Consider the following 56,063-nt stretch of genomic DNA (forward strand, 5'->3'; position numbering starts at 1 on the left):
CGGCGCGGCCGCGGGCGTCGTCGGCGCGTCCGCCGGGGCCGTCGGGTGCTGCTCGGCCGGAGCGGCCGAGGGAGCCGTCGGGGCGGCGGGAGCGGGAGCGACGGCCGGGACGGGAGCGGCGGCGCGGGCCGGGAGCTCGGCGGGCGCGGCATCCGCCCCTCTGGCGAGCACGCGGGCGACCATGAGCTCGAGCTGCAGGCGCGGCGAGGTGGCGCCGGTCATGTCGTCGAGCGTGCCCACGACGAGGTCGGCGATGCGCGACAGCCGCGACGAGCCGAAGGCGTCGGCCTGTCGTCGCATGCGGGTGAGGTCGTCGGCCGAGACGCCCCGCAGGACGGCGGCGGCGTCCTGGCCGGTCGCGGCGACGACGATCAGGTCGCGCAGGCGTTCCAGCAGGTCGTCGACGAAGCGGCGGGGATCCTGACCCGTCTGCACGACCCGGTCGACGGCGGCGAACGCCGCCGAGGCGTCGGATGCGGCGAAGGCGTCGACGACCTCGTCGAGCAGCTCGGCGTGCGTGTACCCGAGCAGGGCGACGGCCCGTGCGTACCGCACGGTCATCGCCTCGGACCCGGTGCCGGGGTCGGAACCGGCGATGAGCTGATCCAGGAGCGACAGCGTGTCTCGCGGGGAGCCGCCGCCCGCGCGGACCACGAGCGGCAGAACGCCCTGCTCGACCTCGACGCCCTCCTGCGCGCACAGCTGCTCGACGTACTCGAGCATCGCCGCGGGAGGCACGAGCCGGAACGGGTAGTGGTGCGTGCGCGAGCGGATCGTGCCGATGACCTTCTCGGGCTCGGTCGTGGCGAAGATGAACTTGACGTGATCGGGCGGCTCTTCGACGAGCTTGAGCAGGGCGTTGAAGCCCTGCGGCGTCACCATGTGCGCCTCGTCGAGGATGAAGATCTTGAACCGGTCGCGGGCGGGCGCGAACACGGCACGCTCGCGCAGATCGCGCGCGTCGTCGACGCCGTTGTGACTCGCCGCGTCGATCTCGACCACGTCGAGCGATCCGCCGCCGCCGCGCCCCAGCTCGACGCAGCTGTCGCACGTGCCGCACGGGGTGTCGGTCGGCCCCTGAGCGCAGTTGAGGCAGCGGGCGAGGATGCGGGCCGACGTCGTCTTGCCGCAGCCGCGCGGGCCCGAGAACAGGTACGCGTGGCCGACCCTGTCGCTGCGCAGGGCGGTCATGAGGGGTTCGGTGACCTGCGACTGCCCGATCATCTCGCCGAACGACTCGGGCCGGTAGCGGCGGTAGAGGGCGGTGGTCACTCCCCCAGCCTACGGCGTGCGTCCGACATCCCGGCGGCCGGATCGGGGGCGGTCCCGCCGGCACGCGGGATCTCGCCGCGCCGGCACGACGCGTCTCGGCGCGGGCTCAGACGTCGACCCCCTGCTCGAGGTCCGCCGCCCCCACCACGATCGGGATGGACGAGGTCACGGTGGGCACCGACGCCGACAGCAGCGAGCCGTCCTCGCGACGCGCGTCGCCCAGCTCGCGCAGCGTCGGGCGTCCCGAGATCACCGGGCCCTGCCCCTCCAGCGCCACCACGACCTGCTCTCCGGCGCCGACCACGTAGCCGACGCCGCGCACGCTGAAGCCCACCGGGTCGCCGGCCCCCGCGCGCACCCGCAGCTCGTCGCGCGTGACCGTCACGGTCAGCGGCGTGCCGTGCCAGTGCACCACGAATTCCAGCGACGGCCACGCCGCGGGCAGACGCGGGTCGAACGACAACTCGCCGAAGTGGTCGCGCATGCCGCCGAAGCCCGAGACGAGCGCCGTCCACACGCCGCCCGCCGACGCCACGTGCACACCGTCGGCGGCGTTGTGGTGCAGGTCGCCGAGGTCGACGAAGATCGACTCGCGGAAGTACTCCAGCGCGAGGTCCTGGTAGCCGACCTCCGCAGCGAGGATCGCCTGCACGACCGCCGACAGCGTCGAGTCGCCCGTGGTCAGCGGGTCGTAGTACTCGAAGTCGGCGAGCTTGTCCTCCGCCGAGAAGTGGTTCCCCTGCAGGAACAGCGCGAGCACGACGTCGGCCTGCTTGAGCACCTGGTACCGGTAGATGACGAGCGGGTGGAAGTGCAGCAGCAGCGGCCGCTTGTCGGGAGGGGTGTTCTCGAGGTCCCAGATCTCGCGCTCGAGGAACACATGGTCCTGCGGGTGGATGCCGAGAGTCGGGCTGAACGGGATGTGCATCGCCTCTGCGGCCCGCTCCCAGGCGTCGGGCTCGCCGGGCTCCAGCGACAGGCGGTCGACCATCTGGCGGTACACCTCGCCGTCGATCTCTGCCATCTCGCGCACGGTGCGGGCCGCGAATCGGAGATTGAACCGCGCCATGACGTTCGTGAAGAGGTTGTCGTTGACGACCGTCGTGTACTCGTCGGGGCCGGTGACGCCGTGGATGTGGAACGAGTCGCCCTCGCCGTCGATGACGCCGTCGTTCGAGCGCCAGAACCCGAGCGTCGCCCACAGCCTCGCCGTCTCGACGGCGATGTCGACGCCCTCGCGGAAGAGGAACTCCTCGTCTCCCGTGGCGCGCACGTACTTCGCCAGCGCATAGCTGACGTCGGCGTTGATGTGGTACTGCGCCGTGCCGGCGGCGTAGTAGGCGGATGCCTCTTCCCCGTTGATCGTCCGCCACGGGAAGAGCGCCCCCGCCTCGTTCAGCTGGAAGGCGCGCCGACGCGCGGCGGGGAGCATGAGGTAGCGCATGCGCAGCGCGTTGCGCGCCCACAGCGGGGTCGTGTACGCGAGGAAGGGGAGCACGTAGATCTCGGTGTCCCAGAAGTAGTGGCCCGAGTACCCCGACCCCGTCATGCCCTTCGCCGGCACGCCCTGACCGTCGGCGCGGGCCGACGCCTGCGCGAGCTGGAACAGGCACCAGCGGGTCGCCTGCTGCAGGTCGTCGTGTCCGCCGATGCGCACGTCCGACCGCTCCCAGAACGCGTCGAGCCACGACCGCTGCTGCGCGCGGATCGCGTCCACGCCCTCGGCCAGCGCACGGTCGAGGGTGCGACGGCAGCGGTCGACGAGCTCGCGCGACGGCACGCCGCGCGACGTGTGATAGCTGACGAGCTTGGTGACGCGGATCGGCACGCCCGCCTTCGCCTGCACGCGGAAGACGTTCTTGGCGATGTCGGGCTCGATGAGGGTGCGCGAGGTGTGCTCGTTGGCGGTCTCGACCAGGTGATCGGCGACGATCGCGATCGTCATGCCGGACTCCGTCGCGCGGTACGACAGCGCGGAGCGCAGCCGGTCCTGCCAGTACTCCTGCGGCTGCAGCACGCGCTCGTGGAACCGCTCCGTCTTGCGCGGATCGAACCCGGCGCGCTTGGGCGCCGAGGGCGTGCCGCCGTAGACGTCCTCGCCGTCCTGACGGTTGATCATCTGGCAGCTCACGGTCACCGGAGCGTCGGCGTTGAGGACGGTGACGTCGATCGTCATGACGGCGAGGTGCTTCTCCTCGAAGGGCACCATCCGCTCGAACTCGATCTGCACCTCCTTGCCGGACGGGGTCACCCAGATGAGATGGCGACGCAGCACGCCGTCGCGCATGTCGAGGACGCGCTCGTACTCGCGCAGGTCGGCCACGTCGAGCGACAGCGGCTCGTCGTCGACGTAGACGCGCATGATCTTCGCGTCGGGCGCGTTGATGATCGTCTGCCCCACCTCGGCGAAGCCGTAGGCCTGCTCGGCGTGGCGGATCGGGAACGTCTCGTGGAAGCCGTTGATGAACGTGCCGTGCTCATGGGCGAAGCGACCCTCGGGGTGGTTGCCGCGCATGCCGAGGTAGCCGTTGCCGACGGCGAAGAGCGTCTCGGTGACGCCCGCGTCGTCGATGTCGAACGACTTCTCGACGAACCGCCAGGGGTCGACGGGGAACCGATCGCGGTTGATCATCGCGCGAACTCCTCCAGGTCCTGCACCACCACATGGGCGCCGGCGTCCAGGAGGTCGTCCTCCCCGACACCGCGATCGACGCCGACGACGAGCCCGAATCCGCCGGACGCGGCCGAGCGCACGCCGCTGATGGCGTCCTCGACCGCGGCGCTTCGGGCGGGCTCGACGCCCAGCATCTTGGCGGCCTCGACGAAGACGTCGGGGGCGGGCTTGGACGCCAGGTGGTCGCGCTCGGCGATGACGCCGTCCATCACGACGGTGAATCGGTCGCGGATGCCGGCGGCGGCGAGCACCTCCTCGGCGTTCTTCGAGCTCGAGACGACCGCGACCGGAGTCCCGGCATCCGCCAGCAGGTCCAGCACCCGCAGCGACCCGGGGTACGGGGCGATCCCCTCGGCGCGCAGCACGCGTTCGAAGACCGCGTTCTTGCGGTTGCCGATGCCGCACACCGTCTCGGCGGAGGGATCGTCGGACGGATCGCCCCACGGCACCTCGACGTCGCGGGAGCGCAGCAGGCTCGCCACCCCGTCGTACCGCTTCTTCCCGTCCAGGTAGTCGAAGTAGTCGCGCTCCGTGTACGCCGGCGTGATGTCCCAGGCCGCGAACAGCTCCTCGAACATCGTCTGCCACGCGTGCATGTGCACTTCGGCGGTGGGCGTCAGCACGCCGTCCAGATCGAACAGCACGGCGTCGAAGGCGGTCAGATCGGGCAGGGCGTCGGGAGCCACAGGACCTCCGGGGAGCGAGGGGAGCGGGTGGATGCGTCGGCACTCCGTCGCGCCGCTCAGCAAAGCGTAATGCGGGCGGGAGCCCAGCCGACACCCCGTGACGTTCAGGGACGGGCGACGCCCAGCGTCTGCCGGGCGATCTCGAGCTCTTCGTCGGTCGGCACAACGAGGACGGTCACGGCCGAGGCATCCGTCGAGATGATCCGGATGCCGCGCTCCTGCGCCTCATTGCGGACCGGATCGATCTCGACTCCGGCGAAGCCGAGGGTCTCCAGCGCGCCCGCGCGCACGTGCGGCGCGTTCTCGCCGACGCCCGCCGTGAACGAGATGACGTCGGCGCCGCCGAGCTGCGCCAGGTAGGCGCCGGCATAGGCGCGCAGCCTGTGCACGTACACCTCGAAGGCGAGGATCGCCCGCTCGTCGCCGCGTTCGACGGCGGCGCGGATGTCGCGCAGGTCGTTGGAGCCGGCGAGCCCGAGCAGCCCGCTGCGCTTGTTCAGCAGGTCGTCCAGCTCGTCGATCGACAGGCCGGCGCGACGGGCGAGCTGGAACAGCACGGCGGGGTCGATGTCGCCCGACCGGGTGCCCATGACCAGCCCCTCGAGAGGCGTGAAGCCCATCGAGGTGTCGATGGAGCGTCCGCCGTCGATCGCGGTGACCGACGCCCCGTTGCCCAGGTGGAACACGATCTGCTTGAGCTCGCCCAGCGGGCGCCCGAGGAAGGCCGCCGCCGCCTCGCTGACGAACTTGTGCGAGGTGCCGTGGAAGCCGTAGCGCCGGATGCGGTGGGATGCCGCGACCTCGGTGTCGATCGCGTACGTGTAGGCGGCGGGAGCCAGCGTCTGGTGGAACGCGGTGTCGAACACCGCCACGTGCGGGACGTCGGGGAACGCGTCGCGCGCTGCCACGATGCCCGCGAGGTTCGCGGGGTTGTGCAGCGGGGCGAGCACGGCGAGCTCGTCGATGTTGATCTCGACGAGCGGCGTGATGAGGGTGGGCTCGAAGAACCGCGCCCCGCCGTGGACGACCCGGTGGCCGACCGCGACGGGCGGCGTGTCGGTCAGCGAGGGACCGTCGGAGGCGAACGCGTCGAGCATGACGGCGAAGCCCGCGGTGTGATCGGGGATCGGCAGCTCGCGCGTGCGGGTGGCGTCGAGGAAGGTCGGCGAGGCGCCGTCCGTCGGCGCGGCGTACACCGTGTGCCGCGCGACGCCGACAGACTCGCCGATCCGCTCGACGAGGCCGGACGCCAGCGTCCGCTCGGTGTCCATGTCCAGCAGCTGGTACTTGAACGACGACGACCCGCTGTTGATGACGAGCACCGGTGTCATGCGTTCACTCCCCCTGCGCCTGGATCGCCGTGATGGCGATCGTGTTGACGATGTCGTCGACGAGCGCCCCGCGCGACAGGTCGTTGATCGGCTTGTTCAGCCCCTGCAGCACCGGTCCGATCGCGACCGCGCCGGCCGATCGCTGCACGGCCTTGTAGGTGTTGTTGCCGGTGTTGAGGTCGGGGAAGACGAAGACCGTCGCGCGGCCGGCGACCTCCGAGTCCGGCATCTTCGCCGCGGCCACGGCGGCGTCGGCGGCGGCGTCGTACTGGATGGGGCCTTCCACGAGCAGCTCGGGGGCGCGGGAGCGGACCAGGGCCGTGGCATCCCGCACCTTCTCGACGTCCGCACCGGACCCGGACTCCCCCGTCGAGTACGACAGCATCGCGACGCGGGGCTCGATCCCGAACTGCGCCGCCGTCGCGGCGGACGAGATCGCGATGTCGGCGAGCTGCTCGCTGGTGGGGTCGGGGATGACCGCGCAGTCGCCGTAGACGAGCACGCGGTCGGCGAGGGCCATGAGGAAGACGCTCGACACGACCGAGACACCCGGCTTCGTCTTGATCACCTCGAACGCCGGCCGGATCGTGTGGGCGGTGGTGTGCGCCGCCCCCGAGACCATGCCGTCGGCGAGCCCGAGGTGCACCATCATCGTGCCGAAGTACGAGACATCGGTGACGGTGTCGGCCGCCTGGCTCACGGTGACGCCCTTGTGGGCCCGCAGCCGGGCGTACTCCTCGGCGAACTTGTGCACGTGGACGGCGTCCAGCGGCGAGAGCACCTCGGCGGCCTTGATGTCGATGCCGAGCTCGATCGCGCGGGCGCGCACCTCGAACGGCTCGCCGAGGATCACGAGGTCCGCGATGCCGCGCTTGAGGACCGTGGCTGCGGCGCGCAGCACGCGGTCGTCGTCGCCCTCGGGCAGGACGATCCTCTTGCGCTGCGCGCGCGCCCGCTCGATGAGCTGGAACTCGAACATGAGGGGCGTGACCACGGTCGCGCGGGCGACGCCGAACGCCGTGAGCAGCTCGTCGGTGTCGACGCTCTGCTCGAACAGCGCGAGGGCGGTGTCGTAGCGGCGCTGCGAGTCGGCGGCCAGGCGGCCGCGCGTGCCCATGATCCGCACCGACGTCTCGTACGTGCCGAGCTCGGTGGTGATGATGGGGACGCTGGAGCCCAGGCCCTCCAGGAGCCGCGTCACCGGCTCGGGGATCTCGAAGCCGCCGTTGAGGACGATGCCGGAGATGGACGGGAACGTGCCCGACGCGTTGGCCAGCAGCGTGGCGAGCAGGACCTCGGAGCGGTCGGCGGGGATGACGACCACCGCACCATCCAGCAGGCGCGGCAGCACGTTGACCATGGACATGCCCGCGACCACGACGGCCAGCGCCTCGCGCGTGAGCCGGTCGGGGTCGCCGCCGATCAGCTCGCCGTCGACCGAGCGCATGATGCCGCGGATCGACGGGGCGACGAGATAGCGGTCCTCGGGGAGGGCCCACACCGGCACCGTCTCGCCCGAGGCGCCGGCGGAGGTCTCGTGGGAGTGCGCCTGGATCGAACGGCGCAGCGCGGCGATGGTCTCATCGAGCCGCTCGGGATCGGCACGGTTCGCGACGACGGCGAAGAGCTTGGCGCGGCCGTGCTGGAGCTCGGCGAGCGCCAGATCGGCGATCTGCCCCACCTCCTCCGGCGTGCGCGGCAGCGACGAGCCCAGCTGCTCCGGCTGGGTCTGGTTCTGAGCCGACCGACCACCCAGCACGAGCAGCACGGGGGCGCCGAGGTTCGCCGCGATGCGCGCGTTGTACGCCAGCTCGGCGGGGCTGCCGACGTCGGTGTAGTCGCTGCCGAGGATCACCACCGCGTCGCACTGGGCCTCGACGGCCTTGTAGCGCTCGACGATCGTAGCGAGAGCGGCATCCGGATCATGGCGGACGTCGTCATAGGTGACGCCGAAGCAGTCGTCGTACGCGAGATCCACCCCGTCGTGGTCCAGGAGCATCTCGAGCACGTAGTCGCGCTCGATCGTCGAGCGCGCGATGGCCCGGAACACCCCCACACGCGGTGTCGCGTGGCTCAGCGCGTCGAGCACGCCGAGCGCGACCGTGGACTTCCCGGAGTGGCCTTCGGCCGACGTGATGTAGATGCTCTGCGCCACCGGTCCAGCCTACGGTCGGGCCGGAGTGCTCGGCCAGGCAGGCGGCCGCATCGGGCGCCGGGGCGGGGGCGCCGGTGCGCTCGGCTACCCTCGGGTCATGGATGCGCCCCGGCCCGGTATCGACGTCCCCGACCACCGCGGCAGGACTGGGCTCGACCGCACGGGGCGCGACCTCGACCGCAACCCGGACGTGCGGGTGACCGAGGTGGAGGTCCTGGCGTCCGCGTGGCACGTGCTGCGGCGCACGACCCTGGACTACCGCACCCCGTCGGGCCGCTGGGAGACGCAGCAGCGCGAGACGTACGATCGCGGCAACGGCGCGACCGTGCTGCTCTACGACCCCGCCCGCCGTACCGTGCTGCTGACGCGGCAGTTCCGGTACCCCGTGTACGTCAACGACCACCCGGACGGGATGCTGATCGAGACGGCCGCCGGCCTCCTCGACGAGGACGACGCCGTGACGGCCATCCGGCGCGAGACCGCCGAGGAGACCGGTGTCGACATCGGCGAGCTCGAGCACGTGTGGGACGTGTACATGAGCCCCGGGTCGGTCACCGAGCGGCTGCATTTCTTCGCCGCGCCGTACGACGCCTCGACGCGGACGGGCGACCGCGGCGGCGTCGAGGAGGACGGCGAGCACATCGAGCTGCTCGAGCCGCACATCGACGAGGCGCTCACGATGGTGCGCGACGGGCGGATCCAGGACGCGAAGACCATCATGCTGCTGCAGTGGGCGGTGCTCGACGGCCCCTTCGCCGCCGCAGGCGCCCGGAAAAATTAAGACTCTCCGCGAACCCGGCAGAGCCTGGTTACCCTTGCTACGTTTCCGTCCTGGGGGAGTTGGCCTGGATGCCGCCTCGCGGAGAGCTGCCTACAGTCTAACCCGCTCGCAGCATGACGCGAGCCACGCGCACGGCCGCTCAGTCGGCGAGCGGCACCACCCGCACGCCGCCGGCGGACTCGGCCAGGACGAGCACCCGCGGCGCGGAGACCTGCTCCAGCGCGGCGAGCACCGGCGCGGGGTCCGCTGCCAGGGTCGCCTCCCCGTCCGCCGCCGGCCACACCGACACCGCGGCCCCCGTCGCCGAGCGGACCGCGACGCCCAGCGACGACACGTCGCCGCCCGAGACGAGGATCACCCGCCCGATCCGGCGCCGCGCCGACCGGGGCGCCGCGGCACGGTCGCGTCGCCAGATGGCGAAGTGGTACGCGAAGACGACGGCGGTCGCACTCAGCACGCCGAGGGGCGCCCGGATGTACTCCAGCAGGCCGCCGGGCTCCCCCTCCCCCAGCGCGAACTCGAAGAGGCGGTAGCCGATGAGCAGGAGCGTCACCACGGCCGCGATGGCGCTGGCACCGAAGATCACCACGAGATAGACGCGCCGGCCGGCGTCGGCCGCATCCGCAGCCCCGCCGCGGTCGGGCCGCCATGCCGCCCACCACGCCCCTCCGCCCACGAGGAGGGCGCTGATGCCCCCGAGCAGAAGGTTCAGGCTCTCGTCGTCGACGAGCGACGAGGCGACGCTCGCCAGCAGCGCGTTGACGATCACGCCGAAACCGCTCGCGGCCTGGATGAGCGCGATCGCCGAGACCACGAGACGCCCGGCCTGACGTGCGCCGTCGGGGCGCGAGCCGAGGACGCCCGCGTGGTACACCCATAGGACGGCTCCGACCGCGGCAGCCGCGACGGCCATGTCCAGCGGGGCGAGCACGTCCGCGGTGGCGCCGGAGACGAGCATCCTCAACACGGTGTGGAGGGTGTTCGCCAGCGCGATGAGCGTGGTGGCCGCCGCGGCGCCCACCACGATGACCAGGAGCACGGCGGCGAACAGCCCGGGCGCACCGCGCGCGCCCTCGCGGTGCCAGTGCCACCACCAGATCCCCGCGCCGAGTGCGAGCCAGACGAGCGACTGCAGGACGGTCTGCCACCAGAGTCCGCCGCTCGCGAGCAGGCCGGCTCCGCCGGTGAGCGCCCGAGCGATCAGGGCCGCGATCGCGGCGACGGCCCCCAGGGCGCCGATCACGAGTCCCCAGACCGCGCTGAGCTGCACGGGGAGGTCGGCGAGCCGTGTCGGCGCCGTGCGGGCGTGCCGGCGCATCCGCCGGTGCCACACCCACACGCCGGCCCACACCAGCGCCGCAGCGGCGTCGTCGGGCCGCCATTCGCCGTCGATCCCCCCGTTCGCCGTCAGCGCGAGCGACACGGTCGCGGTCACGAGCGCCGTCAGCGTCATCGCCGTCAGGTACAGCGTCCACACCAGCGACGCCCGCTCCGCCGGCTCCGCGAGGCGCCGACGCTGCCACCACCACAGCGCTGCGGCGAGGGGGGTGCCGATGACGGCGAAGGCGAGCGAACGGGCGAGGGATGCCTCCCCCTCCGCGATCACCTGCTCGAAGCCGATCGCCCGCGCCAGCAGACCCGAGATCCCGATCGCCGCCACCGTGATGAGGGCGAACAGGAGCGACAGGAGGATGATCCGCCGCACGACGGCCCCGGCGCCGCCGCCGGCGCGCGCGGGCGCGGGTGCAGGTGCCGGTGCGGGTGCGCCGGTCACAGTCCGAGCTCCCCGCACAGCGACAGCTGCCACGGCGCGCGCTCGATGAGCCACTCGCCGTCCTCCTGCACCAGCAGGAAGCTGCCCTCGGACTCCGACTCCCCCGGGCCGAGCAGGCCCGACCCGTATACGGCGGTGATGAGCACGTCGACCGTCGTGCCCGACTCGCGCTCGGTCGTGCGGACGAGCGCCACCCGGTAATCCTCGGCAGCGAACCAGTCCCGCTCGCAGTCGTCGGCGATCTCGGGTACGACATACTCGAGCGCACCCTCGAAGTCCCCGTCGATCAGGGCCTGCGAGTAGCGCTGGACGACGCCTTCCGGCGTATCGGCCGGGTACTCCTGCGGGCCGCCGCGAGCGACGATGACCACGACGGCGATCACGACCACCAGGCCGATGCCGATCAGGAGTGCCGGGAGCGCCCAGCGGCGGCGAGGGGCGTCTTCGCTCATGCTCACATCATGCTCCCCCCGGCGGTCGTGCCGCACCTGCGCGGGATCCGGCGCGCGGGACGGTATCGCCGGGCGCGCGGCGTGGCTCCTCGAGCCCACGGCATCCTCCCAGTGCCGCCCCGCCTGCGCGCGGATAGGATCGAGCCGTGGGCGAGGGAGCCCGCTCTCACCCGCCGAACCGCTCGGACGAGCGGACCAGGAGGCCGCGATGGTCGATACCGCCATGACGGATGCCGGACCCGGCGCGCACGGGGCCGGGCTGACGGCGGACGGGTTCGCGCGCATCACGGACGCGATCCTCGACGCGGTCGGCAGCGTCATCGACGGAAAGCCCGAGGCGGTGCGCAGCGCGCTGGTCTGCCTCCTCGCAGAAGGCCACCTGCTCATCGAGGACGTGCCGGGCGTCGGCAAGACGATGCTCGCCCGGGCGCTCGCGACGTCGGTGGATGCGACCGTGCGGCGGATCCAGTTCACCCCCGACCTCCTGCCGGGTGACGTCACGGGGGTTAGCGTCTACAACCCGGTCGACCGGGAGTTCGAGTTCAAGCCGGGTGCGATCTTCGCCAACATCGTGATCGCGGACGAGATCAACCGTTCCTCCCCCAAGACGCAGTCGGCCCTGCTCGAGGCGATGGAGGAGCGGCAGGTCACCGTCGACGGGCGCACGCACTTCGTCCCCGAGCCGTTCCTGGTGGTCGCGACGCAGAACCCGCTGGAGATGGAGGGGACGTACGCCCTTCCCGAGGCCCAGCGCGACCGCTTCATGATGCGCATCTCCATGGGATACCCCGACCCCCGCTCGGAGGCGCTCATGCTCCGCCAGCGCGACACCGTGAACCCGCTCGACCAGCTCGCCGCCGTGGTCTCGGCCGACGAGGTCTCGGGCCTCATCGGATGGGCGCGCGCGGTGCACGTGGCGCCCGCCATCGAGGACTACGCCGTCGGACTCGCTCAGGCGACCCGCAGTCACAGCGACCTGCGTCTGGGCGCCAGCCCGCGCGCGACGCTGCAGCTCGTCCGGGCCGCCAAGGTGTGGGCCGCCCTCGACGGGCGGGCGTTCGTCATCCCGGACGACATCACGGCGCTCCTCGCGCCCGTGTTCGCGCACCGCCTCATCCCCACCCGTGCCGCCGGCGGCGCGCGCGGCGGCAATGCGGCCGACGCGATCGCCACGATCCTGGAGCGCATCGCGGCGAGCGTGCGAGTGCCGATCGCCTCACGTCAGTGAGTCCGCCGATGAGACGAGTGTGGCCGCTGACAGTCCGGGGCACCGGCGCGCTCGTCCTGGCGATCGTCTGCCTCGTCGTCGCGCAGGAGGCGAGCCTGGCCGAGCTGATGTACTTCGGCATCCTGCTGCTTGCCGTCGTCGCGGCGAGCGTCGCGTCACTCTATGCCGGCCGCCGCACCGAGTCGGTGACCCGCTCGCTCTCGCCCGACGTCGTCTCGGTGGGGTCGGAGGCCCGTGTGGCCGTGCGCGTCGGCGTGCGCACGGCGCTGCCCACCGCGCCGGGGACGTGGCGTGACGCGCTTCCGAAGGGACTGCGCGGCAAGGCCGCCGGCGCCTTCCCCGCGCTCGGGTCGGGGTTCCTCGGCGGCGAGCGCGGCGGCGCCAGGAGCATCGACCTCGTCTACACCGTCACCGGCGCCAGGCGCGGGGTGCACTCGCTGGGTCCGCTCACGGTGCAGTCGTCCGACCCGTTCGGGCTCGCGCGGCGCACGGTGGTGTTCAGCCAGCGCACCCCGGTGACCGTCGCCCCGGCGGTCGTCGACCTCGCCCCGCTGATCGACTACGCCGGCGCGACGGGCGGCCTGCTCCATACGACGACGGACCAGCTGGGTCAGGGCGCCGACAACCTCGTCGCCCGCCCCTACGCCTCGGGCGACTCCATGCGCCGCATCCACTGGCGCGCCACCGCTCACCGTGACGAGCTCATGGTGCGCCAGGAGGAGCAGGAGTCCACGCCCGAGGCGGCGGTCGTCATCGACCGGGCGGTACGTCGGTGGTCGCCCGATGCGCTGCAGGCGCCCGGCGCCGACCCCGGCTTCGAGGCCGCCGTCTCCGCGTGCGTGTCCGCCGTCGCCCGCCTCGTCCACGACGGCTACGCGGTGGAGGTGCTCGACACCGAGGGCACGGTGCTCATCGATCGCATCGACGGCGGCGACATGATGTCCGTCGACGGACTGCTCGTGCAGTTCGCGACGATGACGGCCCGACGCGACGATGATCTCCCCCGGCTGCCCCGGCTGTTCGCGGGCATCTCGACCGGACCGATCGTCCTCATCGTCGGCCGCTTCGATCCCTCTGACGCGGCGGCGGTCGGACCTGTCGCCCATCACAGCACGCTGCCGGTCCTCCTCGCCGCCGCCCCGGCCGCCGGCGCATTGGACCTCGCCGCCGACCACGGCTGGCACGTGGCGGCCATCGACGCCGAACGCGACCTGGCGCCCGCGTGGGCGAACGCGATCGGGCGGGGGGCGCACCATGTCGTCGGCTGACGCGGGCCGCGCGACGCGCGCACGCGGCGGAGAGAAGCTGCTGACCTTCTCGATCTTCGCGGCGCTGCTCGCGGCCCTGCTCCCGGTCGTGCGCGTCATCGACTCCGGCTGGTGGCTGCTGGCGGCGCTGCTGCTGGCCGCGCTCATCCTCGGCGCAGGCTACACCGCGCGCCTCTACCGCCTCCCGGCGGTCGCCGTGACCCTCATCGAGGCCACCCTGTGGGCCGTGTTCCTGACGCTGGTGTTCCTCAGGGACACCGCGCTGCTGTGGGTCATCCCGACCCTCGACACGATCCGCAGCGTGCCGCTGCTCGTGGAAGCGGCGATGGAGGAGATCAGGCTCGGCGCGGCGCCCCTCGACGGCTCTCTTCCGCTGGCCTTCGTGGTGGTCGGAGCGATGGGACTGCTGACGATCATCGTCGACCACGTCGTGGTGACGGCACGGATGCCGCTGCTGGCGTCGGTCGGCATCGTCACGGTGTCGCTGATCCCGGCGATCGCGGCGCCCGCTGCCGTCGACGTGATCGGGTTCGTCTTCCTCGCCGTGACGATCCTGTTCCTGATCCGCTCCGAGACCCGTTCGCGCGAGAAGCCGATGGAGCGTGAGGAGGAGCGCACCGCCGGCGTGCCGGCCACGGCGCTCGGCATCGGCGCGATCGCCATCGTGGTCGCCGTCGTGGTCGCGCCGGCGCTGCCGCAGCCGGGGGCCCGCGCGGGCACGGGACTCGGACCAGGGCCGGGGATCGATGCCACCCTGCAGCTCGGCGACGACCTGCGCCGGCCGCAGGAGGTGGAGGTCATCCGCGTCCGTACCGACTCGCCGTCGGTGCCGTACCTGCGCGCGACGACGCTGAGCCGGTTCGAGGGCGGCATCTGGGAGCCCGACCGGGCGCAGACCGTCTCGCTCGAGAGCGACCGGGCGTTCGGCGAGATCGACAACACGGACGAGATCCGGATCTCGGAGTACACCACCAAGGTCGACGTGGTGAACCTGGACTCGCCGTGGGCGCCGGTGCCGTATCCGGCGGTCGGGGTCGCCGGGCTCAGGGGACTGTGGGGGGCGGTGCCCTACAACCACACGGTGGCGACGACGAGCGACTCGACGATGGGCCAGTCGTACGAGGTGCAGTGGACCCTCCCCCGCCCATCACTGGAACAGGTGCGGGCGGCGACGGCCGTCGGCTCGCAGGTCCGCGACGAGACGACCGAGATCCCCGCCGACATCCCCCCGCAGATCGCCGAGCTCGCCGTGGAGGTCACCGCCGCCGCGACCAACGACTACGACCGCCTCACGGCTCTGCAGCGGTGGTTCCGGGGCGGCGACTTCGCGTACTCCCTCGACGCACCGGTCGAGGAGGGCTTCGACGGCAGCGGCGCCGAAGCGGTGGCACGGTTCCTGGAGGTGCGCCAGGGCTACTGCGTGCACTTCGCCTCCGCCTTCGCACTCATGGCGCGCACCCTCAACATGCCGTCGCGCATCGTCGTGGGCTACCTCCCGGGCACGCCGACGACGGACAGCGTCGACGGGCAGCCGGTGTTCACGGTGTCGAGCTCGCAGCTGCACGCCTGGCCCGAGGTGTACTTCGAGGGCATCGGCTGGATCCCGTTCGAGCCGACCACGGGTCTGGGCACGCCGACGATGTTCTCGTCCGCGGCGACCGCGCCGGGCGAGACGACCGACCCCGGGAGCGTGGGCTCGCAGCCGACGGCGACGCCCACCTCCCCTGGGGACCGCGCCGAGATCGATGCGGAGGAGCAGCAGTCGGCGAATGGGATCGGTGCGGCGCGCGACACCGTCGACCCGCTCCCCCTGCTCGGCATCGTGACCGCTGTCATCGTGCTCCTCTCCCTTCCGCTCCTGGCGAAGGAGGTCCGCCGGCGCCGGCTGGATGCCGCGGCCCGCGCCGGTGACGCCGCCGCGGCCTGGCAGTCGGTGCAGGAGGCAGCCATCGACGTGGCCATCCCCGTGCCGGCCAGCGAGACGCCGCGCGCCTTCGCCCGGCGCCTGGTCGAAGAGCACGGGGTGGCGGCATCCGACATCGATACCGTCCTCACCGCGATCGAGCGCGTCAGCTACTCCCGTGCGGGGACCCGCTCGTACTGGATGGGGGATGCCGCGGCCGACGCGGCCGCCGCGGTGCGCGCATCGCTGCTGACGTCGGTGCCGGCGTCGCGGCGGATCCTGGCGCTCGCGGCCCCCCGATCCCTCATCATCCGTCCCGGCAGCGTCTATGCCGGAGCGGCTCCGGTTCGGGTGCGGTAGCCGAGCAGGGTAGGATGGTCGGCGGCCCTTCGGGGCCTCCTGGAGGATTCGCCTAGTGGCCTATGGCGCACGCTTGGAAAGCGTGTTGGGTGCAAGCCCTCGGGGGTTCGAATCCCCCATCCTCCGCACCTGCGATCCCAGTGTTTTCAAGGGATCGTGCCTCATTCCAACTCTCGTGGCAGAGTTATGGTTCACTTTCAGGCGTCCAGAGCCCCGAATTCCGCGGATCCGGACCGACTTACTCGGAGACAGCGCCGTGTGCGCACGTCGGGTCGCGCCAACCCCTCGCCGACTCACGATTCGGGAGTGCTCGACGGACTCGGCGCTGGGCTCTCTGTCGGCTCCGCTTCTGCGAAGTCCGCGAGTGCTTGCTGGAAAGCGCTGACGGTGGCGGCGTCCACGGCACCCGTGGGCTCGACGCCCAACTCGATCTGGAAGGCCTTCACCGCCTCCGTCAGGGCGGGAGTCCACACTCCGTCGACGGGTCCATCCCAGAACCCGACGAGCTTGAGAGTCTGCTGAACGGCTGCGGTGGTCGCGATCGACTCCTGCGCGGCGGCACCTCCGAGCGCCAGCAGTTCCGCCTGGAGAGCGGCGGAGGTCGCGGCATCCATCGTGCCGGTGATCGGCAACCCGTTCGCTTCCTGCAGTGATTCGACCGCCCCGACGGTCTCCGGCCCGTACACGCCGTCGACGGCACCGGCGTAGTATCCGGTTTCGGCGAGATCCTGCTGCAACGCCGTTGTATACGCACTCGCCGCTGCCTGCGCGTTCACTGCTTGCTCGTCCGAGATGCACCCGGCATCCACGAACAGTCGCAGCCATGCGAACTCGAGAGCGACCGCGGCGCTGTTGAACTGCTCGGCTGCGTCCGCCAACGGCGTGTCGTCGGTGATCGCGCCCTGCGCGTCCGCGAACTCCGACTCCGCCTGCATGACCCGCTCGACGCTCAGGGCGGGGGCCAACGGGGCCGGCGTCGCCGGCGACGAATCGGATGGACTGGGTTCGCCCGAGGGGCTGGCCTTCACGCGCTCCAGCTCCGCGCGCGCCTGCGCCAACTCGTCCTCTGCGATCGCGACCTGCTGCTGGGCTTCGACGGCCGCCTCCGCCCCTTCGAACGCCTCGTCCTTCGGCTCCGCGAGATCCGCCCCCGCGTCTCTGACGTCGCCGACTGTGGGTGCCGTGTCGTTGAGCACGTCCCCGTAACGGTCGAGCGCCATCACGTACGTCTTGCTCGCGGCGCAGAAGTTCGCCGCGGCGTCGGCGAACTGCGCCTGAGCCTCGGCCAGCGCGTCCTCATTTGCAGCGACCCTCGACTCCGCAAGGTTGACGCCCGATACCTCGGCCTCGCAACCGGCGAGTCCGATCGTCAGAACCGCGATGCCGATCGCGATGGCGCCCGGAACAATCCGCCGCCTCATGCTCTCCGTGCTCACAGCAGCCTCCATCGAAGCGGTCGGTCCTTCAGCGAGTGGGCCTTTGCATCGGCGCTCCGTTCGTCGACCCTCAGCGTCGAGGATCGAGAGGCCGTTGAGATCAGACGATACCCAGCGCACTCCCTGACGCGCCAGGTCCGTTCCCCGCATACCCGCGGACGGCGCTCGTCGCAGATCTGCCCCTATCGCGGTGGATCTCCACGATGCCAGCATGGGTGGTTGATGGCGTGGATGCGCACGGACTTCACGCGCCGCGAGCGCAGGATCTTGTGGTGCGCCGCGGCAAGCGCCGAAGTCATCCTGTTCATTGGCGCCGGCGCGGCGGCGTCGGCATCCCAGCCCCCTTCGTACGCGACGGCGCAGACAGCGCTCGCGGTTGCGGACACGCCCGTCCCCTCGCCGTCCCCGTCGCCGAGCGACGAGCCGGCACCGACGCCCACGCCGACCCCCACACCGACAGCGGCAACCCCGCCGCCCGACGTGGAGCCGACCGCCTCCCCCGACCCGACGCCGGCGCCCTCCGCCACCGCGACCCCGGATCAGACGGCGACGCCGCAGCCGACGCCGACCCCGACGCCGGCGACCGTGCCGGCGATTCCGCCGGCCGTGGCCGGCTCGACGGCCACGCTGCCCACGCTGCTGATCGCACTCGGCGTGCTGCTCGCCGCCGCCGTGATGCTGTGGCTGCTGCTGCGGCGTGAGCGAGCGCAGGGCACTGCGGAGGCCGGCGATCGCGTGGTGGGCACGGATCCGCCCCCGGTTGTGCTCGATGCGATGGCGTCACTGGGCACTGCGATGATCGACAGCGGCTATCCCGTCGGGCTGGTGCGCAGCGCACTGGACGATATGGCGAAGGTGAGTGGTCTCACCGCGGCAGAAGCGGTCGTGTTCCCCACTTCCATCCTCGTGTCATCGGGTGACGGCGGCTCGGTGGAGACGCGTGCCGTCACCGCCGGCGACAGCTCGGCGTTGCTCTACCAGGTCGACGCGGTGGATCGCATCGCCGGGGTGGCGCGCACCCGCGCGAACAGCGCGACCTGGGTACGCAGGCAGCTCGCTCGCGTCAAGACGCTGCCGCCGCCGTTCACTCGTGTGCAGCGGATCGGTGCGTACGCGCTGCTGTCGGCCGCGCTCAGCGTCCTGCTCGGCTCCTCGTGGCCCGGGGTGCTCCTCGCGGGGGCGCTCGGCATCGGCGTGGGCGCATTGCTGCTCGCGACGGAACGCCTCGAAGCCGCGTACCAGGCGCTCATCGTGGTCGCCGCGTCTCTCGGCGTGGCCAGCGCCGTCCTGGCCGTGGCGCATCTCTTCGATGCGGGAGTGCTTCCTGCGATCGTCGCACCGCTGATCATGCTGCTGCCCGGCGGGCTGCTGACGATCGGTGTGATCGAACTGGCGACCGGGCACATCATCTCGGGCGGTGCCCGCCTCGCTGCGGGAGGGATGCGGCTCATTCTGCTCGCGACCGGGATCGTGGGCGCTGCCGCTCTGCTCGGCGTGCCGCCGCTCACCACGACTCAATGGCCGATCGGACCCGTCGCCCCGTGGGTGGCGGTCGCCGCCTTCGGCGTCGGCATCGGCATCTACCAGTGCGCCAAGCCTTTCTCCATCGGCTGGATACTGATCGTCCTGTACGTCGCGTACGGCGCCCAGGTGATCGGCGACGTGCTCTTCGACGGCGTGCTCTCGGCACTCGTCGGCGCCGCCGCGATGACGCCGGTCGCCGTCGTCGTCGCTCGTCAGCGCACCGGCCCGCCCGCGCTCGTGAGTTTTCTGCCCGCGTTCTGGCTGCTCGTGCCGGGGGCGCTCGGTTTCATCGGGGTGGCCAACGCACTCGAGGGCGATTCGTCGGGGACGAGTGCGATCATCACCACGATCGCGACCATGGTGTCCATCGCACTAGGCGTGCTGCTGGGGCTGGTCGCCTCGGGCTCCACCCGCGGATTCCGAAGCGCTCCCCTCGCGGATTGGATGCGCGAAGACACCGACGAACTGAAGTGACGGCTGCTCCGCCGCGGAAGTCGGCGCTGTACCGCTACGCGCGGGACGGACTCCGACTCAGCTGGACTTCCCGTACGCGCGGAGGAAGAGCGCCTCCGCGACCGCGAGCTTCTCGATCTCACTCGGGTCGACGCTCTCGTTCGGTGCATGAATGAGGGCGAGCGGCTCTTCGACCCCCATCAGGATGATCTCGGCTCCTGGGTAGGCGTCGGCGAATACATTGCACAGCGGGATCGACCCACCCTGCCCGAGAGTCGTCGGCTCCACGCCGTACGCCGCTTTCAGCGAGTCGGAGAAGATCCGATACGCCGGACCGTCGGTCGCCGCTCGAAAAGGCTCCCCGATGGCCTCGGTCTCGACGTCGACCTGCACATTCCACGGCGCCCGCCCGCGAAGGTGAGAGACGAGCGCGTCATGGGCATCCCGTGCGCCCATCCCCGGCGGCACCCTCAGATTCAGGCGGGCGGAGGCGCGCGGAACGATCGACGCCGTCGACCCCACGACCGGTGGGCAGTCGATGCCGAGAATCGTCAGAGCCGGGCGGGCCCACAGCTCGTCGGCGACGGAACCGTTCCCGAGGAGGTCGACCCCCTCGAGGACACCCGCGTCCGCCCGGAACTGCTGAGCGTCGTAGGGGGCCCCGGGCCAGGTCTGAGCGCTGTCGAGCCCTTCTACGACGGTGTTGCCGTCGCCTGTGCGCAAGGATGCCAGGATCGCCACGAGCGCGGCCAAGGCGTCAGGAGCCGGGCCTCCGAACATGCCTGAGTGGATCTCGGACTTCAGCGATTCGACGTGGACGACCACGTTCGCGAACCCTCGGAGCGAGATCGTGGCCGCCGGACGCCCGACAGCGGCGTTGCCCGTATCGCACACGAGGATGACGTCGGCGGCCAGAACCTCCGGACTCGCCTCGACGAAGCGCTCGAGCCCGCCCGTCCCCTGCTCTTCGCTGCCCTCGACGACGAGTTTGAGGTTCACCGGGACGTCATCGCCGAGTCCGCGCAACGCAAGCAAGTGCATGAGGATGTTGCCCTTGCAGTCCGCCGCGCCACGGCCCGCCCACCGCCCGTCGACGTCGGTGAGTTCGAACGGCGGAGTCCGCCAGGCGGACTCGTCCAGTGGAGGCTGCACGTCGTAGTGCGCGTACAGCAACACGGTCGGAGCATCCGGATCAGACGTCGAACGGGTACCCACCACCGCGTCGCTCCCGTCTGGGGTGCGCACCAGCCGCGCGTCGGCGAAGCCGACCTCTGCGAATCGGGCACGCACCCATTCCGCTGCTTTCGCGCACTCCTCCGGCGGGAACTGGCGGGGATCGGCGACCGATCGAATCGCTACGAGCTCGGCGAGTTCGTCGCGCACGGCCGGCATCATCGCGCGGATGCGGTCGCGGATCTGCTCGGTCACGTCCCGTCACCCACCGTTTCGAGGCTGTCGACGAATTGCTGGAACTCCTCCGCCTCCTCAGGACAGTACGTCTCGATGATCAGCAGCTGGCCCTGAAGCAGCCGGGACTCCACGATCGTCGCACGAAGCCCCGGTCCGCCCGCGCCGTTGGACAGGCTCGCGAGGAGCGTCGAGCGGGCCAGCGCGGAGTTCGGGTCGGCGCACGTCGCACCCCCGTCGTCGCCCAGAACCTGCGCGACCTGCTCGGGTGTGAACGACACCGCTATGCCGGCATCCGCGAAAGAGTCCAGCAGCTGCTGCGCCTTGTCCACGTCGCGGGCCTCCTGGCGCGCCCCGACAAACAGCACCGTGGCGATCACGGCCAGTGCCACGAGTACGACGATGGCCACGATCGTGATGACCGAACGCTCACGTGGGGTCTGGGTCTCGTTGGCGGTGCTCATGATTCACTCGCCTCCGCGTGCGCAGGCTGTTTCCACGACGGCTTGCGGAATCGGTAGAAGAGGAACGGCACCAGCAGCCCGAGCCCGAGCGCACCCCCGCCGACGATCAACAGGTAGGTCCACGGACTGTCACCACCGAACTGCGACGGCGGAATGAATCCGACCAGCAGCGCGGCGAGTGAGGCCGCGAAGCCGACCCCGCACAGTGCCACCAGCATCGGGGCGCGGTATCCCCGCGGGTGGTCGGGGTGCTTCCGCCGCAACCGCACCGCGGCTACGAACATCAGCAAATACATGATCAGGTACACCTGCGTCGTGATGACCGAGAAGATCCAGTACGCACTCGAGACGTTCGGAATGAGCGCATAGCCCAAGGCGATGATGGAGGTGATCACGCCCTGAGTCACCAGCAGGTTCTGCTGCACGCCGTTCTTGTTCAGCTTCTGCAGAAACGGCGGAAGGTAGCCCTCTTCGCGGGAGATGAGCAGCAGACCCTTCGACGGACCTGCGAGCCAGGTGAGCATTCCGCCGAGGGAAGCGGCGACGAGCATGATCCCGACGATCGGTGTGAGCCACGTGATGTCGAACGTCGCGAAGATCGCATCGAACGCCTGCATGATCCCCGCCGTGAGCGAGATCTGTTCGGCAGGGACGATCCAGCTGATCGCGAGCGCGGGGAGGATGAAGATGAGCAGGACCAGGCCCATGGCGAGGAAGATCGCCTTCGGGTACTCCTTGCCCGGATTCTTCAGCGACGACACGTGCACCGCGTTCATCTCCATCCCGCTGTAGGAGAGGAAGTTGTTCACGATGAGCACGAGACTTGCAAGGCCCGCCCACTGAGGAAGCAGATTGTCCACGGTCATCGGCGCGGCCGATGGGTTGCCCTGCCCGAGGAACAGCGCGCCCAGCAGCACGAGCACGGCGCCGGGGATCAGGGTGCCCACGATCAGCCCCCAGCTCGCCAGGCCCGCGACGCCTTTCGTCCCGCGCGACGAGACGAACACGCCGGCCCAGTAGCAGACCATGATCACGAGCGCCGTCCACACACCGTTGGACGCCAGTTCTGGATTGATCACGTACGCGAGCGTGGACGCGACGAAACCGAGCAGAGTCGGGTAGTAGAAGATCGTCATCGCGAACTGACACCAGATCGCGAGGAAGCCCATCGGCTTCGAGATCCCCTCCGACACCCACTTGTAGACCCCGCCCTTCCACCCCGACGCGAGCTCAGCGGCCACGAGCGATGTGGGCAGCAGGAAGACGATTGCGGGGACGATGTAGAGGAAGATCGAGGCCAGCCCGTAGACGGCCATCGTCGGCGCCGGACGCAGACTTGCCACCGAGCTCGTCGTCATCAGAGCGAGCGCGATCCACGAGATCCAAACCGGCGCGGGAATCCCCGTCGCCCGAGAACTGACGGGCCGGGAGCCCACCCCGGACGAACTCATGATTCGCCACCGCGGTAGTTGTCCTTCTTCGACATCACAACTCCTCCCAGCACCGTTGCCTTCGTGAACCCGATGTACCTCGTGCCGAGAATAGCGCCGGTTCGCACCGGATTACATGGCATCCCGCTCGCGAGTTCAACACCCCGCTGCGCGGCCTTGCGCTCCGCCCCGGAACGGTGGAAGGTGTCGGCCATGCACTCGTTGCCTGATCCGACGACCGCCCGCGGACCGGCCACCCCGACCGCCAAGGGGACCCTCTACGCGACCTGCTTGTCGACCCTCGTAGTGAACGCGAACACCTCGGCGGTGAGCATCCTGCTCCCTGCAATCAGCGAGGACACCGGCACGTCAGTCGACACGCTGCAATGGGCGGTCACGGGCTACTCCTTGATGGGCGCGGCGGTCATCGTCACCGCGGGGGCCATGGGCGACGTCTTCGGCCGCAAGCGGGTGTTCCAGCTCGGCCTGCTGCTCTTCGTCGCCTCCTGTGTGTTCATCGCGTTGTCGACCACCGGTACAGCTGTGATCGCGGGGCGGATCATCCAGGGCGCGGCTGGCGCAACGATCCTCGCCTGCGGGCTCAGCCTGCTCACCGTGGCGAACAAGGGTCAGGAGCAACTGCGCGCTGTCTCATTGTGGGGGGCCGCGGCCGCAGTCGGCGCAGCGGCAGGGCCGCTGCTCGGTGGCGTGCTCGTGGACGTCAGCGGGTGGCAGGGTCTGTTCTGGATCGACGCGGCCGTCGCGGTCGTCTGCATGGTGATCGCCTACCGAGGAGTGCAGGAATCACGAGACGAGAACCGCTCACGGTCGATCGACTATCTCGGCGCGGTGCTCATCGCGCTGACCCTGAGCCCGATCCTGCTGGCCACCAGCATGGGCGCAGAGTGGGGCTGGTTCTCGGCGCCGACCCTCGCCTGTCTTGCGGTGGCAATGGCCAGCGGTGTCCTGTTCGTCGTCGTCGAGCGGCGGGTGGCGGTTCCGCTGCTGGATCTCAAGCTGCTTCGCAACGTGGTGCTCGTGGCGTCGACCGTCGCGATCCTCATCGGCGCCGGCACGATCAACGGACTGATGTATCTGCTCAGCCTCTACTTCCAGAACTCCGACGGCCTCGGGTTCACGCCGCTGCAAGCAGGGCTCGCGACACTCCCCGCGACGGTGGGGCTGGTCCTGATCGCACCCGCGGTGCCGAAGCTCGCGGGCAGGATCGGAGGTCGCCAGGTGGTCGGGATCGGCTTCCTCCTGACCGCGATCGGGTTCGTTGTCGTCGGGTTCGTCGAATCCTCGTGGAACTACGCGATGTTCGTTCTGCCCCTGCTGGCGATCGCCGTCGGTATGGGGCTCTCCAATGGCCCGTCCTCCTCCGCCGCGACAGCCTGCGTGCCCCAGGAACAGGTCGGCTCCGCATCCGGGGTCTCCAACATGGCGCGGTACGTCGGCGCGGCTGTCGCCACCGCGCTCGCTGCGAGCATCAATGCATCCGTCGTACAAGCCGACACCGCCGCGGGCGCGGCGATGTCCGATGCCCTGGCGTCCGGTCTGGCGGCGGCATCCTGGGTCATGGCCGGGCTGAGCTTCGCGGGCGTCGTCATGGCAGTGCTCATGAGGCGTCATAAGCTTGCGCGGGGAACGCTCCAAGATGTCGCAGCATCCGCTGCCGCTCACACCCATACGCTGCCGACGACGGCATCGGGATCCGGTGCGGCAGCCTGAGCCGTTCCCGGTCCGCGCGCCTCGTCACCCGACGATGACGAGCCCGCGGTCGGTGTTGTTGAATCGTTCTCCGCCATCGGCTGTGACGGTGACGATGTCCTCGATCCTGACGCCGAATGAGCCCGGAAGGTAGATGCCGGGTTCGATGGAGAAGCACATGCCAGGCACGGTGAGTCGCTCCTCACCCTCGACCATGTACGGCGGCTCGTGGGTCGTCATCCCGATCCCGTGCCCGGTGCGATGGATGAAGTTCTCGCCGTAGCCTGCCTCGGTGATGATCCGGCGGGCGGTGCGGTCGATCTCCTGGCAGGCGATCCCCGGACGCACGGCATCGAACGCGGCCTGCTGCGCCGAGCGCACGATGTCGTGCACCTCGCGCATCTGCGTGGTCGGTTCCCCCACGCAGACGGTGCGCGAGGTGTCCGAGCCGTAGCCGTTCAGCAGTCCACCGAAGTCCAGGACCACCATGTCGCCGGGGAGGATGGTGCGATCGCCCGCTTCGTGGTGAGGATTGGCGCCATTCGGTCCGGACCCGACCACCGTGAAATCAACCTGCTCATGCCCGAACTCCCGGAGCAGCCGCGCAAGGTCGGCGGCCACTTCGGTCTCCTTGCGTCCGGCGAACAACACATTGACGATCTCCCGGAAGGCGGCGTCTGCCGCTGCCCCGGCTGCCGCCATCCTCGCCAGTTCGTTCCCGTCCTTCACCGCCCGCAGCATCGGGATGCGTTCGGTGACGGAGGAGAACTGCGCCCGCTCCAGCCGCCGCTGCAGACCGAGCAGATGCATCGCCCACGCCGAGTCGGACACCGCATACTTCCCGCCGGCTGCGAGCAGGCGGGCGGCCGTCTGGTAGGGATCATCGCCGTCACGCCAGTCGGTGATCGTCATCGCTTCCGCGCCTGGTGCCGCCTCGGCATCCGGCCGCTCCAGCTTCGGCACCAGCAGGCGAGGATAGGCGTCGCTGCTGAGCACGAGCAAGGTCAGTCGCTCGGTGATCGCGGTGGGCTGGTAGCCGGTCAGCCACAGTAAGTCGGGCCCCGGTGTCACAAGCAGCCCATCGAGGCCCTCCGCCGCGGCGTCTTGCGTTGCCCGCGTCATCCGAGCCCGGAAGTCTTCCGCGGTGAAAGCAATCGGCGTGAGAGTCATGACGCACCTTCTTTCCGCGGTGACACCCTGCACCGGTGAGATACCCCCGGTCAATGAGGTGACGGTGAGCCAGGACAGCGCGAGGCTGGACGTCGGCCCGCTGCCCGACCGGTCGACGCAGCTGCGGCTAAGAGTTGATCTGCTCGACGACGTCGTCGGCCGACTCCTCTATTGCCTTGCGCAGCTTCTCATAGTCGTCGGTCTCGATCGCCTTGCTGATGCGCTTATCGGAACGCTCCAGCGCCTTCTCGACGTTGTCGGCCCACTTGTCGTCGACGACAGCCACGACCGCCGACGTGCCGGGCGCGAGGTATTCGTCGACATCGACGCCGAACTCCTTCTCCTCGTGGTTCTTCTTGATCTTGCCCAGGACGGCACCGATGCCGGCGCCGACGGCGGTCGCGGCCAGCAGCGGGGGCGCGAACAGGCCGACCACGACTCCGGCGCCAGCGCCCCACGCGGCACCCTTGCCCACGGACTTGTCACCGTGCTCCTTCACCTGAACCTTGCCGTCCTTATCGCGGACCAGCACGACGGCGCCGACGATTTCGTATCCTCCTGCGTCTTGACCGCTTCGGAGGGCCTTGTAGTCGTCGGAGGCTGCCGCGGTGTCATCGTACGAGCCGACGACCAGCGCAAGGTTCTTCATACCCATCGATCCGTCTCCTTCGGTTCATTCGCGAGGCGACCGGTCGGTCGCTTCAGGACTCTGAGTCATCAGGGTGCTGTGATCCTATGCCTGACTTCAGCGCGCCAGCCAGGCTCAAGACGATGAACGTTCCTCGACCTTATGACGTGGTCGCCCCGCTGCGAGCGTCGCGCCGGGCGCTCTAGGATCAGTCGCGACATCGTTTGCGAACGAGTCGCGACTCAGGACTTTTTCGGGGTCAGTCGTGGGTCCGCTCCAACGACTTGAAGACGACGCGCTCGACGGTCTCTTCGTTCACCATCCCCGCGAACTGCTGAGCGAGGCGCTCAGCGGCCCGGTGAAGCACCGAGTCCGGCGACAGCAGCGCGCCTTGGCCTGTCGGGTTGATCATGCCGCCCCGCGCGCCGGGAGGATCTCGGAGATCAGCGACTCCACGCGAGCCCGGATCTCGTCTCTGATCGGACGCACCGCGTCGATGCCCTGGCCGGCGGGGTCGTCCAGCTCCCAGTCTTCGTAGCGCTTGCCGGGGAAGATCGGGCACGCGTCACCGCAGCCCATGGTGATGACCACGTCGGATTCGCGGACCGCATCGACCGTCAGCACCTTCGGCGTGTTCCCGGCGATGTCGATACCCTCCTCCGCCATCGCTGCGACGGCGACCGGGTTGATGGTGTCCTTCGGCGCCGAACCCGCCGAGAGCACCTCGACGTCGTCCCCGCCGAGCGCACGGAGGTAGCCGGCGGCCATCTGGGAGCGACCCGCGTTGTGCACGCAGACGAACAGGACGGTGGGCTTGTCAGCCATGTGCGGCCTCGCTTTCTCTTCACAGAAAGCATAGACAGTGATCTATCTAATCGGGAAGCTCACCAGATGAACTGTCGGCCAACAGTTCTCCGAGAAGTCGGCGGACGTGCGCTTCGATGTCATCGCGGATCGCGCGGATCTCCTCGGGCGACTTTCCGACGGGATCGTCCAGATCCCAGTCGAGGTAGCGGCGGCCGGGATAGATCGGACAGGCGTCGCCGCAGCCCATCGTGACGACGACATCGGCCGCTCGCACCACGTCGTCGGTGAGCGGCTTCGGGAACTCACCCCCGATCGAAACCCCGATCTCATCCAGAGTCGCGAGGATGCTGTGGCGCACATCGCTTGCCGGCTCGGAGCCCGCCGTCCGCACGCTCACCTTCCCGCCCGCCAGTTGCCGCAGGATCCCCGCGGCCATCTGCGAGCGCCCGGCGTTCTGGACGCAGACGAAGAGCACATTCGGGACACCGGACGGAGCGGCATCGGCGCGCTGCAGCGCCTCCAGGCGCGCCGCGGCGAATGTCGCCGTGCGACTGGCGAGCATCGGCGAGCGGGAGCGGCTCGCGAGGAGGAGGTGGCTATCCTCGACATAGGCGCGCACGCTCTCGGGACTGAACACGCCGGCGAATCGGACTGCGAGATCCCTCGTGATGCGCTCGAGGTCCGGCTCCGGGGAGGGCAAGTCTGTCCCGCCCAGCAGAGCATCGACTCGCGCAGCATGGTCGGGTGCGATGGAGTACCAAACCCGGCGCCCCTCGGGCTGGCGAAGGACGATCCCCTCGTCATGCAGGGCCTTCATGTGATGGCTGACCGTGGGCTGCCGCAGGTCGAGGGTCGCAGCCAGGCGCCCGACCAGCTCGCGCCCGTTCTCCGCCCCGCGGATCAGCCGGAGGATCCGCGCGCGCGTGGGGTCACCCAACGCCGTCAGATCCGCCGCCTGATTCATAGATCGAAGTCTATCTCTCGACGACGAGTGATGGCCCGTGCCAGCTCCCCCCGATCTCATGCACTGTCAGCCGGCTCCACGGTGGCGCTGCGGCGCTCGATGAGGACGGTGTCGCGCCAGGCACCGGCGTGCGGGCCGACGGTCGATCGCGCGATGCGCTCCCGCCGTCCGACGACCCGGAACCCGGCCGCCTCATGCAGCCGAAGGCTCGCGGCATTCTCGGGGAAGATGCTCGACTGGATCGTCCAGATCCCGGACCGCTCTGCAGCCTGGATGAAAGCGTCCAGCAACAGGCGCCCGATCCCCTGCCCGCGGGCGCCACGGTCGATGTAGACGGAGTGCTCGACCACGCCACGGTAGGCCGGTCTCAAGGACACGGCAGATCCAGCGACCCAGCCCACAACGACATCGGCCGAGTCGACGGCCACGAAGCGCATGCCGGGCAGCCTCCCCGCGTCGAAGGCCGACCAGTCCGGCGTCGCGGCCTCGAAGGTCGCCTCGCCGTCCTCGATGCCCTGTGCGTAGATCCGCTCGACCGCCGGCCAGTCGTCGGGCGTCATCTCGCGTACAGCCGTCATGAGCAGCATCCGCCGCCCTTCCCGGCGTCGGTCGAGCACACGCCCGTGGCGGGAAGGACGAGCTCGACGTGCGAGGCGGATGCCGTGTCACCGGCGAGCCACGCCGTCACCGAGCGCACCTGCTCGTAGCCGGTCGCGAGCAGGAAGGTCGGCGCGCGCCCGTAGGACTTCATGCCGACGATGAAGAACCCCTGCTCGGGGTGGGTGAGCTCGCGGAAGCCGTGAGGCTCGACCGTGCCGCACGAGTGGACGTTCGGGTCGATGAGCGGGGCGAGGCGCTTGGGCGCCTCCACGATCTCGTCCAGTTCGAGACGGATCTCGCGCAGCATCTGCAGATCAGGGCGGAACCCGGTGGCGTTCACCACGATGTCGGTCTCGTGGGTCATCACCTCACCCCCGCGGTGGCCGACCAGCTCCACGGCCTCGCCCGCGCGGCGCGCGCGGATGATCTCGAAGCCGTCGACGACGGCGACGTCGCCGCGTTCGACGGCTCGGTCGACGCGACTGCCCAGGTTCGCACGATCGGTCAGCTCGTCATCGGGCGAGGACGAGACCCGCACGGCCTTGGCGTTGCGGATCAGCCAGGTCACCGTGGTGCCGGCCTCCTCCCGGGCGAGCTGCACCAGGGCGAGAAGTGTGTTCGCCGCGGAGTGGCCGGCGCCCACGACCGTCACGCGGCGGCCCGCGAATTGCGCGCGATCCCTGCCGAGGACATCGGGAAGCGCGGCCGTCACCCGGTCGGCGATGTCGGTCATCCCCAGCAGCTCGAGCCCGCTGGAGGAGAGTGAGTTCGGTGAGCGGTACGTTCCCGACGCGTCGATGACAGCGCGCGCGGGGACGTCCTCGATCCCGCCCCCCGCAGTCCGGATGCGCACGGCGAACGGGGTGGCGCTGCGACGTGCCGTGCGGGTGCGATCCATCCCCTCGCGCGTCACGCCGATCACCTCGACGCCGGTCCGGATGCGCGGAGCGAGTTCCTCGAGGGCGGCGAGCGGCGCCACATATCGCTCGACGAGCTCGGCCCCGGTCGGCGCCCGCTCGGGGTCGGGCAGCACCCATCCCGACTCCTCGAGGAGACGACGGGAGGCGGGGTCCACCAGGTGCTTCCACGGGGAGAAGAGGCGGGTGTGCCCCCACGAGCGCACGCTCGCCGCAATCTCATCGCCCGCTTCGAAGACGACGAAGTCGATACCGCGCTCCAGCAGATTGGCAGCGGCGGCAAGCCCGATAGGGCCGGCACCGATGATCGCAACCGGCAGCGTCGAGAGCCGGCCGGCTTCAGCAACGCGGGGTGTCAGGTCGAGCAGGGTCACAGCATCCTCCACAAGATATCGACGAACTTCGATGCCCTGATTCTGAACCCATCTATCGACATCTGTCAATATCGAATACTCTCGATGCATGACCACGATGCTCGACGTCACCGACATCACCGCCGGCGTGTGCTGCGCCCCCCTCGTCCGCGAGCCGCTGACCGCCGAAGAGGCCGATCAGCTCGCCGCCACCATGAAGGCCCTTGCCGACCCGACTCGCCTGCGCCTGCTGTCGATCGTCGCCGCATCCGAGGACGCCGAGGCCTGCGTCTGCGATCTGATCGAGCCGGTCGGCCTCAGCCAGCCCACGGTGTCGCACCACCTGAAGATCCTCACCACCGCCGGATTCCTCACGCGCAGCAAGCGCGGCACGTGGGCGTACTTCAAGCTCGTGCCTGGCGCGCTCGACCGCGTCTCGCAGCTCCTCGTCGCCTCGTGACGCACACCGTTCGCGCCGCTGCCGGTGAGTTCCTCGGCAGCGCGGGGCTCGCCGCTGTCGTCATCGGCTCGGGGATCGCCGCCCAGCGCCTCTCCCCCGCCGACGTCGGCCTCCAGCTCTTCGAGAACGCCTTCGCCACCGCTCTGGGGCTCGCCGTCCTCATCCTCGTCTTCGCGACAGTGTCCGGATCGCACTTCAACCCCGTGGTCACGCTCGTCGACATCGCGCTGCACCGACGGAGCTGGACCATCGCCGCGGTCTACCTGCCCGTGCAGGTGCTCGGATGCATCGCCGGCGCGGTGCTCGCCAACCTCATGTTCGCAGCCCCGGCGATCGCCTGGAGCACGACCGACCGCTCAGCATCACCCCTGCTGCTGTCCGAGGTGGTGGCGACCGCCGGACTCGTGCTCCTGATCTTCGCGCTCGTGCGAACCGGCCGCTCGCATCTCGCGGCCCCGGCGGTCGGTGCCTACATCGGTGCGGCCTACTTCTTCACGTCGTCGACGAGCTTCGCCAACCCGGCGATCACGATCGGGCGCATGTTCACCGACACCTTCGCAGGAATCGCCCCGGCGTCGGCGCTGCCGTTCATCGCCGCACAGCTCGTCGGCGCGACGCTGGGATTCGGGGCGGTGCGGGTGCTCTTCCCCGTAGCGGCGCCTGAGCCCGCTGTCTCGCGAGGCTGATGGAAGGACCTCCGCGCAGCGGCGCCCGGCTGACGGCGCTCGCTTTCGCACAGATCGTCGCATGGGGCGTGCTCTACTACGCCGTCCTGGTGGCCGCACCCGCGATCGCCGCCGATACCGGCTGGAACGAAGAGGCCGTCTTCGTCGCCATCACGCTGGGACTGCTGACATCCGCCGTGTGCGCGATCCCGGTCGGCCACTGGCTGGATCGTCTTCCGAGACGAACCATGGTGATCGGCGCACTCATGGGAGCCGTGGCACTGATCGCAGCAGCGGCGGCACCCACGATCCAGGTCTTCGCCGCGGCGTGGATCGCCTGCGGCGCTGCTCAATCCGCCGTGCTCTACCAAGCCGCCTTCACGGTGATCACCCATCGCTACCGATCCGCTCGACGCGGGCCCCTCGCCCTGGTGACGCTCGCCGGAGGGCTCGCATCCACGATCTTCGCTCCACTCACCGGCTGGCTCGTCGTGGAGTCCGACTGGCGGGCGACGTTCGTCATCCTCGCCGGGATCCTGATCCTCGTGCCGCTTCCCACGTACGCGCTCACCGTGGAGCGCGGCTGGCACCACCTCGATGCGCGAGCTGCCGGCAACGGCGGCGCGGCACGAGCGCTGCGCACTCCGCGGTTCTGGATCGTCGCGGGCTCGTTCGCGCTCATGTCGTTCTCACTCCATGCGGTGACCCTGTCGGCGGTCCCCGCCTCGGTCGAGAAGGGCCTGGATCTTCAGACCGCCGCCTGGGTGCTGGGAGTCATCGGCGCCGGCCAAGTGCTCGGCCGACTCGTGTACCTGGCGATCCCCCGCACCGCCGCGCCGTGGATCGCGCCCGCATCGGTCGGTGCCCTTGGGGCGGCCGCCCTGACCGCATACGGGATCGCTTCGGGCCCGGGGCTCATCATCGCCACCGGGGTCGTCGCCGGTGCCATCCGCGGCGCGCTCACACTCATTCAGGCGTCCGCCGTCGCGGATCGGTGGGGACCGGAGTCCTACGGCACACTCAACGGCGCGCTCGCGGCACCGGTCACGGCCGTCGCTGCGCTGGCCCCTGGAGCGGCGGCGCTGCTGGCCGAGTCCCTCGGTTCGTACAGGTGGATGGCGCTCGCGATGGCGGTGGTGTGCCTGCTGGGCGGCGTGCTGGCGATTCGCCGCTAGCGGATCGCATCCCCTGCACATGGCCTCAGATGAAGAGCGTCGTGCCCGACTTCTCGGACTCACCGATGCGGGCCGAAGGTACCGCGTGACGCGCCTCGACTTTGTGAGGGGGACGAAGGTCCTCGTGCGTTCCGTCGCCGGCGCTTATGTTCGGCTCACGGCCTGGAACAGGAAGGTACGGAGCGGGCATGGAGGAGCTGAGCCGGCGCGGCGTCCTGATTCGGTCAGGGGGAATGATCTTTCACCCGAGATGAGAAGCGACATGAGATTCCTCGAGCACCTTCCCCGATTCCTCTTCTTCACCGGAAAGGGCGGCGTGGGCAAGACCTCGGTCGCGTGCGCGAGCGCGGTCCATCTCGCAGACGCCGGCAAGGACGTGCTGCTCGTCAGCACCGACCCCGCATCGAACATCGGCCAGGTCTTCGGTCTGGCAGTAAATAACACCATCACGCCGATCCCGGCGGCGCCGGGCCTGTCAGCGCTGGAAATCGATCCGGAATCCGCCGCGGACGCCTACCGTGAGCGCATCATCGGGCCCTTGCGCGGCTCCCTTGCGGACGCCGAACTGGACGGTGTCCGCGAGAGCCTGTCGGGATCGTGCACGACTGAGATCGCCTCTTTCGACGAGTTCGCCGAGCTGCTGACCGATGACACGCGGTACGCGGCCTACGATCACGTCATCTTCGACACCGCGCCGACCGGTCACACCATCCGCCTGCTGCAACTGCCGGGCTCCTGGAGCGAGTTCCTCACCCGCGGCGGTGACGCATCCTGCCTAGGTCCGCTCTCCGGGTTGGCGCGGCACAAGTCGACGTATTCGAAGGCGGTGAGCGCCCTCACCGACGCGACCCTCACCAGGCTCGTGCTCGTGACTCGCGCCGAGCGTTCGGCCCTGGCGGAACTCGAGCGCACCTTCGATGAGCTTCACGCCATCGGCATCCCGGACGGACACGTGGTCGTCAACGGGATCCTGCCCGACCACGCCGATGACGAGCCGCTCTCACGCGCCGTGCGGCGCCGGGAGGCGTCAGCCCTCGCTGCGATGCCGGCCGGTGTGGCAGCGCTGCCGCGAGACTTCATCGATCTGAGGCCGGACAACGTGGTCGGGATCGAGGCCGTCCGGGCGCTGCTGAACGACGCGACCAGCGCCCCATCCACCGACGTCGGCGAGAGCGATCCCGTGGCCCAGGACGCACCGCTCTCGGCGCTCATCGACGCGATCGAGGCAGACGGTCACGGCCTCGTGCTGTGCATGGGCAAGGGTGGCGTCGGCAAAACCACGATTGCGGCCGCCATCGCGAACGGCCTTGCCCGGCGCGGCCACGACGTGCTACTCACCACCACTGACTCCGCCGCCCACCTCACGCACACATTGGACGGCGCCGCGGTCGACCGCCTGACGGTATCGCGCATCGATCCGGACGCGGCGATCCAGGCCCACCGCGCCCGGGTCATGGCTTCGAAGGGCAAGAACCTCGGCGAGCAGGCGCGGGCCGCTCTCGCCGAGGATCTGATGTCACCGTGCAACGACGAAGTCGCCGTCTTCCATGAGTTCTCGCGCGCGATCTCGGAATCGCGTCGCACCTTCGTGATCATCGACACGGCCCCGACCGGCCACACCCTGCTCCTCCTGGACGCCACCGGCTCCTACCACCGGGAGATCACCCGGCAGATGGGCGGCGGACTCGATATCGTCACGCCTCTCATGCGATTGCAGGATCCCGGCCTCACAAAGGTTGTGCTCGTCACGCTCGCCGAGACCACTCCCGTCCTCGAGGCCGAGGAACTCGCCGGCGACCTCCGCCGAGCAGGCATCGAGCCATGGGCGTGGGTCGTCAACAGCTCGATCGCGGCCGCGAACCCGACGTCGCCCTTCCTGCGGCGGCGCGCGCGGAATGAACTCGAACACATCCACCGCGTGAAGGAGCTCTCGTCCCGGGTGGCCATCATCCCGATGCAGAGCGAGGAGCCGATCGGACCATCGCGGCTGACGGCGCTCAGCGAGCCGGCCGGCGAGCAGATACACGCCTCGCGGTCCTGAAGACCGGCGTCTCCGGCGACGTCCACCGGAGGGCGCAGACTTTCGGCGCCTCCGTCATCGCACGTGGATGGTCTCTGGCTCCCAATACCGCCGATGGCGGATGGCCCGCCTCCGGATGGCCAGGCCGCCGATCGCCCCCACCACCGCGACGGCGAGGAGCACTCCGATCGCGCCGGGCAGGCTGACCGCGCCGACCCAACCGGCCAGTGGATAGGTGATCAGGAAGCACGCGTGCGAGAAGGCGAACTGTGCGGTGTAGACGAGGCTCCGGTTCCCGGGCGTCGACGCGTCGGCGAGCAGCCGTGACGACGGCGTGTTGATCAGCGAGATGCCCGCCCCGAGCACGATCCACGTGAGCAGCAGCATCCACCATCCCGCTCCGCCCGCGACGGCGGCGACCGTCACCCCGACCGCGACAGCGAGTCCGACGACCACCGTGCCGAGGCCTGCGACCATGACGCTCGTCACCCCGAAGCGGTCCACGAGCCAGGGGATGTTCAGCGCGACGAGCAGCGAGCCGACACCGTACGCACCCAGTGTCACCGCCAGCGCGGAGTCTCCGAGCCCGAACACGCTTCTGGCGTACACGACCGAGTTCACCAGCACGAGCGCCGTGCCCGCGGCCACGACCAGATTCGCGAACAGCACGAACCGAAGGCTCGCTGTCGCGACGAACACCTTCGCGCCCATCGGCAGCCGCTGCCAGAACGTCGACGTCGACTCCTCGGCCGGCTGCGGCGGGATCGCCGAGATCAGCACGAGCAGCGCGGAGCCGGCGAACCCGGCCGCCGTCCCCACGAACAGGTCGTTGTAGCCGATGACCGTCAGCAGGGCCGCCGCGATCACCGGGCTCAGCAGCGCTTCGAGGTCGTACGCGAGCCGGGACAATGCGAGTGCGCGGGTGTAGTCCTTCGGGTCGGGCAGCACGTTCGGGATCAGCGACTGGAACGCCGGGGTGAACGTCGCCGAGGCCGACTGCAGCACGAACACCAGCGCGTAGATCTGCCAGACCTCTGAGACGAACGGCAGCATCAGCGCGATCACCAGCCGGATCGCATCCGCGCCGATCAGCACCGCCTTCTTCGGCAGCCGGTCGACCAGCGCCGCCACCAGCGGTGCGACACCGACGTAGGCGACCATCTTGATGGTGAGCGCGGTGCCCAGCACGGAGCCCGCCGCCGCGCCGGCGAGGTCGAACGCGAGAAGGCCGAGCGCGACTGTGAGCAGACCCGTCCCCAGCAGCGCGACGACCTGCGCCCCGAACAGCGTCCGATACGTCCTGTTGCGCAGCACGCCGATCATGCGTGATGCCGCGGCGCCTCGTCGACGGCGTGCTCGGCCTGCATGATCTCCTCTCGAGGGCCCGCGCCGTCCGTCGGCGCCGCCTGCCCACCCCCGCAATACGCCTCTTCGGGCGAAATTTCCAGGGGGTCCCCTGACGAGAAGCGGCTTCCTAGCGTGGAAACCGGAGCGATCACCCGCATCGCCTCCGCATCACCCCTCGCATGAGACGAAGGAGCGATCATGTCCTCAGCTTGGGACGCATGGGAGTACCGAGAATCCGTCAACCGCGACGCCGGTTCGCGCAGCCTCGTGGGATATCACGTGCACGCCACCGACGGCGACATCGGCAAGATCGACGAGGCGAGCGACGACGTCGGCAGCAGCCGCCTCGTCGTGGACACCGGCCCGTGGATCTTCGGGCGGAAGGTGATCCTCCCCGCAGGCACGGTCCAGCGTGTCGACGACGCCGACGAGAAGGTCTACGTCGACCTCACCAAGGACCAGATCAAGAACTCTCCGGAATGGGACCAGAGCACCGCCGGCACGGATGACGACTACCGCGGTCGCCTCGACACCTACTACGGCGGCTTCTACCGCTGATGATCATGAGGGCGCCCGGCCGACGGCCGGGCGCCCTCCGTCGGCCCGGTTCGCGGGAGGCTCCGCGAGACGCTAGCTTCGCGTGTCGTTCGGCGTGATGTCCGTACCGGCGACGCGGATCCGGTCGACGTCCAGACTCTCGACCCGCACCTCGCCGAGTGTCACATCGGCACCCTCACCGGGGCTGGTGGGGACCGGCCCCGTGTCGATGTTCTCCTCCACCAGGGTGATCCCGCCCGAGCTGTTCGCCGACGACGCGAGATCCTCGATCCACCTGCGACTCAGCTCGGGCTGCTCGGGGTCCTCGAAGACGAAGCGCAGCGGGATGGAGGGATGCAGCCAGATGGTGCTGCGTCCGCCCGGCTGGTCATCGGGATGCCTCCACGACAGCGTGAAGCTCTCGCCGCGACGCAGCTTGGTGGCGATCACGACCTTCAGGTGCGCCAGCGCGCGGTCCTCGATGTGGATCGGCGTCGCCGAGCCGCCGTAGAACATCGTCCCCATGGCTCGAAGCATAGACCTGCCGGATCCGCGGGCGTCTCGGTGCGCCTATCCTGGCCGAGCAGCCCCCTGACGCGATCGAAGGTCCTCATGAAGCTCGGCCCGCACCTGCACCGCATCGGCAACGACATCGTCGCCGCCTATCTCGTCGTCACGGATGACGGGGTAACCGTCGTGGACGCCGGCCTGCCCGGCCACTGGAAGGATCTGGTCGACGAGCTCACATCGCTCGGCCGCTCCCCCGCCGACGTGAAGGGCGTCGTGCTGACCCACGGCGACGCCGACCACATCGGGTTCGCCGAGCGCCTCCGCCGCGATCACGGTGTGCCGGTGTTCGTCCACGCGGCCGACGCAGAGCGGGCCCGCACAGGCGCCAAGCCCAAGGTCGCGGCAGGGCCGATGCGACTCGTGCCGACGCTGGGCTTCTTCGCCTACGCCCTGCGCAAGCGCGCCGTCCCGACGACCTACGTGTCGGAGGTCGTCGAGGTGCACGACGGCGACGGCCTCGAGCTGCCGGGTGCGCCGGTCGTCATCGGCCTGCCGGGCCACTCGCCGGGAAGCATCGCTGTCCATGTTCCATCGGCGGATGCCGTCTTCGTGGGCGACGCCCTCACGACGCGCCACGTCCTCACCGGCAGGGAAGGAATGCAGCCCGCGCCCTTCACCGACGACCCGGCCGCCGCCCTCGCGTCGCTCGATCGGCTCGCGGGCGTGCAGGCCTCCTGGGTGCTCCCCGGCCACGGCGCGCCCTGGCGGGGTTCTCCGGCCGACGTGGCCGCTGCGGTCCGGGCGGGCGCAGCCTGACGCCGCGCCGGCGACGGACCGGTCAGGCCTCGAAATCCTCCGGCTCGACGTCGTCGAGGAAGCGCTTGAACTCGTCGAGCCGTTCGGTCGCGTCCGTCTCGGTGAGGACGTCGGGCACACCGGCGTCCGCCATGACCTCGTCGGCCACCCACATCGGGGCCCCGGTGCGCGATGCCAGCGCGATCGCATCGGAGGGTCGCGCGTCGACCACCCGATCGCCGAGGGGCGTCGAAAGCGTGATCGCGGCGTAGAAGGTCCCGTCGTCGATGCGCGTCACCTCGACGCGCGAGGTCGATGCGTCCAGCGCCTCGAGCATCAGTCGCATGAGATCGTGCGCGAGGGGGCGGGGGACGTCGGCGTTCTCGACCGCGACCAGGATGGAGGTGGCCTCGAGCTGTCCGATCCAGATCGGCAGCACCAGCCCGTCGCCGGGAAGCTGGTCGACCGGCTTGAGAAGGAGAACGTGCTGGCCCGAGGCATCCAGAGCCACACCCGCCACGCGAACCTGGACCACGATCGTCACCCCTCTCCGCACCGTCTCCGCAGACGCCCTCACGAGGCATCCGATGCCATCGTAAGCACGGCGCGCACACCCAGGACAGGGGGTCGGCTCCTCGTCGCCTCACGGGTCGGCGGCTCGGACAGGATGGTCCGAGCCGCCGACGACGATGCCGAGGAGCGTCAGTGCCCTCAGTCGCCGCAGAGTCCCCGTGCGGTGTCGTTCTTGGCCTGGCCGCCGATCGCCTGGACGACCTCACCGACGGTCGAGAACCCGAGCGCGCCTTCGGTGTTGATGGTCTTGTGGATCTGGCCGAAGCAGGCAGCATCGGCGGGCGCGGCGTGCGCGGTGCCGGCGAAGCCGAACACGGCGAGAGCGGCGATGGCTCCGGTGGCGAGAATGCGCTTCATTGAACTTTCCCCTCCTAGTGGCGGGCGCGTGTTCGCCCGATGTGAGGTACTTCTCCCTGGGGCGCCGGTTTGGATGCAGCTGTTCGCAGATTTCCCGCGACAGCGCGGTCCATTCACCGGAATGGATGCCGTGGGCGTACCGTTGCAGTCGACATGCAGCGCTTCGGAACCCTCTCCTTCGGACACTACGGGCCGCTCGGCGGCGGTCGGCAGCTGACGGCCGCGGATTCGATGCTCCAGGCCATCGACCTCGCACAGGGGATGGACGAGCTCGGCGTGAACGGCGCCTACTTCCGCGTGCACCACTTCGCTCGTCAGCAGGCATCCCCCATGCCTCTCCTCGCTGCGATCGCCGCACGCACCGAACGCATCGAGGTCGGCACCGGCGTCATCGACATGCGCTACGAGAACCCGCTCTACCTCGCCGAGGAGGCGGCGGCCGTCGATCTCATCTCGGGTGGCAGGCTCGCGCTGGGCGTCTCGCGAGGGTCACCGGAGACCGTGGTGCGCGGCTACGAGGCCTTCGGGTACACCGGGTCGGAGGATCCGCGCGGTGCCGACCTCGCACGCCGGCACTTCGATCTGTTCCTGCGCGCGATCGAGGGAGAGGGGCTGGCGGAGCGGGACCCCTCGTCGCCTTTCGGCACCGGCGCCACGGGCCGGCAGCGCATCGAGCCGCACTCCCCGGGCCTGCGCTCGCGCGTGTGGTGGGGCGCGGGCAACCGCGACAGCGCCGAATGGGCCGGGCGGATGGGCGTGAACCTCATGTCGTCGACGCTGCTCACGGAGGCCGACGGCACTGCCTTCGACCTCCTGCAGGCGCAGCAGATCGATGCCTTCCGCGCCGCCTGGCGCGACGCGGGGCACGCGGGCGAGCCCCGCGTGTCGGTGAGCCGCAGCATCTTCCCGATCACGACGGCGGAAGACCGCCTCTACTTCGGAGGGCGTCAGGACGGCGACCAGATCGGGGTCATCGACGGGATGCGCTCGACGTTCGGCAAGACCTACGCCGCCGAGCCCGACGTCCTCGTGGAGCAGCTGAAGGAGGACGCCGCGATCGCGGCGGCCGACACGCTCATGCTCACCATCCCGAGCCAGCTCGGCGTCGACTTCAACCTGCGCGTCATCGAGTCCTTCGCGAGTCACGTCGCTCCCGAGCTCGGGTGGAGATCCACCCGGGCGTGACGCGCGGTCGCATCGGCCACCCCGCCGCGCACCGGGACTCTTGACCGGGCGGTCAGTCAGGCTTACGGTCGAATCGACCCCCGATGGGGAGCCGTCAGGATTCGGAAGGAGGAGATTCGCATGAAGAAGTGGACCCGCTGGGAGGACTGGGTCGCTGTCGCCGTCGGACTCGTCGCCGCGGTGTCGGCCCTGTTCATGCCGGCGATGGGCGCTTCGATGGCATGGATGCTGATCCTCGGCGTCCTGCTGATCGCCAGCGGCATCGTGAACCTCGCGATGCCGGGCATGGCTGCGATGGAGTACGTCCAGCTCGCCCTCGGCGCGCTGCTCTTCGTCGCTCCCTGGCTCGGCGGCTATGCGGACATGCAGTCCGCGGCCGCGTGGGTCAGCTGGATCGGCGGAGCGGTGGCAGCCATCGTCGCGGCCCTCGCCATCAGGCCGGCTATGCAGACGCACGACCGCGCCCTGCCGCACTGACGTGCGGACCGAGACGGGGGCGCCGGCGCGCCCCGACGCCCCCGCCGACCCCCCGAGGACATGACATGACGCGCAGCCGGGACAGCCGGACGCTCATCCTCGACGCCGCCGAGCGCCTCTTCGCCGAGCGGGGGTTCGATGCCACCCCGACCGCGGCCGTCGCGGAGGCGGCAGGGGTGCCGAAGGGGCTCGTCTTCTACTACTTCCCCACCAAGAGCGATCTGCTGCGCACGCTGGTGGGTGAACGGCTCGACCTGGACTCCGTGGACACGTCGGCACTGGTCGAGAGCGGCGATCCGGCGCGCACGCTCCTGAACGTGACGCACCGCCTGCGCGAGCTTCAGGAGGAGTCGGCGGTGCGGCGCGTCATCGTGTGGCGCGAGCAGCGCACCCACCCGGAGGTGCGCGCGAGGCTGCGCGACTATCGTCGTCAGCTGCAGACCGTCGTGGAGCGCGTCCTCCACGCCAGCGTCCTGCACCCGATCGCGGCCAGACGCGTGCGCGTCGCCGCCACCGCGTGGGTCGCGATCATCACCACGCCGGGGCTCCACGGTCCGGCCGGCGAGGACGTCGCTGCGCTCGACGAGGTCGAGGAACCGGCCGATCCGGCGGAGATCGCCGATCTTCCGGCGCTCGCGGACTTGATCACCGCGGGCCTCAGCGCGCCGGCGGGTTAGAGTGTCTCGATCGATCCGGCCGCCCGCTGCGGCCTTTGCAAGGGAGGGACGTTGGGGGAGCTTCTGACGCTGTCATCGCGCGACGTCGGAGTCGTGGAGGAGACGTGGCGTCAGTTCGTGCCATCCGCGGCGCTGCAGCGCGTCGACCCTCGTACGTTCGGGTTCTCGTGGTCTTCCTCGGCCATGCCCCACTTCTCGACGGTGAGGTATGAGCTGTCCGCATCGGTGCAGTCCGCCATCGATCCACAGGGACAGCTCATGGCCTGCCGCGTCGCCTCGCGCGGAGGCTGGGTGGGAACACCGCGCGGCGAGCTGAACGCCGGGCTGCCGTGGGTGGCTCTGGACACTCCGACATCCGCCCGCTGGCAGCAGCGGGCGGACGTGCGGGCGTTCGTGTTCGACCGCGAGTGGGCGCAGCAGGAGGTGCGACGGCTCACCGGCGACGACCGCTTCTCGCTGCGCGCGCCTGGAGTCCGCCCCTCCCCCGTCAGCCGCGAGCTCGCCGCCCACTGGGAGCGCGTGTTCCTCCACGTCGCCGGCTCGCTGTTCACCTCCGGCGCCCGCGCCGACCTCGTCGAGGTGGAGTTGCGCAGGAACGCCCTGCACGCCACCCTTGCGGCGTTCTCGCCCGAGTTCGGGCTCGCGCTCCAGCGCTCGGTCCAGCGACGCGCCGCACCCCGCAGCGTGCAGCGCGCGATCTCGTACCTCGAGGAGCACGCTCACGAGGCGATCACCATCGATGATGTCGCCGAGGCGGCGGGGATCTCCACACGCGGGCTCCAGTACGCCTTCCGCCGAGCCCTCGACATGACGCCCACCGACTATCTGCGACGCCGCAGGCTCGAGGGGGCGCACGCCGAGATGGAGGCGGGGACGGCGGCGTCGGTCGGCGAGATCGCGCTCCGGTGGGGGTTCGCCAGTGCATCGCGTTTCGCCAAGCACTATCGCGACGCATACGGCCGCACGCCCCGACAGACGCTCCGCGGCCTCTGACGAGCGCCGTTCGTTTTCGGTGCATCGCTTTCGCGAGGCGGACAGCTCGAGGCCGGTGCGCGGGCGCTGACGCAGAGTCTTCCTACGGGCCCGTGCCCGTGCAGGGAGACAGCGTGGGAAAGTTCATCTACGAAAGCAGCATCCGGGCGGACTTCGACGACCGAGTCCTCTCGCACCTCCAGGTCGCGATAGGGACGAAGCTGCGACGCAACGAGCCGTTCTTCTTCACCTGGCAGGGCGAACTGAGCACCGGCGGCGGCCGCACCACCGTCTGGGTGCACTCGGGGGCCAGCCTCGTGTTCAACTACTACGGCGGTCGCCCGGCGAGCATCAACCGCTCGTGGCTCGAGACGCTGATGCGCACGGCGAACTCGCCGAGCGGTCTCTTCGTCGTTTCCGAGCCGCCGGACGAGGGCGGAGCAGAGCCGATCGCGTGACCGGGTGCTGAGCGGGAGGTCCCTTCGGTAGACTCCGGCCAGCGCAGGCGATGGAGGCGAAGCACATGGACGGCACCGATCTGGCCGATGTGATCGAGGAGCTGGCGGCGAAGGCTGAGGAGGCCTCGAGCGGCCGGGCGGCGCGCACGATCCGCGGCGGCCACGAGAACGCGCTGCGTGAGACGGTCATCGCGCTGCGGGCCGGCCACGAGCTCGCCGAGCACGAAGCTCCCCACGAGGCGACCCTGCAGGTGCTCCGCGGACGGGTGCGCCTCGTCGCCGGCGCGGAGGCGTGGGAAGGCGGCACAGGAGACCACCTCACGGTGCCGACAGCCCGGCACAGCCTCGAGGCTCTTGAGGACTCGGTGGTGCTGCTGACCGTGTCGAACCGCATCCCCTGACGCGGCGCGGCCCGCTACGCCGTGCGAGCAGCGCCCGCGAGGCCGACGAGCGCCTCGCCGGTGAGGCGCTGAGTGGTCCATTCGCTCATGGGCTCGGCGCCGATCGCGCGGTAGAAGCCGATGGCAGGCTCGTTCCAGTCGAGCACCGTCCACTCCAGGCGTGAGTAGCCGCGCTCGACGCAGACGCCCGCCAGTGCTGCCAGCAGCGCTCTGCCGTAGCCGGAGGCACGGTGGGCCTCGTGCACGTAGAGGTCCTCGAGCCACACGCCGTGGCGACCGGTCCACGTGGAGTAGGTGATGAACCACAGGGCGATGGCGACGATGTCGCCGTCCTTCTCGACCACGTGCGCGAAGGCCTTGGGGTCCGCGCCGAACAGCGTCTTCTCGAGCGCCTCGACCGTGTTCTCGACGGCGTCCGGCTCGCGCTCGTACACGGCGAGCGCCTGGATGCACGCGAGGATGCCGGGCTCGTCGCCGGGCCGGGCCTCTCGCAGGACGGCTGCGGTGCCGAGGGTTCGCGGATTCACGTCATCGAGCGTACTCACCGACGTCGGCGTCTCAGTCACGCGAGTCCCGTCACGGAGACGCCCAGCCACTCGGCGAGGTCGTCGATCTCGGCGCGCACCATCTCGGTCTCCTCGGCATCGAGCGGAAGGAGCTCGTGCACCGCGTCGACGCGGAGGACGCCGCGTGCCCGATCGACCTCGGCATCGAGCATGCCGACGAACCGGTCGCCGAGCAGGATGGGATGGGCGAAGTAGCCGTACCGGCGCTCCCCCTTGGGCTTGAACTGCTCGAGCACATAGGTGAACCCGAAGACGTCCTCGAGCCGCTTCCGGTCGAACAGCAGGCTGTCGTACGGATTGAGGAAGGCAGCGCGTCCTCCGGCGTCCTCCTCGTCGAGCGCCGCGAGCGCCTCCGGGTCCACGCGGTACCCGGTCGTGCTCCCCTCGACGAGCGCAGGCTCCCCGGTGTCTTTCGTCACACCGCTCCAGTACCAGTGGGGCTTCGTCAAGCCCGCCGACTGCAGGCGCCGCTCGGCGAGCAGCCGCGCGGCCTCCTCCTCGCCGTACTCCGGAAGTCCGCGCGGATAGACGCGCTCGGCGAGATCCCAGCGACGATGCCGACCCTCGCGGCCGACCACCGCGACCTCGCCCTGACGCAGCAGGAAGTCGAGCATGTGCGGCACCTGATTGGACCCCGACCAGCCGTCGGGCGGGCGACTGACCTGCGCGGTGTCGGGGATGTCGCCGGCGAGCAGGGGCCCGTCGGCCAGCAGACGCGCGAGCACGTCGGCCCGGAAACCGGCGTTCGCCTCGAGCCATTGCCTGCTGCTCTCGCGCTGAGGCCACCGGCGCATCGCCGGGAGCATGAGCGGCAGCAGGCTCATCGGACGGAAGGCGCCGTCGAACTCGAAGAGGAGGCGGTCGTCCTCGACGGCCTTGCGCAGCTGGCCGGGCTCGTACGACCACCCGATGCGGGACCACAGCACCGTGTGCTCGCACGGCGCGATCGTCCCGGTCGGGTCGATCTTGATGTAGCCGAGCTGCTCGGCCACTTCGACGACGTCGCCCGGCCGATCGGCGTCGAGGAGCTGGGCGCGCACGACGAGGCGCCGTGCCTGGTCGCGGGTCAGCCGGTGCGGGGTCACGACGACTCCGCACGCACGACCCGCCTGGGACGTCCCGAGTCGATGAGCCGATCGATGATGCGGGCGGATGCCGCAGCCCCGTCTTCGTCCGCGTACGCGTCGCGTACGCGCTCGGCCGCCGCGCGCATGCCAGGGTCCGCCAGCACGCGGCGCACGGCGTCGGCGAGCGCCGGCGTTCCCGCCTGCTTCGGGGCGAGCGCGAGGGCGTTGCCCTGATTCACGCACTGGTCGACGTTCCACACCTGCTCCGGCTGGAGGCCCATGCCCACGAAGGGGATGCCGGCGGCGCAGGCCGTCTGCACCGTCCCCTGTCCGCCGTGGAGCACCGCCGCGTCGACGAGGCCGCCCAGGCGATGCGCGGGCAGCAGATCCGTCACGTGCACGTTGCCCGGAAGGCTGTCGCCGTCGCGGAGGTAATGGCGCACGGGCGCGATGACGTTGACCGGAAGCGCGCCGAGCTGACGTGCCGCGGCGAGCGTCAGCTCGCGGCTGGCCGAGGAGCCGAGCCCGAGGTAGACGAGGGGCTCGTCGCGCGCGGCCAGCTCCTCGACGATCGGCGGCAACGGCGCGTCGAGGTGCGCGAAGATCGGACCGACGCGCTCATAGCCCGCCGGCAGCACGTAGCCGTCGAGCTCCCACGGCATCACGGTGAGAAGGTTGCGGTCGGCCTCCAGCAACGACACGACGGTCCGCAGCGGCGGCACGCCGTTGCGCTTCGCCACGTGCGCGAAGGCGCGCGGTGCCAGCGGAGCGTGGTTGTACGCCCACCTCAGCGCGCCGGTCGCCGCACGGTCGAGGAGAAGCGCGGACCGGGAGCCGCCTCGCACCAGGCCGAGACGTCGGGTCTGCTCGACGTGGGGCCGCGTGAGCGCGAAGGGGACGGGATACACGAGGGGCACCCCCTCGGCCCGCGCCGAGATCATCGACGTCGGATTGGTGCCGTTCACCACGACCGCGGCATCCGTCGTCCGGATGAGCGTGCGTTCGACGGCCACGCGCGCCGAGACCAGCGACCGGGTGTACGGGCTGCGGAGCGACCGGCCCTGGTCGTACCTCAGCGCCTGATCGCGCTCGGCGGGTGTGAACCCGGGCTCGCACGCACGGTGATCGAAGCCGGCCTCGGTGATCAGGTGGGCGAAGTCCGTCTCGTAGCCCATGAAGACGGCGTCGTGCCGGGAGTCGAGGGCGCGCGCGACCTCGATGGCGCGCGTGACCTCCGCGAGGTTGAAGGTGATGGGGCAGAAGAGGACCGTCGCCATACCGCCACCCTTGCGCATGGACGCGGTGGGGCGGAAGCGGTCGAGCCCTGGTCGCCTCGCCGGCGTGGGGCCGGCGGGGCGACCAGTTCGACCGCGCCGCCCGCGTCAGACGGCGTGCGCGGCGGCGAACGTGCCGTTCGGGTCGAAGCGGCTCTTCAGCTCCTTCAGCCGGATGCCTGCGGTGCCGAAGCCCGGCGCGCGATCGACGCCGCCGCCGTCGACGAACGTGAGGGCGAGGGCGTCGGTGCGCCACGGCGCGAGGGCGGCGATGCCGGCGCGCACCGCGGCATCCGCTCCGGGCATCGCCTCGGGCACCGGCACCATCGCGACCGTGTGCATCAGGTAGGCGCCCGCGACCGATCCGACCGCTCCCGCGTGTTCGGGTCGGCGGGCGATCGCGCCGCCCAGGTGCCGCAGTTCGGCGAAGAAGAGCCCCGGCACGGACGCCGTCGCGAGGAACGCCTCCACGGCCTCCGCCGGCAGCTCGGCGAGCACCGAGTGCGCCGTGGCAGACGGGGTGGGCCCCGGCGGGTCCATGTGCACCGCGACCAGGCTCGCGGCCGGGATGCGGCCGAACGTGTCCATCTCCGGGGCGAGGGCGCGCAGCGGCTCGAGCAGCGCCGCGGCCGCGGCATCCGTCTCGAGGATCGCCCCGTCGATGACGACCACCGACCGGCCGGACAGGAACGGCGGCAGCTCGGGCAGCGGCGGGAAGTTCATGATCCGCAGCGTCGTGGTGGCCGACTCGGGCGCGGAAGCCGTCCACGCCGCCCACGCGTGCGAGACCTCCGCGGCGCGTGAGGCGTCCCACAGGAGCATGCCGGCGAAGACGTCGGCGTAAGGCAGAAGGTCGATCTCGAGCGAGACGACCACGCCGAACGCCCCCGATCCGCCGCGCACGGCCCAGAACAGCTCCGCGTTCTCGTCGGCGCTCGCGCGCACCAGACTGCCGTCGGCGGTCACCAGCTGCACCGCCCGCACGCTGTTCACGGCGAGGCCCTGGCCGCGCCCGTAGAACGACAGGCCGCCGCTCAGCGAGTACCCCGCCACCGAGACGTCCCCGGCGCTGCCGTGCAGCGCGGTCAGCCCGAGGGGCGCGGTCGCCGCGAGCACGTCGTTCCACACCGACCCTCCCAGCACCCGGGCGGTGCGGGTCTCCGGGTCGACGGTGACGCCGCGCAGGCCCGCGAGCGAGACGAGCACCGTCTCGGACAGATCCGTGTCGGCGAGCGCGCCGGCCGCGTGACCGGTCGACTGCGGCGCGACGCGCAGACCGGATGCCACCGCCGCGCGCACCACGCCCACGACGTCCTCGGCGCTCTCGGGGCGCGCGACCGCGAAGGGCCGCTGATCGACGGCGACGTTCCACGGCAGGCGGGCCTCGTCGTAGCCGTCGTCGCCCGGAAGGATCACGCGCGCACCGAGCGCCTCGCGCAGCCGGTCGCCGCGGACGTCGGTGGTGATGTCGGAAAAGGTCATGAGTGCTCCAAAGGTCGCTTCGATGCCTCGGGTGAAGGCACCGCCAACTGTCCTCGCCCGGTCGGGCGGAGGCCATCCCAGCTGACGAGGGACTTCCGCTCCCCCAGATACCTGGGATGGTGCGATCGCGCCGGCAGGAGCACACTTCATGCATGGCATCGGCTCTGGCGGTCGGACGTGCGCGCAGTGACATCGACGTGATATCGCGCGCCGGGCTGCCGCTGCACAGCTTCATGGACGAGGCCGTCGCCGCACTGGAGAACGTGGTGCCATTCGTGGCCGCCTGCGTGTCGACGCTGGACCCGGCGACCACGATGGTCTCGAGCGCCCGCAAGATGGGTGAGCTCGACGGCCGCAACGAGCAGGATGTCGCCTGGTCGCAGATCGAGTACGGCAGCGACGATCCGACCTCGATCACCGAGCTGGTGAAATCGGGCCGGCTCGTCGTGGGCCTGCACCACGCGACGCACGGCGTGCTCGACCGCTTGGTGCGCATGTCCGACCTCCTCCTGCCCTACTTCGGATTCCAGGACGAGGCGCGGGTCGTCTTCGTCGACCGCACGGGCGCGTGGGGGCACATCTCGCTGTTCCGCGGCGACGACGACACGGCGTTCGACGAGGACGAGCTCGGATTCCTGGCGGCGGTCGCGCCGGCCTTCACCCGCGGCATCCGCACCGGGCTGCTCGCTCAGCTGACGAGGACTGAGGCGGCGCCGCAGGCGGGGCCCGCCGTCATCGTGGTCGACGCCCACGACCGGATCGTCCAGTCCACGCCGGGCGCGCAGCTGCACCTGGCGCGCATGTCGGCGGTGCCCGGCATGGGCGACCCGCTGACGTCGGTGCAGGCGCTCGTGAGCGGCGCGCGGCGATTCGCGCGCCGCGAGGCGGAGCGGATGCCGCGCATCCGCGTTCGCACCAGCGACGGCGTGTGGCTGGTGCTGCATGCCGCGCCGCTCGGCGGAACCGCCGATCGGGCGGGCGACGTCGTCGTCACCATCGAGGAGGCCCGACCCCAGGAGGTGATCGACCTCGTCGCGGCGGCGTTCGAGTTGACCGCGCGGGAGCGGGAGGTCGTCGCGATCGTGCTTCGTGGCGCCGACACCCGGGAGATCGCAGCCGAGATGCACCTCTCGCCCTACACCGTGCAGGACCACCTGAAGTCGATCTTCGAGAAGGCCGGCGTCGCGAGCCGCCGGGAGCTCGTCGCCCGCGTCTACTTCGACCAGTACGCGCCGCGCATGGGCGGCGACATCGGCGCGAGCGGCTGGTACACGGCCTGAGACCGGCGGGCGAGCGCGGCGGTCGGTCTCGAACTACCCTCGGATCATGGCGACGCAGCCCGAACCCGGGTGGTACGACGACGGCACCGGCAAGCAGCGCTGGTGGGACGGCACCCGCTGGACCGAGCAGTACATCGATCTCCGCGAGCCCGACACGCAGCTGCGGACGGATGCCGGACCCGCCGCCGCGGGGCCAGCGCAGGCCGGCTGGTACGACGACCAGCGCGGTCGCAACAGGTGGTGGGACGGGCGCCGCTGGACCGCATCCGTGCGCTACAGCGGCCAGGAGCAGGACTTCGGCGGGCTCGTGATCGACGGCCGCTGGGTGCACTTCGGCGAGCTGAGCGTTCCGGTGAGGGACGTGGTGGCCGCCGTGGAACCCGGTGACGTCCTGCTGAAGCGCCCCGCCTTCACGAAGGCCGCCGTCGAACGCCGCATGTTCGGCCACGCCGGGCTGATCACGCCGCGCACGATCAACCGCGCGATCCATCGTGCCGCCCTCTACCTCGTGGTGACCGGGCCGCAGGTGTGGGCTGTGCCGGTGGCGGCCGGGCGTGAAGACGACGCCCGCCGCTTCGCCTCATGGGTCAACACCAGCGCGGAGCACTACCGCTATCGCTGAGCCGGGGTCAGTCGCCGGGGAGGGTGAGGTCGAGTTCCCGCTCACGGTCCCACGGTTCCGCCCACCCCAGGCGGTCGAACAGTCCGTCCAGCAGCATCCCGGTGAATCCCCACACCAGGTGGGTGCCCGAGGGCTTGCTCACCAGGAAGCCCGGTCCCCGCCATTCCTGCCCGTCGCGCCGGATGACGGTGACGCCGCGGTTCGCGGGATCGAGCAGATCGGCGACCGGCGCACGGAAGACATCGGCGGACTCGGCCTCATCGACCACGCGGACGGGCGACGGATGCCGCCACCAGCCGAGCACCGGCGTGACGAGGTGCTGCGAGAAGGCGAGCGGGACGTCGGTGAGCTCGCCGAGGACGTCGACGCCGGCGGGGTCGAGTCCGGTCTCCTCGCGGGCCTCGCGGAGGGCTGCCGCGATCGGACCGTCGTCGCCCGGGTCGATGCGCCCGCCGGGGAAGGCGACCTGCCCCGGGTGCGCGCGCAGCGTGAGGGCACGCGCGAGGAGCAGCACGTCGAGGTCGCGCGACACCGCGCGCGCCTCGGCGTCGTGGCGGCTGGGGAAGGAATCGAGGACGCCGAACAGCATCAGCACGGCGGCGGGCCTGGCGTTGGGCTGCGGTGGCAGCTCGATCAGTGGGCTGCGGTCGCCCGTGGGGTCGGCGAGGGCCGCGAGCTGCGCCCGCGCGCTCAGCGTTGTCGGTTCGGCGCGCACTCGTTCAGCGTACGCCGCACCGCCGACGGTCCGGGCGGCCGCCCGGAGGCGTCAGTCCTCCGCGTGACGGCGGCGCCGGGCGGGGACCGTCGCGGCTCGTCCGCGATATCGTGCGCCCGCGCCCGGCCGTCGATCCGCGCCCGGCCGCCGTCTCAGCCGCGGAAGTACGCCTCCGCGACGCGGGCGAGGTCCCACAGGTCGCTCACGCCCGCGAGCTCCCGCGCGGAGTGCATGGAGAGGATCGGGATGCCGACATCCACGGTCCGGATCCCGAGCCGCGTCGCGGTGATCGGCCCGATCGTCGAGCCGCAGGGCACCGAGTTGTTCGATACGAACTCCTGGCTGGTGACCCCGGCCTCGGCGCACCAGCCGTTCCACGCGGCCGCGCCGGCGGCGTCCGTCGCGTACCGCTGGTTGGCGTTGATCTTCAGGATCGGGCCGGATCCGAGCAGGGGCTGCACGACGGGATCGTGCTTCTCGGCGTAGTTGGGGTGGACGGAGTGGCCGACATCGCTCGAGACGCACCACGAGCCGGCGAGCGCACGCAGCTGCTGCTCGCGATCCGCGCCGAGCGACAGCCGGATCCGCTCGAGGACATCCGCCAGGAACGGCCCCGCGGCACCCGAGCGGGTGCCGGATCCGACCTCCTCGTGGTCGAAGACGGCGAGCATCGGGATGTGGTCGGCGGCCAGGTCGCCGGCGGTACGCTCGAGCGCCACCACGCCGGCGTGGACCGACGCGAGATCGTCCAGGCGGCCCGACGCGAAGAAGACGTCGTCGCGACCGAACGTCGCACCGCGCGCGGCATCCGCCGTCACGACGTCGTAGCCGCGGATCCGCGCCGCGTCCACGCCCGCGTCCCGAGCGAGCTCCGCCAGCAGGTCGGCCGACTCGACGGGCCCGAGCCCCCACACCGGCTGGGTCTGCGACTGCTTGTCGAGCGCGAGGTGGTCGTTCGCCTCACGGTCGAGGTGGATCGCCAGCTGAGGCAGGCGCAGCAGCGGTCCGGTCGCCGCGAGGACGCTCGACCCGTCGTTCAGCACGAGCCTTCCCGCCAGACGAAGCTCTCGATCGAGCCAGGAGTTCAGCAGCGGCCCCCCGTAGACCTCGACACCGGCCTGGAGCCAGCCGAGCCGTCCCGTCGTGGGCTTCGGCTTGAGCTTGAAGCCCGGGGAGTCGCTGTGGGCACCGAAGATGCGCACCGGGGTGTCCGTCGTCGCGGTCGACGGCGCGACCCAGGCGATCACGGCGCCGTCGCGCACGACCAGGAACCTGCCGCCGCTCTGCGCGGGCCACGGGGCATGCTCGTCGAGCCGGCTGAATCCGGCGGTCTCGAGCCGGCGGGCGACCTCGCCGGCCGCGTGGAAGCTCGACGGGGACGAGGCGACGAAGTCGGCCAGGTCGTCGGCGTGGCGCAGGGCGTCGGTGGCTGCGGGAGCGGTGGATGGCGACACGAGCAGGGCCTCCTGGGGCGACGGCGGGGGACGTTCCGATCGTAGTTGCGCGGTGGCCCAGGGCCCTGCCGCCCCGGAAATCCGCACGATTGATCTGGGCTTTTCGGTTGAAGCGCTCACATGTAACGTTCAGGTAACGCACCGGAACCGTCCAGAAACTGCGGCGAGACTCGGGGACTTGTGCCCGCCCGAACGGTCACACGCGCTCTTCGCGGCGCGAATCTGCTGATACGGAACCCGGTCTTCATATGCGCTCCCACTCGTCTTCGCCCGCCCGCCGCACGCTTCGCCGCGCGGAACGACGCACCCGCCGTCGCCCCGTCCTCGTCGTTGCGACACTGGCGGTAGGGGCGCTGGCGACGGCCGGGTTCACCACGGCGGCGCCCGCCGCCGAGGCGCAGGCGTCCGGTTCGCTGGGCGGATTCGCGCTCGCGTCCTACAGCACCGCCTCCTTCGGCACCGCTCCCGAGACGGTGACGGCGTCCGCCGTCGAGAAGGCGGTGACGGATGCCTCGACCGCCGTGTCGGCGGCGGCGACCGTCGCTTCCGACATCACCGCGTCGGGGCTGGACGTCGGCACGACCGACACGACGGTGGACACCAGCGAGCTCGAGACCGCGCTCGAGCAGCTCGAGCGTGCGCAGGCGCTTCCGGCGATGTACTCCGCGGAGTTCGCCGACGACGTGACCACGCTCACCGCGTCGGTGAACGAGGAGACCCAGGGCCTGCGAGGGAAGCTCGATGCCGCGCTGGCGCTCAAGGCGCAGCGCGAGGCCGAGGAGAAGGCGCGCAAGGAGGCCGAGGAGAAGGCGCGCCAGGAGGCGGAGGCCGCCGCAGCCGCCGAAGCAGCAGCCGCGGCGAAGCAGTCCTCGAACTCGGGATCGGGCTCGTCCTCGGCGCCCAACCCGGTGTACGCCACCGGCGGCGCCGTCGGCGGCACCAGCCCGGCCGACGCGCAGGCCACGGCGCGCGCCATGATCGGCAACTACGGCTGGGGCGACGACCAGTTCGCGTGCCTCGTGTCGCTGTGGCAGAAGGAGTCGGGCTGGAACTACCAGGCCTACAACCGCTCGAGCGGTGCGTACGGCATCCCGCAGGCCCTCCCCGGCAGCAAGATGGGCACCGCGGGCGCCGACTGGCAGACCAACCCGGCCACGCAGATCTCGTGGGGACTGGGGTACATCTCCGGCCGCTACGGCAGCCCCTGCGGGGCGTGGGGTCACTCGCAGTCGGTCGGCTGGTACTGATCTCCGCCGCATCCGCCACCGGCGGCACAGCGAAGTCATAGCGGATCGATAGGCAGGCGACCCCGCCCGTCGAGCCGCGCGACCGAGACTGAAGGCGTGAGTCTTCCGTCCCCCGCGCGCGCGACGGCACCCCGGCTGCTCTACGTCGAGGACGAGAGCGACATCGCCCGGATCGTCGTCGAGGTGCTCGGCGACGAGTACGACGTCGATCGCGCGGCGACCGGCGAGGAGGCGCTCGCCCTCGCGCTGGCACGCCGGTACGACGTCATGGTCATCGACCGGCGCCTGCCCGGCATGTCCGGCGTCGACCTCGTCCACGCCATCCGGACCGCGCGCATCGCGACGCCCGCACTCATGCTCACCGCGCTCGGCGCGCTGGAGGACCGCGTGAGCGGACTGGATGCGGGCGCCGACGACTACCTGCTGAAGCCGTTCGACTTCGCGGAGCTCCGCGCGCGGTTGCGCGCTCTGCGACGCGGCCGTGGCGCGGGCGACCGCCGCGAACTCGGCGACTGGGTCTTCACGCCGGCGTCGCAGGCCCTGTACTCCCCCACCGAAGGGCGCATCGCCCTCACCCACGCCGAGTCCGAGCTGCTTGCGCTCCTCACCTCGAGCCCTGAGCACGTGTTCTCCCGCGACGAGATCCTCGCTGACGTCTTCCCCGGCGGCTCAGCGGCGACGGTGGACACGTATGTGCACTACATCCGCCGCAAGTCGACGCCCGAGATCATCGAGACGGTGCGGGCCCGCGGGTACCGCAGCGGGACACCGCGATGAGCACGCGTACGGATGCCGCCACCACCGCCGACCGTCGCCGCGTGCAGCAGGCGGCGCTGCGGGCCGGGCTGTGGGTCGCGATCGCTTCGGCGGCCGTGGTGGCCGCCATCACCGCGGTCACCGTGGCCGTGCTGTTCGCCACGTCGCGACCGGAGCACGGGCCGCTGCGAGACGGCCCGCCCGCCGGCGGCTGGGACGGGCCGGGCGATCGTGTCATCGATCTCGACGCCGTCGTCCCGGCGGCGATCCTGGTCGGGCTGGTGGGCGTGATCGCACTCGGGTTCATCGCCTGGTGGGCGTCCAGGCGCGCGGCCCAGCCGCTGGCGGACGCCCTCGAGGTCCAGCGCGCGTTCGTCGCGGACGCCAGCCACGAGCTGCGCACGCCGCTCACCACGCTGGACAGCCGCATCCAGCTCGCCCAGCACCGTTCGGAACGCGGTGGCGACGTCCAGGCGGTGCTGGCGGATCTCCGCCGCGATGCGGCGGTGATGGACGCGGTGCTCACCGAGCTGCTGTTGTCGGCCGAGACGGCGGGCGCCGTCAGCGGTGACGGGAGCGCCACGGCGGATGTCGCGGCGTCAGCGGAGGCTGCGATCGCGGTCATCGCACCGAGGGCCGCCGAACGCGGCGTCCGCCTGGGGGTGAGCGCGTCCCCCGGCCTCGACGCCGGTGCGGATGCGACCGCGCTCACCCGTGCCCTCATCGCTCTGCTGGACAACGCCGTCCGCTACTCGCCGGCCGGGTCGACCATCCGCGTCGAGGGGCGGAGAGCCGGCCGCCGTGTCGAGGTGCGGGTCGCCGACGAGGGCAGTGGCATCGCGGCCGCCGACCCGGAGCGCCTCTTCGATCGCTTCGCGCGCGCCGGGGACGACCCCGGCGCCGGTAGCCGCAGGGGCTTCGGTCTGGGCCTCGCGCTCGTCCGTGACATCGCGACGCGCTTCGGCGGGACGGTGACCATCGAGACCACCTCGTCCGCGGGCACCACGTTCCTCATCGACCTGCCCGCCTCGGGCCGGCGCGCGGAGACCCGTCGACGCTGAGCGTTGCCCCTCGCGACCTTATGAGAATGCCCAGATCGGCTGACTCTTTGCGCATTCTTTGAACCGCGGCGGGACAGTGGCTCCATGTCCGATCACACCGAACCGGCCGCCGGCACCGCACCGACGGCCGAGCCGTCCCCCACCGCAGCCATCCCCGCTCACCCGCCGCAGCCCTCGCCTCAGGCACCGGTGCCGACCGGAGCGGCGTCGACGGGAGCGGCGCCGACCGAACCCGCGTCGACGACAGCACCCGCGAAGCCCCCGCTCCTCCGCCGGCTGTGGGTGCGGATCGCTGGAGCGGCCGGAGCAGCCCTGCTCCTGCTGGGCATCGGATTCGGCACCGGCTGGGCGGCGAGCAGCGCCGCCTCCGTCGCGGGGGTGCCTACTGGCTGGAACCAGGGCGACCACGACTTCCCCGGCGATGGGCCGGCGGGGCGCGGCGGGCCGGACGGCCGGTGGCAGGACGGCGGCCCCGGAGGGGCGCCGGGCCAGGGTGACGACCTCGACGACGACACCGACGACGGCGCCGACGGCGACGGGTCCTGACCCCGTCACTCACGAGAGACACCGAGGAGAACGCCATGGCGACGATCGCTTCCCCGCCCGTCCTGGCCGGCGTGCGGCATCCGTCGTCCGCAGCGCCCGCCCGCAGGCGCGCCGCGGCCTGGAACGCCGCGGCGGTCGTCGTCATCTGGCTGACGAGCCTGTTCGTCGCCGAGCTGTGGGTGTCGGGGGGCGGCGTCGACGCCGTGCTCGCGGGCGGGCCCGAGGCCGTCAACGCCGCCGGCCGGCTTTGCGGGCTGGTCGCGGCGAACCTCCTGCTCTACCAGGTGCTGCTCATGGCCCGCGTCCCGCTCTTCGAGCGGGGGTTCGGGCGTGACGGGATCACCCGCATGCACCGGCTGGTCGGCTTCTGGTCGTTCTGGCTGATGCTCGCGCACATCGCGCTGCTCGTGGTCGGCTACGCCGCGGTGGCTCAGGTCGGTCTGCCGGCACAGCTCTGGCAGTTCGTGTGGGACTACCCCGGCGTGCTCCTCGCAACGGCCGGTACGGCGCTCATCGTGCTCGTCACCGTCACCTCCCTCCGCCGTGCGCGCCGGCGGCTTCGCTACGAGTCGTGGCATCTCCTCCACCTCTACGCCTACGTCGGCGTGGGCATCGCGATCCCCCACCAGCTGTGGTCGGGGGCCGACTTCACCGCCTCGCCGTGGGCCACCGCGTACTGGTGGACCCTGTGGGCAGTCGCCGCCGGCGCTGTCGTGGCGTTCCGACTGGCACAGCCGGCTTTGATCTCGCGGCGCCACAACCTCCGGGTGGCCCACGTCGCCGCCGACGGCGTCGGCGGCGTGACGGTGACGATGAGCGGCCGTGGGCTCTCCCGGCTGGGTGCGCGGGGCGGGCAGTTCTTCGTGTGGCGGTTCCTCGGCGGACGCGGCTGGTCCCGGGGTCACCCCTTCTCGCTCGCCGCGGCGCCCCGCGACGACGCCCTCACGATCTCGGCCCGGGTCGTCGGCGACGGCACAGCCCGGCTCGCGGGGCTCGCACGCGGGACGCGTGTGCTCATCGAGGGCCCTTACGGCCGACTGACCGGAGACGCCCGGCGCGGCGGCAAGCTGCTCCTTCTCGGTGCCGGCGCCGGCGTGGCGCCCCTGGTGTCCCTGCTCGAGTCGGAGGACTACGCGCCCGGAGACGCGGTCCTCGTGACGCGCGACTCCGCCGCCGAGGCGGCGCTGCGGCGCCCCGCGATCGAGGGGCTCGTGCGCGACCGCGGCGTCCGCCACATTGCTCTCGACGGGCCTCGCGCCGCCTCCGGCGCACCGTGGCTCCCCGACTCGCACCGTGCGTGGGAGGGCGCCGATGTGTTCCGCTTCCTCGCCGCCGACCTGGACGAGTACGACGTGTTCGTGTGCGGCCCTCCGGCCTGGATGGATGCGGTGACCGGCGATCTGCGCGCAGCGGGCGTCACCCGCGACCGCATCCACACCGAATCGTTCTCGATCTGACCCCCGGAGTCCAAGGAGTCGCCATGAAGAAGATCGTCTACGGCATCCTCGCCACCCTCAGCGGCCTCGTGCTGCTGTTCAGCTACCGCACGTCGCACGTCGAGAACGTGACGTCGCTCGCCGCGGAGACCCCGCCCAGCTCGTCTTCGACGTCGTCGGACTCCGGGGCCGGCACAGGCG

Annotated in this window: 53 protein-coding genes, 1 tRNA gene, 1 other RNA gene and 1 pseudogene (1 of these 56 running past the window's edge); 27 read left to right on the forward strand and 29 right to left on the reverse strand. The window is 70.8% G+C overall.

The window, feature by feature from the left end:
* The 5 genes from ACWGUG_RS09680 to pta form a co-directional block, all read right to left on the reverse strand.
* Positions 1-1,272 (reverse strand): DNA polymerase III subunit gamma and tau (locus tag ACWGUG_RS09680; RefSeq protein ID WP_452324538.1); only part of this gene is annotated, 1,272 nt, incomplete at its 3' end.
* 106 nt (positions 1,273-1,378) lie between these two features.
* Positions 1,379-3,904, reverse strand: a complete 2,526-nt coding sequence (locus tag ACWGUG_RS09685; RefSeq protein ID WP_378884324.1) for a glycoside hydrolase family 65 protein — start codon at positions 3,902-3,904, stop codon at positions 1,379-1,381.
* Complete coding sequence (locus ACWGUG_RS09690; RefSeq protein WP_452324539.1) at positions 3,901-4,632, reverse strand: HAD family hydrolase; 732 nt, start codon at positions 4,630-4,632, stop codon at positions 3,901-3,903. The genes ACWGUG_RS09685 and ACWGUG_RS09690 overlap by 4 nt, the downstream gene beginning before the upstream one ends.
* 104 nt (positions 4,633-4,736) lie before the next feature.
* Complete coding sequence (locus ACWGUG_RS09695; protein ID WP_452324540.1) at positions 4,737-5,963, reverse strand: acetate/propionate family kinase; 1,227 nt, start codon at positions 5,961-5,963, stop codon at positions 4,737-4,739.
* A gap of 4 nt (positions 5,964-5,967) precedes the next feature.
* Positions 5,968-8,118, reverse strand: a complete 2,151-nt coding sequence (gene pta, locus ACWGUG_RS09700; protein WP_452324541.1) for a phosphate acetyltransferase — start codon at positions 8,116-8,118, stop codon at positions 5,968-5,970.
* A gap of 97 nt (positions 8,119-8,215) precedes the next feature.
* On the opposite strand from pta, the gene ACWGUG_RS09705 reads away from it, so the two are divergent.
* Positions 8,216-8,899 carry an NUDIX domain-containing protein gene (locus tag ACWGUG_RS09705; protein ID WP_452324542.1) on the forward strand — a complete coding sequence of 228 codons (684 nt, stop codon included), beginning with the start codon at positions 8,216-8,218 and terminating at the stop codon, positions 8,897-8,899.
* On the opposite strand, the gene ffs is transcribed toward ACWGUG_RS09705, so the two are convergent.
* From ffs to ACWGUG_RS09720, 3 genes are all read right to left on the reverse strand, one after another.
* Positions 8,894-8,990: signal recognition particle sRNA small type (gene ffs, locus ACWGUG_RS09710), an RNA gene on the reverse strand. The two genes, ACWGUG_RS09705 and ffs, sit on opposite strands and share 6 nt — an antisense overlap.
* Positions 8,991-9,038: 48 nt before the next feature.
* Positions 9,039-10,673, reverse strand: coding sequence for a DUF5671 domain-containing protein (locus tag ACWGUG_RS09715; protein WP_452324543.1), 1,635 nt, complete (start codon positions 10,671-10,673; stop codon positions 9,039-9,041).
* Positions 10,670-11,125, reverse strand: a complete 456-nt coding sequence (locus ACWGUG_RS09720; RefSeq protein WP_336394996.1) for a hypothetical protein — start codon at positions 11,123-11,125, stop codon at positions 10,670-10,672. Before ACWGUG_RS09720 ends, ACWGUG_RS09715 begins: the two co-directional genes overlap by 4 nt.
* A gap of 208 nt (positions 11,126-11,333) precedes the next feature.
* Between ACWGUG_RS09720 and ACWGUG_RS09725 the strand changes: the two genes are divergently transcribed.
* The 4 genes from ACWGUG_RS09725 to ACWGUG_RS09740 all read left to right on the forward strand — a co-directional run bounded on the left by ACWGUG_RS09725 (position 11,334) and on the right by ACWGUG_RS09740 (position 16,010).
* Entirely contained in the window at positions 11,334-12,353 is a 1,020-nt protein-coding gene (locus ACWGUG_RS09725) for an AAA family ATPase (protein ID WP_336394995.1), read from the forward strand.
* 8 nt (positions 12,354-12,361) lie between these two features.
* Entirely contained in the window at positions 12,362-13,621 is a 1,260-nt protein-coding gene (locus ACWGUG_RS09730; RefSeq protein WP_452324544.1) for a DUF58 domain-containing protein, read from the forward strand.
* Positions 13,608-15,884 carry a transglutaminase TgpA family protein gene (locus tag ACWGUG_RS09735; protein WP_452324545.1) on the forward strand — a complete coding sequence of 759 codons (2,277 nt, stop codon included), beginning with the start codon at positions 13,608-13,610 and terminating at the stop codon, positions 15,882-15,884. Before ACWGUG_RS09730 ends, ACWGUG_RS09735 begins: the two co-directional genes overlap by 14 nt.
* 41 nt (positions 15,885-15,925) lie before the next feature.
* Positions 15,926-16,010, forward strand: a tRNA-Ser gene (locus ACWGUG_RS09740).
* Positions 16,011-16,177: 167 nt separating this feature from the next.
* On the opposite strand, the gene ACWGUG_RS09745 is transcribed toward ACWGUG_RS09740, so the two are convergent.
* Positions 16,178-17,320: a peptidoglycan-binding domain-containing protein gene (locus tag ACWGUG_RS09745; protein WP_452324546.1), complete on the reverse strand. Its 1,143-nt coding sequence runs from the start codon at positions 17,318-17,320 to the stop codon at positions 16,178-16,180.
* A 480-nt stretch (positions 17,321-17,800) separates the two neighbouring features.
* On the opposite strand from ACWGUG_RS09745, the gene ACWGUG_RS09750 reads away from it, so the two are divergent.
* Entirely contained in the window at positions 17,801-19,318 is a 1,518-nt protein-coding gene (locus ACWGUG_RS09750) for a threonine/serine ThrE exporter family protein (RefSeq protein WP_452324547.1), read from the forward strand.
* Between the two features lie 57 nt (positions 19,319-19,375).
* Here ACWGUG_RS09750 and ACWGUG_RS09755 read toward each other — a convergent pair whose 3' ends face one another.
* Genes ACWGUG_RS09755 through ACWGUG_RS09765 form a run of 3 tightly spaced genes read right to left on the reverse strand, consistent with a single transcriptional unit; the run spans position 19,376 to position 22,619 of the window.
* Positions 19,376-20,725: a M20/M25/M40 family metallo-hydrolase gene (locus ACWGUG_RS09755; RefSeq protein ID WP_452324548.1), complete on the reverse strand. Its 1,350-nt coding sequence runs from the start codon at positions 20,723-20,725 to the stop codon at positions 19,376-19,378.
* The gene (locus ACWGUG_RS09760) at positions 20,722-21,168 is read right to left on the reverse strand and encodes a hypothetical protein (RefSeq protein ID WP_378884394.1); all 447 of its coding nucleotides are present in this window, start codon (positions 21,166-21,168) and stop codon (positions 20,722-20,724) included. The genes ACWGUG_RS09755 and ACWGUG_RS09760 overlap by 4 nt, the downstream gene beginning before the upstream one ends.
* The gene (locus ACWGUG_RS09765) at positions 21,165-22,619 is read right to left on the reverse strand and encodes an APC family permease (RefSeq protein WP_378884396.1); all 1,455 of its coding nucleotides are present in this window, start codon (positions 22,617-22,619) and stop codon (positions 21,165-21,167) included. Before ACWGUG_RS09765 ends, ACWGUG_RS09760 begins: the two co-directional genes overlap by 4 nt.
* A 72-nt stretch (positions 22,620-22,691) precedes the next feature.
* Here ACWGUG_RS09765 and ACWGUG_RS09770 point away from each other — a divergent pair, with 72 nt between their 5' ends.
* Complete coding sequence (locus tag ACWGUG_RS09770) at positions 22,692-24,329, forward strand: MFS transporter (RefSeq protein WP_452324775.1); 1,638 nt, start codon at positions 22,692-22,694, stop codon at positions 24,327-24,329.
* Positions 24,330-24,353: 24 nt separating this feature from the next.
* Here the strand turns inward: ACWGUG_RS09770 and ACWGUG_RS09775 are convergent, their stop codons facing one another.
* The 7 genes from ACWGUG_RS09775 to ACWGUG_RS09805 all read right to left on the reverse strand — a co-directional run bounded on the left by ACWGUG_RS09775 (position 24,354) and on the right by ACWGUG_RS09805 (position 29,768).
* Positions 24,354-25,478, reverse strand: a complete 1,125-nt coding sequence (locus ACWGUG_RS09775; protein ID WP_378884402.1) for an aminopeptidase P family protein — start codon at positions 25,476-25,478, stop codon at positions 24,354-24,356.
* Between the two features lie 127 nt (positions 25,479-25,605).
* Positions 25,606-26,133, reverse strand: coding sequence for a DUF1269 domain-containing protein (locus ACWGUG_RS09780; protein ID WP_378884405.1), 528 nt, complete (start codon positions 26,131-26,133; stop codon positions 25,606-25,608).
* 232 nt (positions 26,134-26,365) lie between these two features.
* On the reverse strand, positions 26,366-26,518 hold the full coding sequence (locus ACWGUG_RS09785) for a hypothetical protein (protein ID WP_452324549.1): 153 nt from the start codon (positions 26,516-26,518) through the stop codon (positions 26,366-26,368).
* Positions 26,515-26,931 carry an arsenate reductase ArsC gene (locus tag ACWGUG_RS09790; protein WP_336394970.1) on the reverse strand — a complete coding sequence of 139 codons (417 nt, stop codon included), beginning with the start codon at positions 26,929-26,931 and terminating at the stop codon, positions 26,515-26,517. The genes ACWGUG_RS09785 and ACWGUG_RS09790 overlap by 4 nt, the downstream gene beginning before the upstream one ends.
* Before the next feature lie 46 nt (positions 26,932-26,977).
* Positions 26,978-27,877, reverse strand: coding sequence for a metalloregulator ArsR/SmtB family transcription factor (locus tag ACWGUG_RS09795; RefSeq protein WP_452324550.1), 900 nt, complete (start codon positions 27,875-27,877; stop codon positions 26,978-26,980).
* Between the two features lie 56 nt (positions 27,878-27,933).
* A complete protein-coding gene (locus ACWGUG_RS09800; RefSeq protein ID WP_452324551.1) occupies positions 27,934-28,455 on the reverse strand; it encodes an N-acetyltransferase family protein in 522 nt (173 codons plus the stop codon).
* A complete protein-coding gene (locus ACWGUG_RS09805; protein WP_452324552.1) occupies positions 28,452-29,768 on the reverse strand; it encodes an FAD-dependent oxidoreductase in 1,317 nt (438 codons plus the stop codon). The genes ACWGUG_RS09800 and ACWGUG_RS09805 overlap by 4 nt, the downstream gene beginning before the upstream one ends.
* Positions 29,769-29,856: 88 nt before the next feature.
* On the opposite strand from ACWGUG_RS09805, the gene ACWGUG_RS09810 reads away from it, so the two are divergent.
* The 4 genes from ACWGUG_RS09810 to arsA all read left to right on the forward strand — a co-directional run bounded on the left by ACWGUG_RS09810 (position 29,857) and on the right by arsA (position 34,088).
* Positions 29,857-30,207: a metalloregulator ArsR/SmtB family transcription factor gene (locus ACWGUG_RS09810; protein WP_336394966.1), complete on the forward strand. Its 351-nt coding sequence runs from the start codon at positions 29,857-29,859 to the stop codon at positions 30,205-30,207.
* Positions 30,204-30,893 carry an aquaporin gene (locus ACWGUG_RS09815; RefSeq protein ID WP_336394965.1) on the forward strand — a complete coding sequence of 230 codons (690 nt, stop codon included), beginning with the start codon at positions 30,204-30,206 and terminating at the stop codon, positions 30,891-30,893. Before ACWGUG_RS09810 ends, ACWGUG_RS09815 begins: the two co-directional genes overlap by 4 nt.
* Complete coding sequence (locus ACWGUG_RS09820; protein WP_452324553.1) at positions 30,893-32,047, forward strand: MFS transporter; 1,155 nt, start codon at positions 30,893-30,895, stop codon at positions 32,045-32,047. Before ACWGUG_RS09815 ends, ACWGUG_RS09820 begins: the two co-directional genes overlap by 1 nt.
* A gap of 262 nt (positions 32,048-32,309) precedes the next feature.
* Positions 32,310-34,088: an arsenical pump-driving ATPase gene (gene arsA, locus ACWGUG_RS09825; protein ID WP_452324554.1), complete on the forward strand. Its 1,779-nt coding sequence runs from the start codon at positions 32,310-32,312 to the stop codon at positions 34,086-34,088.
* Positions 34,089-34,142: 54 nt separating this feature from the next.
* On the opposite strand, the gene ACWGUG_RS09830 is transcribed toward arsA, so the two are convergent.
* A complete protein-coding gene (locus tag ACWGUG_RS09830) occupies positions 34,143-35,390 on the reverse strand; it encodes an MFS transporter (protein ID WP_452324555.1) in 1,248 nt (415 codons plus the stop codon).
* 222 nt (positions 35,391-35,612) lie between these two features.
* Between ACWGUG_RS09830 and ACWGUG_RS09835 the strand changes: the two genes are divergently transcribed.
* Complete coding sequence (locus tag ACWGUG_RS09835) at positions 35,613-35,972, forward strand: PRC-barrel domain-containing protein (RefSeq protein WP_336394961.1); 360 nt, start codon at positions 35,613-35,615, stop codon at positions 35,970-35,972.
* A 201-nt stretch (positions 35,973-36,173) separates the two neighbouring features.
* On the opposite strand, the pseudogene ACWGUG_RS09840 reads toward ACWGUG_RS09835, so the two are convergent.
* A pseudogene (locus ACWGUG_RS09840) lies at positions 36,174-36,476 on the reverse strand (DUF7882 family protein); the annotation flags it as partial.
* Between the two features lie 87 nt (positions 36,477-36,563).
* Here ACWGUG_RS09840 and ACWGUG_RS09845 point away from each other — a divergent pair.
* Entirely contained in the window at positions 36,564-37,277 is a 714-nt protein-coding gene (locus ACWGUG_RS09845) for an MBL fold metallo-hydrolase (RefSeq protein ID WP_452324556.1), read from the forward strand.
* Positions 37,278-37,299: 22 nt separating this feature from the next.
* On the opposite strand, the gene ACWGUG_RS09850 is transcribed toward ACWGUG_RS09845, so the two are convergent.
* Together ACWGUG_RS09850 and ACWGUG_RS09855 are read right to left on the reverse strand one after the other, a co-directional pair.
* Positions 37,300-37,833 carry a bifunctional nuclease family protein gene (locus ACWGUG_RS09850; protein ID WP_378884428.1) on the reverse strand — a complete coding sequence of 178 codons (534 nt, stop codon included), beginning with the start codon at positions 37,831-37,833 and terminating at the stop codon, positions 37,300-37,302.
* Between the two features lie 134 nt (positions 37,834-37,967).
* Entirely contained in the window at positions 37,968-38,186 is a 219-nt protein-coding gene (locus tag ACWGUG_RS09855) for a hypothetical protein (RefSeq protein WP_336394958.1), read from the reverse strand.
* Positions 38,187-38,339: 153 nt separating this feature from the next.
* Between ACWGUG_RS09855 and ACWGUG_RS09860 the strand changes: the two genes are divergently transcribed.
* The 6 genes from ACWGUG_RS09860 (at position 38,340) to ACWGUG_RS09885 (ending at position 42,356) form a co-directional block, all read left to right on the forward strand.
* Positions 38,340-39,371 (forward strand): LLM class flavin-dependent oxidoreductase, encoded by a 1,032-nt coding sequence (locus ACWGUG_RS09860; protein WP_452324557.1) that lies wholly within the window; start codon positions 38,340-38,342, stop codon positions 39,369-39,371.
* A 120-nt stretch (positions 39,372-39,491) separates the two neighbouring features.
* Positions 39,492-39,848: an SPW repeat domain-containing protein gene (locus ACWGUG_RS09865; protein WP_336394956.1), complete on the forward strand. Its 357-nt coding sequence runs from the start codon at positions 39,492-39,494 to the stop codon at positions 39,846-39,848.
* A 65-nt stretch (positions 39,849-39,913) separates the two neighbouring features.
* Positions 39,914-40,525 carry a TetR/AcrR family transcriptional regulator gene (locus tag ACWGUG_RS09870; protein WP_336394955.1) on the forward strand — a complete coding sequence of 204 codons (612 nt, stop codon included), beginning with the start codon at positions 39,914-39,916 and terminating at the stop codon, positions 40,523-40,525.
* A gap of 51 nt (positions 40,526-40,576) precedes the next feature.
* Positions 40,577-41,518 (forward strand): helix-turn-helix domain-containing protein, encoded by a 942-nt coding sequence (locus ACWGUG_RS09875; RefSeq protein ID WP_452324558.1) that lies wholly within the window; start codon positions 40,577-40,579, stop codon positions 41,516-41,518.
* 113 nt (positions 41,519-41,631) lie between these two features.
* Positions 41,632-41,955: a DUF7882 family protein gene (locus ACWGUG_RS09880; protein WP_336394953.1), complete on the forward strand. Its 324-nt coding sequence runs from the start codon at positions 41,632-41,634 to the stop codon at positions 41,953-41,955.
* A 65-nt stretch (positions 41,956-42,020) separates the two neighbouring features.
* Complete coding sequence (locus tag ACWGUG_RS09885; protein WP_452324559.1) at positions 42,021-42,356, forward strand: cupin domain-containing protein; 336 nt, start codon at positions 42,021-42,023, stop codon at positions 42,354-42,356.
* A 14-nt stretch (positions 42,357-42,370) separates the two neighbouring features.
* On the opposite strand, the gene ACWGUG_RS09890 is transcribed toward ACWGUG_RS09885, so the two are convergent.
* The 4 genes from ACWGUG_RS09890 to ACWGUG_RS09905 all read right to left on the reverse strand — a co-directional run bounded on the left by ACWGUG_RS09890 (position 42,371) and on the right by ACWGUG_RS09905 (position 46,745).
* Positions 42,371-42,883 carry an N-acetyltransferase family protein gene (locus ACWGUG_RS09890; RefSeq protein ID WP_452324560.1) on the reverse strand — a complete coding sequence of 171 codons (513 nt, stop codon included), beginning with the start codon at positions 42,881-42,883 and terminating at the stop codon, positions 42,371-42,373.
* A gap of 35 nt (positions 42,884-42,918) precedes the next feature.
* Positions 42,919-44,007: a DNA glycosylase AlkZ-like family protein gene (locus ACWGUG_RS09895; RefSeq protein WP_452324561.1), complete on the reverse strand. Its 1,089-nt coding sequence runs from the start codon at positions 44,005-44,007 to the stop codon at positions 42,919-42,921.
* Positions 44,004-45,266, reverse strand: a complete 1,263-nt coding sequence (locus ACWGUG_RS09900) for a glycosyltransferase (protein WP_452324562.1) — start codon at positions 45,264-45,266, stop codon at positions 44,004-44,006. The genes ACWGUG_RS09895 and ACWGUG_RS09900 overlap by 4 nt, the downstream gene beginning before the upstream one ends.
* Positions 45,267-45,371: 105 nt before the next feature.
* Positions 45,372-46,745: an FAD-binding oxidoreductase gene (locus tag ACWGUG_RS09905; protein WP_452324563.1), complete on the reverse strand. Its 1,374-nt coding sequence runs from the start codon at positions 46,743-46,745 to the stop codon at positions 45,372-45,374.
* A gap of 152 nt (positions 46,746-46,897) precedes the next feature.
* On the opposite strand from ACWGUG_RS09905, the gene ACWGUG_RS09910 reads away from it, so the two are divergent.
* A complete protein-coding gene (locus ACWGUG_RS09910; protein WP_452324564.1) occupies positions 46,898-48,025 on the forward strand; it encodes a response regulator transcription factor in 1,128 nt (375 codons plus the stop codon).
* A gap of 46 nt (positions 48,026-48,071) precedes the next feature.
* Positions 48,072-48,647 (forward strand): DUF2510 domain-containing protein, encoded by a 576-nt coding sequence (locus tag ACWGUG_RS09915; RefSeq protein WP_378884460.1) that lies wholly within the window; start codon positions 48,072-48,074, stop codon positions 48,645-48,647.
* Between the two features lie 7 nt (positions 48,648-48,654).
* Here the strand turns inward: ACWGUG_RS09915 and ACWGUG_RS09920 are convergent, their stop codons facing one another.
* Together ACWGUG_RS09920 and ACWGUG_RS09925 are read right to left on the reverse strand one after the other, a co-directional pair.
* The gene (locus ACWGUG_RS09920; RefSeq protein ID WP_452324565.1) at positions 48,655-49,362 is read right to left on the reverse strand and encodes an NUDIX hydrolase; all 708 of its coding nucleotides are present in this window, start codon (positions 49,360-49,362) and stop codon (positions 48,655-48,657) included.
* A gap of 152 nt (positions 49,363-49,514) precedes the next feature.
* Positions 49,515-50,816 (reverse strand): M18 family aminopeptidase, encoded by a 1,302-nt coding sequence (locus ACWGUG_RS09925; protein ID WP_452324566.1) that lies wholly within the window; start codon positions 50,814-50,816, stop codon positions 49,515-49,517.
* A gap of 248 nt (positions 50,817-51,064) precedes the next feature.
* On the opposite strand from ACWGUG_RS09925, the gene ACWGUG_RS09930 reads away from it, so the two are divergent.
* The 6 genes from ACWGUG_RS09930 to ACWGUG_RS09955 all read left to right on the forward strand — a co-directional run.
* Positions 51,065-52,063 (forward strand): aggregation-promoting factor C-terminal-like domain-containing protein, encoded by a 999-nt coding sequence (locus tag ACWGUG_RS09930; RefSeq protein WP_452324567.1) that lies wholly within the window; start codon positions 51,065-51,067, stop codon positions 52,061-52,063.
* A 96-nt stretch (positions 52,064-52,159) separates the two neighbouring features.
* Positions 52,160-52,840: a response regulator transcription factor gene (locus ACWGUG_RS09935; RefSeq protein WP_378884473.1), complete on the forward strand. Its 681-nt coding sequence runs from the start codon at positions 52,160-52,162 to the stop codon at positions 52,838-52,840.
* The gene (locus ACWGUG_RS09940; protein ID WP_452324568.1) at positions 52,837-53,880 is read left to right on the forward strand and encodes a sensor histidine kinase; all 1,044 of its coding nucleotides are present in this window, start codon (positions 52,837-52,839) and stop codon (positions 53,878-53,880) included. Before ACWGUG_RS09935 ends, ACWGUG_RS09940 begins: the two co-directional genes overlap by 4 nt.
* 84 nt (positions 53,881-53,964) lie before the next feature.
* Positions 53,965-54,426, forward strand: a complete 462-nt coding sequence (locus ACWGUG_RS09945) for a hypothetical protein (RefSeq protein ID WP_452324569.1) — start codon at positions 53,965-53,967, stop codon at positions 54,424-54,426.
* 35 nt (positions 54,427-54,461) lie between these two features.
* The gene (locus ACWGUG_RS09950; RefSeq protein WP_452324570.1) at positions 54,462-55,883 is read left to right on the forward strand and encodes a ferredoxin reductase family protein; all 1,422 of its coding nucleotides are present in this window, start codon (positions 54,462-54,464) and stop codon (positions 55,881-55,883) included.
* Positions 55,884-55,906: 23 nt separating this feature from the next.
* On the forward strand, positions 55,907-56,063 hold the start of the coding sequence (locus ACWGUG_RS09955) for an FMN-binding protein (RefSeq protein WP_452324571.1). The gene runs 428 nt beyond the window's last position; 157 of the gene's 585 nt are visible here — the first part of the coding sequence; it begins with the start codon at positions 55,907-55,909; its stop codon lies beyond the right edge, outside the window.

The organism is Microbacterium sp. NPDC055455, from assembly GCF_053619935.1.

What these genes read in the sequence shown, in the direction of transcription:
- ACWGUG_RS09685 (WP_378884324.1), bottom strand. Translation starts at nt 3,904, where the DNA reads ATGATCAACCGCGATCGGTTCCCCGTCGACCCCTGGCGGTTCGTCGAG.
- ACWGUG_RS09695 (WP_452324540.1), bottom strand. Translation starts at nt 5,963, where the DNA reads ATGACACCGGTGCTCGTCATCAACAGCGGGTCGTCGTCGTTCAAGTAC.
- ACWGUG_RS09705 (WP_452324542.1), top strand. Translation starts at nt 8,216, where the DNA reads ATGGATGCGCCCCGGCCCGGTATCGACGTCCCCGACCACCGCGGCAGG.
- ACWGUG_RS09720 (WP_336394996.1), bottom strand. Translation starts at nt 11,125, where the DNA reads ATGAGCGAAGACGCCCCTCGCCGCCGCTGGGCGCTCCCGGCACTCCTG.
- ACWGUG_RS09725 (WP_336394995.1), top strand. Translation starts at nt 11,334, where the DNA reads ATGGTCGATACCGCCATGACGGATGCCGGACCCGGCGCGCACGGGGCC.
- ACWGUG_RS09730 (WP_452324544.1), top strand. Translation starts at nt 12,362, where the DNA reads ATGAGACGAGTGTGGCCGCTGACAGTCCGGGGCACCGGCGCGCTCGTC.
- ACWGUG_RS09735 (WP_452324545.1), top strand. Translation starts at nt 13,608, where the DNA reads ATGTCGTCGGCTGACGCGGGCCGCGCGACGCGCGCACGCGGCGGAGAG.
- ACWGUG_RS09760 (WP_378884394.1), bottom strand. Translation starts at nt 21,168, where the DNA reads ATGAGCACCGCCAACGAGACCCAGACCCCACGTGAGCGTTCGGTCATC.
- ACWGUG_RS09765 (WP_378884396.1), bottom strand. Translation starts at nt 22,619, where the DNA reads ATGAGTTCGTCCGGGGTGGGCTCCCGGCCCGTCAGTTCTCGGGCGACG.
- ACWGUG_RS09770 (WP_452324775.1), top strand. Translation starts at nt 22,692, where the DNA reads ATGTACCTCGTGCCGAGAATAGCGCCGGTTCGCACCGGATTACATGGC.
- ACWGUG_RS09775 (WP_378884402.1), bottom strand. Translation starts at nt 25,478, where the DNA reads ATGACTCTCACGCCGATTGCTTTCACCGCGGAAGACTTCCGGGCTCGG.
- ACWGUG_RS09780 (WP_378884405.1), bottom strand. Translation starts at nt 26,133, where the DNA reads ATGGGTATGAAGAACCTTGCGCTGGTCGTCGGCTCGTACGATGACACC.
- ACWGUG_RS09785 (WP_452324549.1), bottom strand. Translation starts at nt 26,518, where the DNA reads ATGATCAACCCGACAGGCCAAGGCGCGCTGCTGTCGCCGGACTCGGTG.
- ACWGUG_RS09790 (WP_336394970.1), bottom strand. Translation starts at nt 26,931, where the DNA reads ATGGCTGACAAGCCCACCGTCCTGTTCGTCTGCGTGCACAACGCGGGT.
- ACWGUG_RS09795 (WP_452324550.1), bottom strand. Translation starts at nt 27,877, where the DNA reads ATGAATCAGGCGGCGGATCTGACGGCGTTGGGTGACCCCACGCGCGCG.
- ACWGUG_RS09800 (WP_452324551.1), bottom strand. Translation starts at nt 28,455, where the DNA reads ATGACGGCTGTACGCGAGATGACGCCCGACGACTGGCCGGCGGTCGAG.
- ACWGUG_RS09810 (WP_336394966.1), top strand. Translation starts at nt 29,857, where the DNA reads ATGACCACGATGCTCGACGTCACCGACATCACCGCCGGCGTGTGCTGC.
- ACWGUG_RS09820 (WP_452324553.1), top strand. Translation starts at nt 30,893, where the DNA reads ATGGAAGGACCTCCGCGCAGCGGCGCCCGGCTGACGGCGCTCGCTTTC.
- arsA (WP_452324554.1), top strand. Translation starts at nt 32,310, where the DNA reads ATGAGATTCCTCGAGCACCTTCCCCGATTCCTCTTCTTCACCGGAAAG.
- ACWGUG_RS09830 (WP_452324555.1), bottom strand. Translation starts at nt 35,390, where the DNA reads ATGATCGGCGTGCTGCGCAACAGGACGTATCGGACGCTGTTCGGGGCG.
- ACWGUG_RS09835 (WP_336394961.1), top strand. Translation starts at nt 35,613, where the DNA reads ATGTCCTCAGCTTGGGACGCATGGGAGTACCGAGAATCCGTCAACCGC.
- ACWGUG_RS09845 (WP_452324556.1), top strand. Translation starts at nt 36,564, where the DNA reads ATGAAGCTCGGCCCGCACCTGCACCGCATCGGCAACGACATCGTCGCC.
- ACWGUG_RS09855 (WP_336394958.1), bottom strand. Translation starts at nt 38,186, where the DNA reads ATGAAGCGCATTCTCGCCACCGGAGCCATCGCCGCTCTCGCCGTGTTC.
- ACWGUG_RS09860 (WP_452324557.1), top strand. Translation starts at nt 38,340, where the DNA reads ATGCAGCGCTTCGGAACCCTCTCCTTCGGACACTACGGGCCGCTCGGC.
- ACWGUG_RS09865 (WP_336394956.1), top strand. Translation starts at nt 39,492, where the DNA reads ATGAAGAAGTGGACCCGCTGGGAGGACTGGGTCGCTGTCGCCGTCGGA.
- ACWGUG_RS09870 (WP_336394955.1), top strand. Translation starts at nt 39,914, where the DNA reads ATGACGCGCAGCCGGGACAGCCGGACGCTCATCCTCGACGCCGCCGAG.
- ACWGUG_RS09885 (WP_452324559.1), top strand. Translation starts at nt 42,021, where the DNA reads ATGGACGGCACCGATCTGGCCGATGTGATCGAGGAGCTGGCGGCGAAG.
- ACWGUG_RS09900 (WP_452324562.1), bottom strand. Translation starts at nt 45,266, where the DNA reads ATGGCGACGGTCCTCTTCTGCCCCATCACCTTCAACCTCGCGGAGGTC.
- ACWGUG_RS09905 (WP_452324563.1), bottom strand. Translation starts at nt 46,745, where the DNA reads ATGACCTTTTCCGACATCACCACCGACGTCCGCGGCGACCGGCTGCGC.
- ACWGUG_RS09910 (WP_452324564.1), top strand. Translation starts at nt 46,898, where the DNA reads ATGGCATCGGCTCTGGCGGTCGGACGTGCGCGCAGTGACATCGACGTG.
- ACWGUG_RS09915 (WP_378884460.1), top strand. Translation starts at nt 48,072, where the DNA reads ATGGCGACGCAGCCCGAACCCGGGTGGTACGACGACGGCACCGGCAAG.
- ACWGUG_RS09930 (WP_452324567.1), top strand. Translation starts at nt 51,065, where the DNA reads ATGCGCTCCCACTCGTCTTCGCCCGCCCGCCGCACGCTTCGCCGCGCG.
- ACWGUG_RS09940 (WP_452324568.1), top strand. Translation starts at nt 52,837, where the DNA reads ATGAGCACGCGTACGGATGCCGCCACCACCGCCGACCGTCGCCGCGTG.
- ACWGUG_RS09945 (WP_452324569.1), top strand. Translation starts at nt 53,965, where the DNA reads ATGTCCGATCACACCGAACCGGCCGCCGGCACCGCACCGACGGCCGAG.
- ACWGUG_RS09950 (WP_452324570.1), top strand. Translation starts at nt 54,462, where the DNA reads ATGGCGACGATCGCTTCCCCGCCCGTCCTGGCCGGCGTGCGGCATCCG.